Origin of the sequence: Moorena sp. SIO3B2 (assembly GCF_010692525.1) — a bacterium.
In the GTDB taxonomy this organism is placed as follows: Bacteria; Cyanobacteriota; Cyanobacteriia; order Cyanobacteriales; family Coleofasciculaceae; genus Moorena; species Moorena producens.
In genome coordinates, this window is record NZ_JAAHHE010000034.1 from 1 (window position 1) to 53,401 (window position 53,401).

Below are 53,401 nucleotides of genomic sequence, written 5' to 3' on the forward strand. Positions count from 1 at the left end.
GGTTCCCCCCATGAGCGACTGCCGTGGTCCCCCCCATGAGCGACTGCCGTGGTTTCCCCCATGAGCGACTGCATCAAGACAGGGCAGTTAGGACATGACAAAAGTCTCAAACCCTTTGTAAGCGCAAGAGTTTGACTTCTGACAAATGACTTGTGACTTCTGACTTCTGCTATATCTCACTTTTTACATGAGTTAAGGATTAATTTATTTATACTTTTTGAAAAAAATCTAAACTTTTATTAACATTTCGTAATTTTAATTTACTCCAACTTCTTATTGTATAAAATACGTGATAATCGATATTGCCAAGGTTGGGGTTTTTGATAATTCTGATTACTGCAGAGTAATTCCCGATTACCTATTACCCAAAACCCAAAAAACAACGACAAATAACACTACCGAAAAAATCGGACAGTATAAATGTATTATATCTTCATTCCAATACATTTATACTAATTGTGAATTTTCCTCTAGAAAATATAGTTAAAAATTCAAATTTCCCGATTTACCAAACACCAGGTATCCTAATCTCTCTATGACTTCCAGTCACAGTGATTTATAGGGGTTTGCCACCGTTATAGCAGAAGTCAAAAGTCAGAAGTCATTTGTCAGAAGTCAAACTCTTGCGCTTACAAAGGGTTTGAGACTTTTGTCATGTCCTAACTGCCCTGGCGACTGCTATACGGAGTTTCCCTACTCTCGGAGGTTTTAGCTGTCCGGCAAAAGAAGCCCCACACCTAATGCGTAGCATAGGTGTGGGATGAATTTTGCACAGGGTATTATAAAATTGCTATAATATATGTACTGATAAACAAAGCCGTTCGCGTAGCGTGGCCTACGGCCTTAAATGCTGGTTTGTCAGCCACTTACGTGCCTAAAAAATAGAACTCATTGTATTGTTCCGGTGCGGAGGGGCATCCCGTGTCGTTAATAAAGCTTACCGAGTATCCGAACGCGCCCCGCGTCGGCGAAAGCCGATAGTGATGGCTGGAGTTGGTAAGAAGCCCACACTGTAATCTTCGATTCAGTGTGGGAGTATGTCACATGAACAGATTTCACTAACCCCTAACCACTGACTGAGTTAAGGCTTGTTCGTAGCATTGACCAGCCCGATCCCAGGTGTATTCATTCTCGATCAATGAACGCGCGTTTTGAGACAACTTTGCTCGCAGCTGTGGGTCTTCAAACAAACGAGTGATGGCACTAAGATACTCATTAACATGATTTGCCCGCAATGCTCGCAGGGGTGTATTGGCACCATCAACCGCCAGTCCCTCCAAACCGCGATCGCTTCCCACTACAGGTACCCCAGCCGCCATTGCTTCCAGGGTCTTGTTTTTAATGCCAAAGCCAGTCCGCATCGGTACCACACAGATAGTTGCTTGATGGAGATACTCTACCATTGATGGCACACGACCGGTGACCGTAATTCCCGACAATTCTGCCAACGACCACACCGAAGGTACTGGTCTTGCTCCTACCAGGTCCAGCTTAGCATCTTGATAGCGTTCTTTAATGGCTGGAAAGACCTCCAAGCTGAAAAAGCTTACAGCATCAATGTTGGCTCGGTTATCCATAGCTCCAATAAAAACTATGCGATGTCCCCCTGGGTCAGCAGTGCGTTCGGTAAATTGAGTCAAATCTACCCCATTTGGAATCACCACCATTTTACCCGATGGCTTGTAGGCAGCTATCTGGCTTTGATCCTCCGGTGTTGTGACCACAAGACCAGTAAATTTGGCACAGTATCGTTCCTCATAGCGGCGCAACAGGGGTAAATTTAACTGGTCTCTCAGCTGATTTTCCGAGGTTCCTGTTTCCAACTGATTACGGAACGTACCATACACAGAACTGTGAATATTCACCACCGTTCCCAGCTGCTGTCGCCATTCTGGTCGTACATATATTTCATTTACACTATGTTCACAGGTAATAATGTCAAACCTTCCAGCCGCCACAGCTTCATCCACCCATTGCTGAATGTCCGGGGAGTAGAGATGTAGCACACTGGGGGGGATGCCTTGGCGAATAAAATTACTAAATCGCTTTACTTTGCCCCAGATTCCTCCTGAGGGATCACAAGGCTTTGGTTGGGGGAAAACCACCAATTCATCTACCCATTTCCCTAGTTTTTCCACTTCCTGATCCGTGACATCTTCTGAACGTTGAGTAATCATGGTGATATCATGACTTAACTTAAGATGTTTTAGTAAATTAAATGTCCGAACCTGAGTTCCTCCCCTAGTGGGGGGATAAGGAAAGGTGGCAGATAGCATGAGAATTTTCATCATATCTTCAGGTTAGGTAAGAAAGCGATGCAGCGCGGTCTTGGGGGTTCCCACGGGGCTTACAAGGTGCGGACGCAGGTTCCGCACACAGCCCCTCCCCATGAGCGACTGCATCAAGACATTGCTATAAGTCATATCTAGTTCGTTGTAACCGGACTTGATATCAGGTATCCAAGAGGATAATTTAATGTCAAAGAACCAATGAATTGAGTGGCTTGATAGTTTCATCTATAACAATACAATGATTCAACGAGTCCCCAAGGTGAGTGTGTGTATTCCTACATTCAATCGCGTGAATTTACTTCCTTATGCGATTGACAGTGTTATTAAACAAACGTATCAAGACTGGGAATTAATTGTCTGTGATGATGGTTCAACTGATGACACTCCTGAGTTAATGTCCCAGTATCAGGATAGCCGAATTAACTACATCCGTCACCCCAAAAATATTGGCAAAAGTAATAATATGCGCTCTGGATTTGATGCCGCATTGGGGGAATATTTTATTAAATTTGATGATGATGACCGGCTGACACCTGAATTTTTATCCAAAACAACGGCTATTTTAGAGCTAGACCATAGTCTTGATTTTGTTGGGACAGATCATTGGGTAATTAATATTAATAATACTAGGGATGAATCAGCTACAAAATTCAACTCTCAGAGGTGGGGAAGAACTAATTTAATCGAAGGTATTGTTGATAATTTAATTGAGGTTGTTTTTATTCAGCAGAGCTTTCAAATTGGCGCTACATTATTTCGAATGCAGGCGTTTAAAGACTTGGAATTTATGCGTCATAATATCCAAAATTGTGAAGATAATGATTTATTTGTTCGGCTGGCTATTGCGGGAAAGAAAGCCTATTATTTACCCGAATTATTAATGGAATATCGATTCCATGCCCAACAGCAAGGGATTAGTCGAGCAATTCCGTATTTAAAGGATAAACTGCATTATCTAGAAAGTTATAACTTTGAGTCAGAAATGTTGGAGACAGTTAGGCGATCGCGCCTGACGGAAACTAAGCTACTACTAGGATTGCGGCTGATTGAAATTGGACAAACATCAACCGGACGTGAATTAGTTTGGTCAGGAAAAGCTTGCTCCCCCTCAAAAGCTTGGGTTGCTTTGGTGTTGTCCCTATTGCCAGAAGGGTGGCGTTCTCAGGCGTTTAGTGTGTTGCGTCAATTCAAGGAATAGACTCTCTGGGAATTCGGGGCTAGAAAAAATCTGATTAAACTGCCAAGGCATTGGCAGCCTCACCATGGTGAAACAAATTTCCACTCTCTTGGTGCCCGTTCCCTTGGCGAGGTTCCCTTACGCCTTGTCGCACCCCCTTTCACAAGACTGCTTGTAAGCATATGCGCTACGCGCACGCTACGCGAACAGCAGTCAGCAGTCAGGCGTCAGCTTATTTTATTCAAAGCACCTCAAGTAGCGATGCAGTCAGCCAAAGGGGAGGCAGAGGTGCGACCCGTGGCGAATTTAATTCGCCTACGGAAAACGCACCATTACGGTCTTGGGGAGGCAGAGGTGCGACCCGTGGCGAATTTAATTACGGGTCAAGCGCACCATTACGGTCTTGGGGAGACAGTGCCGACCTGCGGGGGTTCCCCCCATGAGCAACTGCCGTGGTTTTGGGTCTGTAGACCCAAAACCACTCGCTTTTGGATCAAGACAGCGTGCCCGTAGCGCATAAACACCTCAAGTAGCGTGGCCACAGCCCAATCGCTGAGAGCTCAGAGCTCTCAGCTGATGGCTGATGGCTGATGGCTGAGAGCTGATGGCTGACGACTGCCTAAGTATTTTTACTTAAATAATCCTGGTGTCTTGCTAGTTTCTAGAGTTTTTTGGATGGTTGCGACAGTTGAGCCTTTGAATCTAGCATACAACTTCTCCCTTCCCCCCTCTGTGTACTGATCAAACCGTTGCTAAACTGATCAGTTTCAGGATCTATGAACTTGCTCTCTGACCGTGGGGGAGATAGAATCTCGGCTTGACGTAAGAATTCTTAACAAAATTTTTCATTAAATCAGTTTACTCTAATAATTTGGAAAGATATTCGCTTGTCTGTAAGTAGTAATACAAATACCGTCAACTTTAGGAACAAAAATAAAGAATGAGTACCAATTTAGCCACCAAGTTACGTGAGGGGACAAAAAAATCCCATACCATGGCAGAGAATGTGGGTTTTGTCAAGTGCTTTTTGAAAGGAACCGTTGAAAAAACCTCCTACCGGAAATTAGTATCCAACCTTTACTTCGTCTATTCCACGATGGAAGAAGAGATGGAGCGCCATCGGGAACACCCCATTGTTTCAAAAATCTACTTCCAAGAGCTTGATCGGAAAAAGAGCCTAGAGCAAGACCTATGCTATTACTTCGGTTCTAACTGGCAACAGCAAGTAGTACCCTCAGTGGCCACTAAAGAGTATGTCCAAAGAATTAAAGATATCTCTGAGAAGGAACCAGAACTATTGGTTGCTCACTCCTACACCCGCTATTTAGGGGACTTATCTGGTGGACAGATTCTCAAAAAGATTGCCCAGCGGGGGATGAATTTATCAGATGGGCAAGGTACTGCTTTTTATGAATTCAAGCAAATCTCTGATGAGAAGGGATTCAAAGCCACGTATCGGCAAGCCATGGATGAGCTACCCATTGATGATGCCACAGCGGATCGGATTGTGGAAGAAGCTAATGCTGCGTTTGGCATGAATATGAAGATGTTCCAGGAACTAGAGGGTAATCTGATTAAAGCCATTGGTATAATGCTATACAACACCCTGACCCGTCGTCGCGTTCGTGGCAGCACAGAACTGGCTACAGCTGAGTAAGCTTATTGCACAAACTGCGATTAGCACCAAAGATGGGTGGCGACTAATCACCTTAACTAGAAATCAAGGCGATTAGCTTTCGTCTCCTGTGATTAGTTATTAGTAGTTAGTAGTTTTGAGGTAAGCATTCAGCCTATCGCTATCAGCGATTAGCTTATGCGCTAGGTTGAATGCTTACGTTTTGAGTACTAACTACTAAGCACCGATAGCAGAATTAATTACCTAGTCCCAATCTCTGTAACCCTGACATTGTAAGCCTTTGAGTTTTGTGAAATGTGTAATCAACTTTGTGTATTTGCTTAGCCGAAACAGAGAAGGTATACCCCTCTCAAGCGTAAAATTCAATATCCTCTCCACACTGATCCACTAGGTAACACAGAGCCCGAAAACGTAGGCTAGCTAATTGCTCGTAGAGAGGGTTGAGCTTACATAGGGGAGGGATGTGTAGTACTAAGTGACCGAAAAGTTTTAAATCCCGCTCAAAGGGACATTGACCAGGAATAATTTTGGAGAGGAATCTAGCTAGGGTTTGATCTGTAATTTCTATTTGATCCAGCCATCGGCGCACAGGTTTTAGTAAATCAACACGTTTGTTGGGCAGTGGATCACGCGGAGTTAGACTGGTATTGAGATCAGCTACCTGTGAGAGGGATGGATTGGTACTTTGCTTGTTAGTTCTGAACATGGCTATACATCTCTAAATTTAATCAATAAAGTCCTCAGCTAAGGCATTCCTATAGGTGCCCTTGACCTTGGCGAATTAAATTCGCCACGGGTCGCACCTGTGGAATGGCTTTTGCAGAGTTCTAATTAAGTAGGTAGACATCAAGTAATCAAACACGATTACTATTGAGCTGTATTGCCATATTGGCGGTAATTTATAAAAATTTATATAGCTATAATTCATAGCATGTCCGGTCGCCTAGGTATTGTAAAGCTTGTGTAATTAGTAATAGGTAATTGGGATTACTCCCGAGTTATTACCTATTACCACAAATAACAACTATAAACACTACCAAAACAACCGGACATGAGCTCAATTGTTACCACTTAACTTATTAGGTAAGCTTTCATCATTCAGCATTCAGCTATCAGCCATTCTTAATCAGCTTTCAGCTCAAAGCCATAATAAATAAGCTTCTTGAACGCGCACGCGTGGCCTTTTGGCCAGGGTTTTCCATTCTTAAAAAGCTGATATATTACCTTATTTCAAGCATAAAAATACAATGGAAAAGTTTGGTAAAGGTTAAAAGAAGAAAGACCAATCAAACTATGAAATTTTGATAAAACTAATTGGTTGACTGTTGGCTGTTGCTGGTGAACACTCAACAGCCAACATCTTATGACACTACCAAAACAACTGCACAGGAGCTCAAGTGTTACCACTTAACTGATGAGCTAAGACTTCAGCATTCAGACTTGGCTAAAAGCCACGCTACTTGAGGTGTTATCAGCCATTCTTAATCAGCTTTCAGCTCAAAGCCATAATAAATAAGCTTCTTGAACGCGCACGCGTGGCCTTTTGGCCAGGGTTTTCCACTCTTAAAAAGCTGACATTACCCTGGGTAAGCTCATCTAAATTTGTATCAAAAACTACAGATAAAGGTTTAAAGATGGTATTATAATTATAATTTAATTTTAATTAATGTTAACAAACTGCCTATATTCTCAATAATCCTGTTATTTCTTCTGTGATTTGAGAAAGCTGGAAATTTTAATTGCGATTCGACATTACCGACGCGGGGCGCGTGCCCGACGACTTCTTTTTTTCTTGCTCAAAGTAAGCCAAGATATTGGACTCGATAGGACTAATATACTGGTTTTTACCGACGCTTTTACCAACTTCAATGAAAATAGGTTAACTGCTTATTTTCAGTTACAATTTATACTAAATTCTATGAGCTGACCATCACAGCTTACCTGATTTCAAGGACAAAAATACACAACAAAGGTTTGGTAAAGTTTTAAAGAAGAAAGACCAATCAAACTATGAATTTTTGATAAAACTAATTGGTTGATTGTTGACTTTTGCTGGTGAACACTCAACAGCCATCATCTTATATGATCTCATACCAAGTTGCGCTCAAACGTACAACTTTCTCTTCCCCCAATCTTCCCATCTCCCCATCTCCGGATCTACTATCTTTGAATGCAACTCGGTATCAGGATAATTACCCTTAATAAAAACCTCCCCCATCTCCCCATCTCCCCATCTCCCCACACTCCCCAGTTACCAATTACTGATTAGGGAGTGTGGGATTAGGAATTAGGGATTGGGGATTGGGGTAACCCAACCACAGTCGGTTCTGGCAGTGCGCCTTGCATCTTGCCTAACCAGTCAATCAGGCTCTCTAGCTGTTTATTCGTCTTGAGCAGACCTAAACCACGAACCGTAACTTTACCAGGAGAATAGACAAAACGCGATCGCAAATGTTGGGGCAGGTTCTCTTGCAGTAACTTCCAGGCTGGTTCCTCCATGGGTGTTTCTAGGAGAATGTGTTGTTTACCCTCAGGTCGAATTCGGGAAAATCCCAAAGACTTCCCTAACTGTTTTAGCTCCATCACCCGCAGTAATTGCTCTGCCACGGAGGGAATTGGACCATAGCGATCGCTCCAATCTGCTGCGATCTGTGCTAACTCCTTTTGGGAGGCTGCTGCAGCTACTCCTCGATAAGCACTGATTTTTTGGTCTATATCTGGAATATAGTCAGCGGGAATAAAGGCTGTAATCTGAAGGTCAATCTGAGTATCATCTACTTGGGGAATTTCTTGCCCTTGAATTTCCTTAATCGCTTCTTGCAGCATTTCCATGTAGAGGTCAAAGCCAATGGCTTCCATCTGACCGGATTGTTCTACACCTAGGAGATTCCCCACCCCTCGAATTTCCATATCCCGGGTTGCTAACAGATAACCTGACCCGAGTTGAGTGAACTCCTGAATTGCTCGTAAGCGTTTCTTGGCTGCTTCTGAGAGTACCTTCTGGTTAGGATAAAGTAACCAAGCGTGGGCTTGAATCCCCGCCCGACCTACTCGTCCTCGCAATTGGTAGAGTTGGGCAAGACCAAATTTGTGAGCATCTTCGATCACAATGGTGTTGACTCTAGGAATATCTAGCCCAGATTCAATAATCGTAGTACACACTAGGATATCTGCCTCACCGTTGCTAAAGGTGAGCATAATTGACTCTAATTCTGCTGGGTCGAGCTGACCGTGAGCAATGGCGATTCTGGCCTCAAGGATCATTTCCCTGAGTTCCGCAGCAACTTCTTCAATCCCTTCAACGCGAGGTACGACATAGAATACCTGACCGCCTCGGTCAAGTTCCATACGAATGGCGGTGCGGACAGCTTCTGGTTTATAGGGAGATAAGTGGGTTTTAATGGGACGCCGTAAGGGTGGTGGTGTAGTAATTAAACTCATTTCTCGTACCCCCGATAAGGACATATAGAGGGTACGGGGAATGGGAGTAGCGCTGAGGGTCAATACATCTACCTGAGTTTTGAAAGATTTAATTTTTTCCTTCTGGTTGACACCAAACCGCTGTTCTTCATCTATCACCAGCAGCCCTAACTCTCGAAACGTTACACTTTTCCCTAGCAACTGATGGGTACCTACCACCACATCTAACTCCCCAGTTTTAAGGCGTTGAAGAATATCACGCTTTTCCTGGGGGCTACGAAAGCGGTTGAGTAGACCGACATTGATGGGGTAGGGAGAAAACCGTTCTTTGATGGTATGATAATGCTGCTGAGTAAGGATAGTGGTTGGGGCAAGGAAAGCTACTTGCTTGTTAGAGGTCACAGCTTTAAAAATAGCCCGAATTGCCACTTCTGTTTTACCAAACCCCACATCCCCACAAACTAAGCGATCCATAGGGCGATCGCTCTCTAAATCCCGTTTCACATCCTGTATCGCCTTGAGTTGGTCAGGAGTAGGTTGGTAGGGGAAAGAATCTTCTAATTCCTGCTGCCAAGGGGAATCCGCTGGAAAGCAATAACCAGACTGCTGTGCTCGCTGGGCATAGAGCTTCAGCAAATCCACCGCTACTTTCTTAATACTTTTACGGACACGATTTTTGGTTTTCTCCCAGGTTTTACCAGACATCTTGTGGAGTTGAGGCAAACCCGTACCTGTATGTCGAAACCGAGATAGTACTCCCAACTGATCCGCTGCCACCCGGAGCAAACCATCAGCGTACTTGATCACCAAATACTCACGAGTTTCATTATTTATGCTTAATTTTTCCAGCTTGAGGAACTGACCGATCCCATGATTCTTGTGAACCACATAATCCCCTGGACGTAGCTTATTGGGGTCAACCTGTTGGGAGGCAGCACGGCGGCGCTTACGGATATAACTGGGAGTTGCCAAGGTATGCTGCCCAAAGAACTCCCGGTCAGTCACAACCACGATGCGGTAAGTAGGGAGGATAAATCCCTCTAGTTCGGCTAAGCCCGAATACTTGACCGCTACCGCTGTCCTCTGGATATTTAATTTTTCAATAGCTGGGTAATCCCGAGGGTTGGGGACAAACTGGGCAGGACAATCATGTTCTTGGAGCAGGGCAACGGAACGACTAGGTTGGGCAGAAACCAGCCAAATAGAGAAACGGCGATCGCTCTGCTCTCGGAGTACTTCTGCTAGTTTGGCAAACTGGTGGGGTGTTACTGGTACAGAGCGGCTAGCCAGATTAACGGCATTTTGGGTAGTTTCTTCCACCAATTCTGATAAATACAGGATTGGTGGAAGGTTAGTAGGTTGTTCGCGTAGCGTGGCCTTTTGGCCAAGGTTGGCTGGTGGAAGGTTAGTAGGTTGTTCGCGTAGCGTGGCCTTTTGGCCAAGGTTGGCTGGTTGAAGGTTATTAGATTGTTCGCGTAACGTGGCCTTTTGGCCAAGGTTCGAACCTTCAACCTGAAACTGGTTAACCTTCAACGGTGGTGAACCTTCAACCTGAAACTGGTTAACCTTCAACGGTGGTGAACCTTCAACCTGAAACTGGTTAACCTTCAACGGTGGTGAACCTTCAACCTGAAACTGGTTAACATTCAACGGTGGTGAACCTTCAACCTGAAACTGGTTAACCTTCAACTCTAGAGCATGATCAAAATAACGATGGAGACAGGGCAGGGAATGATTCAGTTCCTCTAATTGTTCTTCGGCATGTTCCACCCAGCGATCGCAATGGGCAGCACACTGTTCTGGTTCATCAATGACAATTAAAGTATTTTCTGGCAGGTAATCTAGTAGAGAGGCTGGCTGGTCAAAGGCAATACCCAAGAAACGGCGGCTACCCTCTAAAGACTGACCTTCCTCGAAAGATTCTTGCTCCTGAGGTGAGAGATAAGATTGGATTAGTTCAGCCTTTGAGGTTCTCAGCACTTGGCTAATAATGTGACCAAAATCCGTGGGGGTCAGCACGATGCCGTCAATTTTATCCAGGGAACGCTGGGTTGCGGGGTCAAACTCCCGCAACTGCTCTAACTCATCCCCGAACCATTCCAGTCGCACTGGCAATTCTAAGGCTACCGGGAAAACATCTACAATATCACCCCGCCGACTCCACTGACCTTCTGTTTCCACTAGGGGAACCCGTTCATAACCCAGCTGTGCCAACTTTTGATCAAGGTTTTTGCCATCCCAAGTCATGCCCTGGTTAAGGGTAAGGCAGTAGGGCTTAAAGGCATCGACAGGGGGCAAGTGGGGTTGGAGTGCTGCTTGAGTGGCAACAATAGCCATCCCATGAGTTGAACGTTGAACCAATGAAGGTTGTAAGTCCGAACTTTCAACTGGCAACCTGTCAACCTTCAACCTTTCGACCAAATCTGCCAATACTTGCATTTGTCCCCAGGTCATTTCCGACTCTGGGTCAAAGGGTTCATAGGGGGATGCTTCTGAGGTGGGGTATAAGTGGACTGTATCCCAACCCATGGCTTCCAGTTGGGTTGCCCAGCGACTTGCTTCTTCTAGGGTGCTACAGACTACGAATAGCAGACGTTGGTCTGCCTTGGCCAGGGCTGATGCTACTAATCCCTTTGGCAAACGGGGAATACCATTCAGAGATAGAGACTGTTGGCGATTGAGTTTCGTGAGTAGTTCACTGGTGAGAGGGGAGTGCTCTAGTGTCCGAATGATCGAGGAAAGTGCCATTAGTTCAGTGGGTACTTGACAATAGGGCTTCCAGGATAGCTGTTTCTCTCATTTTACTAGGAATAGCAATGCCTGGGGCAAATTGACTGTTGTTGAATAGGTTAACTTATCTCACCACTGGCATTACCACTGGATGCAGGAGTGTTTCCAAGTCCGTCGGTCTACATTAATTTATTAGGACTTACGCAAATACCTCAATTTTACTCTACCTGTAGGGTGGGCAATGTTTTGCCCACCCTACAGGTAGAGTCTGTGCGTAAATCCTGTTTATCTTGAATAAGGCGAAATCCTTTTTAGGTCAAGGATTCGGCTATAACAGTTTCAGGGGTTACGACTTGATTGTTGACTAATCTTTAGAAGATTTAATCCTCTTAGGTTAGATTAAACAGATATTACCGATCAAAATTTCAATTAATTTCTAGCCAAGATAACCAAGAGCTATCGATAAGAAATACATTACTGACTCAAGCAGCAATAATGGATAATACTGACTTGAATAACTTTAATAATAAAACTCCTCAGGTTCTCGTGGTTGATGATGAGAAGATCCTACGCTTGGTGCTACGTCGTAGCTTGACAAAGGAAGGATATAAAGTCATTGAAGCTAGCAACGGTGAGCAATGTCTGAATATCTGTGAGCAAAAATTGCCAGACATTGTGCTGTTAGATGCCAGAATGCCCATACTTGATGGGTTTACCTGCTGTGCTAAATTGAAGGATAACTTTGGTTCCGAATGTCCTCCTATACTAATGATTACAGCACTCTATGATGAGCAATCTGTAGAACGAGCGTTTGAAGCCGGTGCGACGGATTATATAACTAAGCCAATTCACTGGCCAGTTTTGCGACGAAGAGTACGTCGTTTGATTGAATCAAGTTGGACAATGATACAGTTAAAAATCGCCAATAAAGAGTTGGAACGCCTCGCTACTATCGATGGCTTAACCCAAGTTGCCAACCGCCGAGCCTTTGACAAATATTTTAACAACGAATGGTATCGACTGGCACGGGAAGAAAACCCCTTGTCTTTAGTATTGTGTGACATTGATTTTTTTAAGCGTTACAATGACACTTATGGACACCAATCAGGAGATGAGTGTCTTAAACAAGTTGCTCAAATCCTTGGTGAAGCAGCAAAGCGTCCAGGGGATCTGGTGGCTCGCTATGGGGGTGAGGAATTTGTGGTAATTTTGCCGAGTACTGATATACAAGGCGCTATTCAGGTAGCAGAGACAATTGAAACTAAACTCTACAAAAAGGCGATCCCTCATTCTGGTTCTCTGGTGAGTGACATTGTTACCGTCAGCCTGGGGGGTGCCAGTACGATTCCCTCAGTAAAATCATCCCCAGATAATTTATTTTACGAGGCTGATAAAGCACTATATAAGGCAAAAACTGCCGGTAGAAATCGCCTGGTTCATGTTAGTTACTAATGAAAAAATCAGTAGTCATTAGACTTAAAATATTTTGACGCCAACTAGCATCTTTTCTACGGTCAGTAGGCAATTCTAACACTCTAATGCCTTGGCTAGGAAGTGGGTTTAAACCTTGCTTGAGCTGCTGCAATGATTCAATCAGCTGGTGCTCTACTCCATAAGTCAGACACAACTGTGAAAAATTGACATCTTGGGGTGTGGCAAAGAATTCTTCAAAGGGTGGGTCAAATTTGGCAATGGGCAACATCTCGAAAATGCCACCACCATTGTTATTAATTAATATAATGGTTAAATGACCAACAAACTTGTTTTTAATTAGGAAACCATTGCTGTCATGCAAAAATGCTAAGTCACCCGTTAGCATCACACTACTTTGATTACGATGAGCAATACCTAAAGCTGTTGATAAGGTACCATCAATCCCATTAGCGCCCCGATTAAACCAAGGTCGAATCCTCCTGTTACCAGGTTTCCAAAAGAACTCCACATCTCTGACTGGCATGCTGTTAGCAATAAATAGAGGTGTTTCCGGTGGTAGACATTGGGACAGTAACCAAGCCGCTTTCCCTTCAAACAACTGACTCATTTTAGTCATTGTTTGGTCAACCTTTGCCCTGACCTTCGCTTCAGCCTCACACCACTTTTTTAGGTAAGGTTGCAGGTTATCAGGTTGCAGGTTATCAGGTTGCAGGTTATCAGGTTGCAGGTTATCAGGTTGCAGGTTATCAGGTTGCAGGTTATCAGGTTGCAGGTCATCAGGTTGCAGGTTATCAGGTTGCAGGTTATCAGGTTGCAGGTTATCAGGTTGCAGGTTATCAGGTTGCAGGTTATCAGGTTGGAGGTTATCAGGTTGCAGGTTAGAATCGTCAACCTTCAACCTTTCAACCTTCAACCTGTCAACCGTCAACGATGGTGAACCTTCAACCGTCAACCTGTCAACCGTCAACCTGTCAACCGTCAACTTGTCAACCTTCAACTGGTTAACTTTCAACTCCTTTACCCATATCCCCAGTTGTTCTACACTCATCCGCAGATGAGTTGTTTTGCCATGGAGGGGGTCGAGGTTGTGGTGGCTAGGGTCAATCACCCAACGTCGCGGTTGACATTTATCCAACCAAGCACGCAGTTCTTTGCTAATCGGTAGTTCACCAATGTGAATAACCATTGTGGGTTTTAGCTGTTGCGCTAATCGTGGATTACGCAGGATCAAGTCATAGGTGGAAATTAGATTGGGGTTGAGGTCGCAATAGTTTCTTACCGGTGAGAGCCCTTCTGCTAGTACAGGCCATCTTAAGGTTTTGGACAAGGATGCGATCGCATTACAATAGTCTTTGGGATTTTGGGGTTGAGCTGGACCAGCGATAATTATTCCTTGCTGGGATTCTTGCCACTGTTGTATGACTTTCGCGGTTGCAGGTTGCAGGTTGTCAGTTACAGCTTGCAGGTTGTCAGTTACAGCTTGCTGCTGACAGTGAGCGAAGAATTCTTCTGGTTGTAATTGGGATTTTAATGGGTTAGTGGTTGTGTCGGGAATGGGTGGGAGGGGGTCACGGAAGGGTAGATTTAGGTGTACTGGACCAGGGGTAGGAAAATGTGTTAGCGGAGTGCTGCCAAAGGAGGCTCGCTCCCAAGCATGAACTACGGTTTGCCGTAGATAACGGAGCATACTGATATCAGCTTTAGGGACCGCTAGGGTACTTTGCCAGTTGGGATAGTTGCCGTATAATTTGATTTGGTCAATGGTTTGTCCGGAATGACAATCTTGGAGTTCTGGGGGACGGTCAGCAGTCAAAACTAATAGTGGTACTCGGCTTTCTCTGGCTTCAATCACAGCGGGATAGAAATTAGCCCCAGCCGTGCCAGAGGTACAAACCAGGACAACTGGTTTTCCTGATTGTCGAGCAATGCCTAAGGCGAAAAAGCTGGCTGAACGTTCATCTAGAACTGGAATCGCCTCGATCTGTGGGTGTTGAGCAAACGCAACAGTTAGAGGGGTTGAGCGTGACCCTGGACAGATGATTGCTGTGGTCAATCCCAAGCGCTGTAGGGTTTCTACCAGGATGGAAGCCCAGAGGCTATTGGTGTTGCGAAAATCAATAGGCATTCAATTATGTTAATCAACATTTAATTCGAATATTGTGAACTACCCCAACCTACTTGGCCTATGGCCACGCTACGCGAATGTAGAGGTTGGGGCTTCCAGCTTCACGGAAGAATGCCTCAACTTGGACGGACGTCCACGTCTTGGTCTTACTTCTTCTCCACTGGCGTTAACCTCCCCCGTCCCAGAGGAGGATAGCATTCTGATACCTTCTGCTCTGATATTATTTGCCGCATTACCATCTCTGTCGTGATGAGTTCCACAACTTGGACAAGTCCAAGCCCTTACATCAAGCGGTAACTCCTTGATTTGATAATGACAATTAGAGCAGGTTTTAGAGCTGGGGAACCACCGGTTTATCTCAACCAATACCTTTCCTTCTTTTTCACACTTATAAGAAAGGAAATTGACAAAGATTCCCCAACCCAGGTCAGATATTGCTTTAGCTAGTTTATGGTTACGAACCATGCCCTTGACATTTAGGTTTTCGACTACCACTACTTGATTCTGATCAACTATTTTTCTGGATAGCTTATGCAGGTAGTCTTGGCGGACATTTCCAATCCGTTCGTATACTTTAGCTACAATTTTTCTGGCTTTTTTTCGCCCGTTACTGCTCTTCTTCTTTCGAGCAGCGATACGTTGCTTTTTGGCTAATTTTTTTTCGTATTTAGCTAGATGCTTGGGATTACCAAATTTAGAGGTCTTTTCGCCGTCGTAGGTGATCGCAAAATCTTTGATGCCCAAATCAATCCCGATAACCTTTCCTTCTGTGGAAGGCTGCCTGTCCTCTGATTCATACTCCATCAGCACAGAAGCATAGTATTTCCCAGACGGAGTCCTGCTGACGGTAACAGTCTTGATTTCTCCATCTAATGGTCGGTGTATTATTGCCTTGACAGTTCCCAGTTTTCCAGGAAACTTAAGGCAATCTCCTACGCGGCATACGCGCTGTGGATATTGGATTGATTGGCGATGATGATATGACTTGAATCTAGGATATTTTGCTCTACCCTCAAAAAAATTTTGATATGCACGGCTAAGATTTAGACTCACAGCTTGCAACACCTGAGAGTAGCAATCTTTTAGCCATTCAGTTTCTTTATCTTTTTTGAGTTTTGGCAACATAGCATTGAGGGCAGCGCGAGACAACCCTTTACCGGTTTCTTTGTAGGTTTCTATGCACTGATTCAATGCATAATTCCACCACCAGCGGGCACAGCCAAAGTGCTGAGCAAGTATATGAACTTGTTCTTGAGTTGGATAGATCCTGACCTTGACTGCTTGATGTCTTATTGCTTTGACCTCATTTATCGACATATGTACCATTATATATATTTTGTGGTACATCGTCAACCCATCGCTAAAAGTTTTTGTTCGCTTAGCGTGGCCTACGGCCAAGGGGCTATCCATCCCCACCCGTCGCAGGGATGGGGAATTTCGCCCCCTCAAACTCCCCTGTTACGGTCGATGCCTGGTATTACCCAGGGCACCTCCGCTTCAGAACTGGACGTGAAACTTTCGCCTCATCCAGCTCCTGAATATCCTCAACCTTTCGGTTTGCCTTTCGGCTTGCTCCAGTGGATTTCTTGGTGGCAGCTTTGATGGACTGCCATTAGATTCTTGCGTTTCCAGTTGGCGTGGTTTCCATCGACGTGATGAAGGTGTACAACCTGGTCGTTCAAGAATTTGTGTCCGCAATGTCCACAGGAATGGTTTTGCCTTTTTAAAGCCTTGGCGGTAGCATCATCGTATAGTACGGAGTTTCGCATGCTCCAGTAGACTAAGTCTCCGTCATAAGGGGACTTGGTTCCTTTTACGTTTACGTGTTGGTTTTGTTTATACCCGACTGCTGGGAAGCTTTTCTTGCATAGTTCGTTGGCTTTGTACCGGTTTACTTTCTTTTCCTTGCGGAACTTACGGTTTGCGGTCTTATTCAAGAACCATAAACTATCTCGGGAACTGCTCATGTCACAGCTTTTGTGGTAGTTTCTCCAACCACGTACGATGGGGGCTAATTTTTGGGCTTTTATTTTGGCACCATAATTCGAGTTGTTGACCACGGTTTTTATCTTCTTCCGGAAGTTTCTATGGTTTTCCTCTGAGGGAGTGCATCGGAACTTTCCGTTTTTCTGGACTCGGAATTTCCAACCCAGGAAGTCAAACCCGTCTGTCGTATTGGTTAGTTTGGTCTTTTCTTGATTTACTTCTAAGCCGCGTTGAGCTAGGAAGTTCCTCACTTTTTCTAGAATTTTCTCAGCATTATCTTTTGGCTTAAGAATAAATACCATGTCATCCGCATATCGGATGCTAGAGTGTATATTCTCTATTCCGTCAAGTGCAATGTTGGCTAGGAGTGGGCTGACTACACCGCCTTGGGGCGTTCCTTGCTCCGGGAATTCCGGATTGATGCCTGCTTTTAGACATCTGAATATCCCCATCTTCAGACTTGCAGGAGCTAGCAATCTATCCATTATGGAGCTGTGGGAGATGCGGTCGAAACACTTTTTGATGTCTAGTTCTATTACTCTTTTTGTGATGCCGTTAGAGTTTGATTTTAGATGTAGGAACAGGCGTTTTTGTGCGTCTTGGGCACATCTGCCTGTTCTGAATCCGTAACTATCGGCACTGAACGTAGCTTCATGGGCTGGTTCGAGAGCATATTTTGCTAAACATTGCCATGCTCTATCTTGGATTGTTGGTACTTTTAACATTCTTGTACTCCCGGAGACGAAACCTTAGAATAGGGCAGCCTTTATGGTTGGTCGGCTATGGGCAAAAGGGTCAAAACTTTATGATTAAGGCTGCCCTATTCTTGCGGTAACTTCTGACCGTTTTTATTAGGTATTGGTATTTCCCTCAACCCTTGATGCGTCCAATTTTCCGCACGGTCGTTTAGTTTTCCTAGTACCTCGAACCGTTCTTTGTAGCTTAGGGACTTTTTCCCATCTACTCCGGCGGTTTTCTTTCCTTGATTAAGCTGTGTCACTTGGCGGATTGCCATTAATTGAGCTGAGCGGGATTTCAGAATCAGTTTTTGTAAAGACCGCGCCTTTCTCAGGTCACCATCTCGAACCGCTTTGTACACTCGCTTCTGTAGGCGGAAAAGGTTCCGGCGGAGTTGTTTCCACTTTTGGCTTTTCCATAGGTCACTATATCTATTTGACATGTGTCTACCCATGCTCTCCATTAGTTTTGTGTATTCTGGATACCCGCCACCAGTTTTGGGTGGCATCCTACCCGACAGTGGGGATTAAGTCGGCATAACTTACCGAGGTTCGACTATTCCTCAGACCCATACTTGCTGTCGTTTTTACTCGTTCCGTCTGTCAGATTGTTTTGGTGATTTAGGGCAGTCCAATTTGCCTACCCTCTTCTCAGAGATTACAGCTATCACGAAAAGAATGCTGTGAGAATGAGAGGGTCAAGTCGCACACTATTTACATCTCAGATTGTGGCTTCATTCTTAGACACTTTTCTAGGACTAGTTTTACCCTTGTCACCTCCCCGTTAGCGCCAGTGATACCTATCTGCTTTGGTTCTGCTTGCGCCCTGTTGCCAGCTTCACTCTGTGGAGTTGCCGCCCACTCGGTGTGGCCAGGTAGGGAGTCACTTATCTCTTCAAGGGGTGGGTTTTCACCACCATCCGAAAGACAGTTAAGAATCTTTGAGGGTGTTTCCTCGCGATTCTCCTAACTCTTACCCCTCTAGAAACTAGAGGCTCTTAGTTAGAACGAGCCGCACCTTCGTTAAATGTTGATTTGATTTTGTTGACCGTTGAGGGTTGAGAGTTGACAACCGAGGTTTTACTGCCCTAATGTAACTTAAACATAAATATGAGTTAAAATCGGATATAATCTATGTATAGAAGCTATTTCAGGTTAAAATATTCGTCTCTAAGACAGACAACTCCTGACTCAGAAGGAAGAAGGTAAATTTTAGGTAAGCATTCAGCTGACCACTGACCGCTGACCGCTGAATGCTTACTGGTCTTGAAAGTTTCCTGCATCATTCTTGGTGATTAGCCCAATAAGTATATAGATACTTAAAAATCAGCTATTAGCACTCAGCATTCAGCAGGTAGTGCCTTAGCTGAATGCTTACAATTTTAGATGGGGCCCTTATCCCCATCTAAAATGCAGCCACCCAGAATTTGTGGGGGATTCTTTCACGATCACAAACATGGAACATTTAAGGATTGAATACATCGCCAGGGTCATGAATTGGGAAGCTAATTCTATGCTTGAAGCAACGCTATGGATACTTACCACGCTTTTTATAGGAACTCTTATATCTAGTCTTTTTCATCGCTTCAGGTTTGGTGCAACAGTTGAGCAACTAATCGAGACAAGATTTTACGAGGTTTTACCAGTACGTAGCCTTTTTTGGGCTTTATTTTGTGCTTTTGGTTACGGACTAGCTTTTACCTCGTTCGCTGCTTTGACAAATATTTTTCAATTAGTTTTTAATGAATCACGATCATCTGAAACCGCATGTAAATTACTTTTAAGCGGAGGATTGGCATTTTTATTTGCTATTACACTTAAATCTTTAAAGTATGCTCTTCTGAGAATTCCAAATCAGAAGCCTCTACCTGTCAAAACAGATGGAGTATCAGTTCGTTATGGAATTCATCCTCGCTTGTTAAAAACTTTGGGTTTTGAACGATTTCCTAATGAAAAATCTCCCAAAAATGTTGAAGAGCGGATAGTTAGATATTTAATTGCTGTGATAGGTGTAACATGTATAGGATTGATCTTTTTTATCCTATTCAAAAATAATGAATACAATTTTGAAATAGATTTTACCACTTCAATACAGGATGTTTTATCGCAAATACCTTCTATTCAGACATCTTTTATATTAACCACTATTGCCATTATTCCTACGCTAATTGTGTTGATAATATTCAACAATAGGGATTACACATTCCTGAATTTAAATCAATCTTTGCTTGTTAAAGTTGGGATTGTTTTTTTGAGTATCTTTTGCCTTAGGTATTTAAATTTAAAATTCTACACGACTGTAGTTATAGTTGCAATAATCTTGTCTTTATATGGGCTGCGAATGATAGCAGACTTAATCTTAGAATCGTCGTATACAAGAGTTAAGCGAGTATATAATCCCATTGCAGAAAAAATTAAGCATTACACCTCATATCTTGAGCAAATTTATATTGACCCACAACTAAAACTAGGTTCACTACAGAAAAATCAACTGGCAGATCGTATCAGCAGGGGTTGTAAGAATTTAGAAGAGCGAGGAATCTTTGTTGTTCGGAACTTGGCAAGATTCTTGAACTTGGTTGAGGTTCAATATGAGGAATTTGCCGTTGCTATGCTACGTTACCTCACTGTACGGCGGTATATCACTCTTGGTGGTGCTTCTGGCACCTATCGCCCACTTCAGCGTCCTGCTGTACCCATGTGGGATTATGACCTATTTCCTCTTCATCCTCCCAATGGCTATGTGAATTGGATTGATCCGCTCTGGCTTCCTAGCCAATGGGACGTTGTAGAAACATGCTGGAGGTGTGGAGGAACAGGGCAAGTTATGACAACTGTTACTGAAACTGATTCAGAAGGTAATACAAAAACCCGTAGAGAATATGAAACTTGTGGTACATGTAGTGGCAGTGGGCGGTTAAAGCACACTCAAATTCTTAATACCCAATGGCAAAGGATGATGCCCCTAGTTACATATCCTAGTATTCCTATACCTGAACTGGTTGAGGATGCAGAAGAGAAAGTTTTCTACCGTCAACCAATCACAGAAAACTTTGTTGCAGCAACTGAACAGGCAAGAGCAGCAAATGCCAACAATCTTATCCTACAGAAAATGTATCAAACTGGAAGTGAGCTTAAACAGCTTCACAAGCTTCATAAATCAGAGGTAGAAAACTTGCATAATGGCTATCTCTATCGTGCAGATTTTCAAATTGCTTCTTTTCGGATGATAATGATTGAGTTTGTGAATTTAGGTAGACGTTTTGGATGGTTCTTTGGACGACGACCTGAATTTTACTTCCCTCAACTACCGCTCTCTTATAGTGCGGTTTTTACCTTGATGTTGCTGCCTCCTCTTGGGTTGGCTCTCTCGATATTTCTTTTTAGATTTTCAACAAAAATTTTTCCTTTGCTAATTTCATGTATTAAGGTAGCTTTATCTTGAATCCCCAACGTGGTTTTACCTTGGCGATCGCTACTTACCGAAAGTCTCCAAATGCCGATATGCCCTTAAATAGCATGAGCAGACCACTTATTAAGATAGCAATCGCCAGCCCACCAGCCACTAAATCCAATAAGTTAGTATTTTCCAATTAAGGAGCCTCTCACCTTGATCAAATGCTAACCCAAAAGTCCCCAGTCCAAGTCATCTCTCATGCTGTCACTGAAGCAGGCATCTACCAAGTACAGCAGGGCTACCGAGTAGAAGTCAGCAGCACCGAGACTTAGTTTTACTGGCATCCAGGTATCTTTCGGGTTGTGCAAGAACTCAGGGAGTGGTTGCGACCTCAAGTCCACGTTTGTGGAAACGTTGGAGGCTTTTCGGACAGCAATGTCTTTTGGTTTTTGGCGATGGATCCAAACACAAACGAACGTATTGGCAGCTTAAATCAAGGATTTAGGCTTTGTTTGGGGCTAATTTCTTTTAAGTCCCGCTAATGCTTAATCCCTAATTCCTACTCCCAGATCCGCTGTTACCTTTGCTATAATTCCTAATCCCTAAAAAAATTGTCTAACATTTTTAACAAATTCATTGACGTTCTCAAAATGGATGTTATGTCCACAATCAGCAATGACGTTTAAATTAGCTTCTGTACAAAGTGTTACTATTTCTGAGTTAATCGATTTAAATTTATGATCATACTCTCCAACTAGCAAAAGCAAAGGAACTTGATTATGTTGGAGTGATTCCCACAGAGATGGTTGGCATCCTGTACTGATATGACGCAGAGATTTAGCTAATTCCAGAGGATTATTTTGTTGTCGAATCTTGATCATCTGTTCAAATTTAGGATGCTGCTTGAGGGAGCTGAACAGAGGCTGATTGTACCAATTTGATAAGAAGGTCAATAAATCCCCAGTTTCCAATTTTTCGGCAATTTGCAAATCTCGCTGACGGCGCTTTAATTGTTCTGCTTGAGTCTTTAGCCCTGGAGATGCTGATTCGAGTACTACTTTACTAAAACATTCGGGGAAATGAAGGGTCATGTAGAGAGCCAATCGACCTCCCATAGAATAGCCAACTAAAAAGCATGGTTCAAAGTTTAACTGCTCTAGTAATTCCTTTAAGGCGTGAGCAGTGTTTGGCATAGTGTAGCACTCATCCCCACCTAAAACTTTGGTCTTACCATGACCAGGTAAATCAACAGCTAGACAACAAAATTCCTCACAGAGTAATGATATTGCTTCATCAAATTCCTGGCTGCTACCCATGAATCCATGGCAAAAAAGAATCCGTGGTTGCTCTCGATTTCCTCTTAACTCATAGTGAAACTTATATAGCATTTATCAAATATAAGCGCGTTAATTGCAGTTATGAGGTACGCTTTTTAACCTCAAAGTCCCCCTTTTTAAGGGGGATTTAGGGGGATCGCTTTGTACCTCATAGCTATAAGAATTGCTATAATTGTTACAATTCATGATATCGAAATTATTTTAACTGATTATCCAACAGCAACGACCAATGAACACAGGGTTAAACTAAGGCTTTAAGAAGCACCATTAGCTTCAGGTTAATTTCCGCCAGTTCTTTATTGGGATCAGAACCAGCAACAATTCCAGCACCAGCGTAGAGTCGAGCATGATTACCTGCTATCAAAGCAGACCGAATCCCAACGATAAATTCACTATTGCCTTGATAATCTATCCATCCGAGGGGAGCAGCATACAGAGAACGGTCAAAGGTTTCGTAGTGTCGGATTTGCTCACAAGCAATTTTGGTAGGAACACCAGCCACTGCTGGAGTAGGATGCAGTTTCGCTATAATCTCTAGGGGATTGACATGAGCTGGTAATGCTGCTTTAATCGGAGTCCATAAATGCTGGATATTCGACAGTTTCAGCAGTTGGGGAGATGGCGAAAAATCCAGTTCCAAACCCAGTTGACAAAGACGTTGGATAATAAATTCACTCACTGCGTTATGTTCACGTCTCTCTTTTTCACTACTAAGTAATTGGTTCGCCAAATCCGCATCTTCAGCTGGGGTTTGACCTCGTGGAGCAGACCCTGCTAAAGCATCCGTCACTAACTGATGGTCGTAAATACTAATCAGACGTTCAGGACTAGCGCCAATAAAGTTTTTGCCTTTGCCGTTACTGATCGAAAAAATATAGCAATCTGGATAGTTATGGCGCAAATTGTCCAGAGAATCTACCAGATTAAACGGTATTGGTGAGACGACATCGACGGCTTGGGAAAGGACAATTTTGCTAAATTGATTGGCTTGGATAGATTTTAAGGCTGATGAAACCGATAATTTGAAGTCTTTGGCTTTTTTTGAATCTTGCTTGAGAAATTCATGATGGTTAGCCTTACCAGTAAAACAGTAGAGCAGACGACCAGAAGAGGTGATTAGATTGAACTGCCGACCTACGCTTTCGACCAGCCAATCCAGATTAACTTGAGAGTTGATTTCAAGATTAGCCACTACTACACATCGGCTTTGACAAAGTGAAATTTGCCAGCGAGGTAGAAAAATAGTGGCAGATGGGAAAGGGTTGTTACTATTAAACTTGTCAGCAAAAAACGTAAAACTACAGAAGAAATGAGGTCCAGCCAATCGCTGCTCTATTTCACCACTAATTATGGTGTTAGCTAAACATGAGTCGATAAATTGTTGTGCTTTATAGAACCGTTGTTCACCAGCTAACTTAAGGGATACAGCCGCATCAATAGCAACAATTGATTCTTGATTACTTATATTTTCAAAATAGAAGTGTAGGGGCTCGGGGGTGGCGGCAAAAGGGGCGGCTCTATCCCGAATTGCCTGAAAAACCGCCAGTGGGTCGAGGGGTGAAATTTCTTGAGAAATACTGGCAATTTTGGCAATACCTTGTTTTTGAGATTTTTTCTGGCAGGCTAAGAGAAACTGATGTAACTCTTTAGGCTCATGAAAGAGGTTAGCAGGGCAGGGAATGACTAACATATATAGGCTTTCTTGAATTACAGGAGTGTTTACCTCAATGAACAACAACACAAACGCGATTGGCCGTAGGCCACGCTGCGCTAACGCTCTTTACTACATAGTTCTTAACTTGTTTTTACATAACTTTTTAACTTACAGAATTTATAGTTACTAATGATCAATTATCAGCATGTTTGGCAATTAAGAAAAGCAGGGTAAGGGCAAAAATCAATAAATAGGGGGTATTCTCCAAACTATTGATAATTAATTTCAATAATTATGATAATCAAGGCTTACTATGGTCATAATCCTTGCTCTATTCTTGATGCAAAGCGCGAGTGGGGGGAACCCCCAAGACCGCGCTGCATCGCTATCACATTTTGGTTTGATTTTTCTTGCGCTTACCCTAGAATTATATAATTGCTCACCATCATTTCTTGATGCAGTCGCTCATGGGGGGAACCACGGCAGTCGCTCATGGGGGAAACCCCCAAGACCGCGCTGCCTCCCCAAGACCGCGCTGCATCGCTTTTTAATTTTAATGATGAGCAATAGTTTTGGTAGTAAAAATTTTGGTTTTGATGACCAATCATTTATTTGGTCACTAATCAAGACGGAAATCAAGGGGATATTAGTATAAACAATCCCTGATTAATTTTTCCAACCTACTACAAATAAAAAGCTGCCCTTTTGAGTAGACACCACTTCAGTTTTAATGAAGCCTACTTCTCTTAAGAGGTTAACAATTTTATCGGTGGAGTAAAGCGGGGGAGCTTTGACTCCGCCAATCAATAAATCCATTATTTCTAATTCTGGCAAAAATGATGGTGAAGGAACCAAACTGTCAGTGGTAGGTTCCAGGATAATCACCATACCCTTTGGTCTTAAAACCTGAAAAGATTTTTTGATAAACTGGCTACCATAATCGCTGTAGGACAATTTTCTAAATAAGAATACAATATCATACTCTTCATTAGCACCCCACTGGTCAGACAAAGCGTTTCCCTCGGGAGATATAATAATCTCTTCCGGAGATTTAGGTAAAGGATACTTGCTTAAAAGTCGCTCTAAAAAATTAATTTGATTTTCCAAGCCTGCCAGCACAAAGTCTACATCGGGTTTGCGTTCCAGTAGCTTGCCTATAAAGGTAATACCCACTTCGCCAGTAATAATTCTCTTAACCTGATCAATAGGAATTTTAGTGAACAATTCTCGGGACGGTTCTTTCAGATATTCGTTAGCAAATGCATAGTACTCATAAAGGGTTTCATCATTACCATTAAACAAATCCATCTGCTGATTTGAGCTGCCAGTTTGGATAGTTAAATTTAATGATAACCAGGATGACCATGTCTGAGAGACTAGATTGTAATAATCACCCAAATAACTTGGACTTTCTTTAACCAAATAATTCTTAGTTATTTTGGTGTTAACATAGCCAACACCTTGATCATGATTAGTTTGGCTACTTTGGCTACTGTTGAGATAACCGAGACTCTCCAAAACCCTAAGCAATCGCTCGGTTGATATCAAATTAAGATTCAAGTCCCTGGCTACTAAATTAGCAGAAACTCCGGGATGCTTGTGCAGATAATCAAAAACACCAAGTTTCACGGCTGACATAATAATTGCAGTACGTTGGAAACTGGTAGCATCTGCCAGCATCTCTGCTCTTTCTAAGAGTCTGATTCGATTACCAATAACTTTCGTTAAGCTATTGATAGCTTCTGGGAAATACTTTTTGATCGCCAAGACTAAACCTACCAATTTAGATGGCAGTCCAAATCTTTGCTGTTTCGACTTTATCTCTAGAGTATCCCGTGCTAGCACTTTGACATTACTGGTCATACTTTTGAGTCATACTTTTTAGGATTGCTTACAAGACTTACAGGGTGCGTTAATAACGCACCCTACTACTTATATAGTTTAGGGTTCAATTTTTCGTAAGTCTTATATTAATAGTTGTTATTTTACAACTTTAGTTAATATTTTTTAAATAAAATTTACAAAATATTAACCTATAATCAATTCACGACCTTGATTGGGATTAATGGTATTCTGCTAGTCAGCCCCTTAACACCGTTGAAGACCGTTGACCCAAAGCTTGAACAGTCCCAGCAGTATTGGTTTATGGTTTGACGGTCACTCTAGCACGACTGGCATTCATATTCCGTGACTATTTTGACAACAAACACAATTAATGCTCCTAGCTCCAAACAGAAACTGTGGCTAGCAGCCATCAAGCCCCCCATGTATAGCGTGGCAATTATCTATGTTTGGGTAGCAGCTGCTGTGGCATGGTTTGAGACCAATCACCTCAATTGGACGATATTTTTGACCTTTGTCAGTGCTTCGATTCTGATTCTGGCTTGGGAGAATCTGAGTAACGATGTGTTTGACTCTGAGACTGGGATTGATAAAAACAAAGCTCACTCGATAGTGAACCTGACGGGAAACAAATCGTTAATTTTTTGGCTAGGGAACCTGTGTTTAGGACTGGCTATCCTTGGCATGCTACTGATCTGCTGGTGGCAGCAAGACTTAACATTGATGGCGTTAGTACTCCTATGCTGCAGCCTTGGCTATATGTACCAAGGACCTCCCTTCCGCCTGGGCTACCAAGGTCTAGGAGAGATTCTGGCCTTTTTGAGCTTTGGTCCGTTAGGCATGTCAGCTGCCTACTACAGTCAAACCCAGAGTTGGTCTGTGACTAACCTGGCGGCATCGATAATTGTGGGTCTTGGGACTATGTTAATTCTATTTTGCTCCCATTTTCACCAAGTAAAGGATGATATAGCAGCTGGGAAGCGATCGCCTATTGTTTGCCTTGGCACCAAACGAGGTGCTCAACTGTTGCCCTGGATTTGTGGTAGCCTATTCGCTGCTACTGGTGGGTTTGTGCTCATGGGGCTATTCCCCATATGGACATTACTCACTTTGGTGGGATTGCCCTTTGCTATCAAGCTTTGCCGCCATGTTAACGCTCATTACAACCAACCGGAAAAGGTGAGTAATTGTAAGTTTATTGCCGTAGCGCTACATTTTTGGAGTGGACTCTTGTTGGGTGTCGGTTTCTTAATTAACCTTAATTGAACGAATCATGTCAGAGCAATCCCACGAGATTCAGGGAATTTTTGATAACATCTCTTCTAACTATGACCAGCTAAATGACAGGATCAGTTGGGGTCAGCATCGAATTTGGAAGCTGATGACGGTTAAATGGGCTGAACCTAAGCCAGGAGATACCTGTGTTGACCTTTGTTGTGGCAGTGGAGACCTGACTCGACTATTAGCGGAGAAAGTAGGCACTCAAGGAAAGGTGTATGGAGTAGATTTTGCTCCCCAGATGTTAGCGATCGCAAAACAAAAATCCTCTGAACCACACATTGAGTGGGTAGAGGCGGATGTTTTAGATTTACCATTTGCTGACAATACCTTTGACGGAGCAACTATGGGATATGGATTACGTAATGTCGTAGATATCCCCAAAAGCCTAAAGGAGATTTACCGTATTGTTAAACCAGGCGCTAAAGCAGCAATTCTTGACTTTCACTTACCGTCTCAGCCTCTGTTTCGGCAGTTTGAACAGTGGTATATGGAAACGATTGTTGTTCCCCTAGCCCGTCACCAAGGACTTGAGGAAGAGTATGCCTATATCTGGCCGAGTATACAGCGATTCCCCCGTGGTCCGAAGCAAGAATCTTTAGCACGGCAAGTAGGATTTCGTGCAACTCACTACCCGATTGTTGGTGGAACCTTAGGAGTATTGGTATTGACTAAACCTAGAAGTGTTGAATAGGAAATAGGGAATCGGGAATCGGGAATCGGGAATCGGGAATCGGGAATCGGGATGTAAGCATTCAGCCGTCAGCGGTCAGCCGTCAGCGGTCAGCCGTCAGTGGTTAGCTCTCAACCGTTAGCGGTCAGCTTATTTTATTCAAAAGCACCATCTGCGTGGTACAGGCTTTGGCCTTGGCCGTTGGCCACGCTACGCGAATGGCCACGCTGTGCGAACGACGCTGTGAATAACCCTGCAGGCTTCGATGCTGTGATATAGCGCTACGCGCAAGTCAGAAGTCAGAAGTAAGCTATGACTAAGTTTCGGAGTTTAGGAATTGTCTTACATCTGAATGCGTAGTGCTATAACCCATAAGCTGATCACTGAAAGCTGAAAGCTGAAAGCTGAAAGCTGATAGCTGATAGCTGATAGCTGATAGCTGATAGCTGATAGCTTACATAGGGATGCAGCGCAATAGCAATTAAAAATAGCAATTAGCAATTCATCAATGACGAACTATCAGTTCAAGTTTCACCCATACCAGCGTCCCTTTAAGCATCCGTTGTCTACTAGTCATGGCAAATGGACAGTCAGAGAAGGTATCATTCTTAGCCTTAGTGATGAAATAGGGAACATTGGCTGGGGTGAAATTGCTCCTATCCCTTGGTTTGGTTCGGAAACTCTGGAACAAGCCTTTAATTTTTGCGAGCAATTACCTCAGGAGATTACTACAGAGGAGATTTTCGCCATTCCTGCTCAACTCCCCTGCTGTCAATTTGGGTTTGAATCGGCTTGGGAGCTAGTGATTGGCAAAGGACTTTGGACAAAGGACTTTGAACAAAGCAAACAACACTACAGTTACCTGTTACCGAGTAATCAAGCAGCAAAACAGTCCTGGGAAGCTCCCTGGAATCAGGGATACCGAAGCTTTAAATGTAAAATTGGTATTGCTCCGATTGAGGATGAAGTCAAGAGAGTTCAGGAGTTGGTTGAAGCAATACCTGCTTCTGCCCAATTGCGTTTGGATGCCAATGGGGGATTGACTAAACAACAAGCTGAGCAGTGGCTGATGGTATGTGACACTATTGGAGCCGTTGAGTTTATCGAACAGCCGCTACCTCCAGAGCAGTTCGATGTGATGTTGGAGATGAGCCACAACTATTCGACTGCGATCGCATTGGATGAATCTGTGGCAACCCTTGACCAACTTGAACATTGTTACCAGCGGGGATGGCGAGGAATTTTTGTGATTAAAGCTGCGATCGCAGGTTCTCGGAAACGACTACGGCAGTTTTGCCAAACCTATCCGATTGATACCGTGTTTTCATCCGCCTTGGAAACTACCATTGGTCAACAAGCGGTTCTACAGTTAGCAGCAGAACTCTCTGACCTCAAGCGAGCTGTAGGTTTTGGTGTCAACCATTGGTTTAATGAAGGTTTAACCTTAGATGGTTGAAGGTTTGATGGTTGAAGGTTTGATGGTTGAAGGTTTGATGGTTGAAGGTTTGATGGTTGAAGGTTTGATGGTTGAAGGTTTGATGGTTGAAGGTTATTGGGTGTTAAGGTGATTTGGTTAGATGGTTGAAGCTTTAAAGAGTAAATGTGGGGAAGATTCATACGTCCAACAGCCCCTAAGCTATGTCCAACAACGTTCTGGTGAACAATGGCTGATTGGTTATGATAGCCAGCAACTTCACCAACTCATTGAGCAATACTATCAGCAATTCTCCCAACTTTCCCAGGAAAAAGCACCGAAAATTCTTTTAGTAGAGCAAAGTCCTATTAAATTTATCGCCGCTTTCCTAGCTGCTGTTTCCAGTAATTGTCATGTCTTCTTAGGGAATCCCCACTGGGTACAACCAGAATGGCAACAAGTCCTTAACCAAATCCATCCCGATCTAATTATCGGAGAATTAGCCAGTATCATTGAGCCATCAAAACTCAATAATAAACACTCAACACTCAATATTAAATATAAATTATTCAATAATCAGCCCTCAGCACTCATTATGATTCCCACAGGGGGCTCATCTGGCAAAATCCGCTTTGCCATTCACACTTGGGAAACCTTGATGGCATCAGTAGCAGGGTTTCATCACTATTTTGGGAACAAGCCAGTGAATTCCTTTTGTGTCTTGCCTCTGTATCATGTCAGTGGTTTGATGCAGTTTATGCGATCGCTAACCACCGGTGGACGTATGGTGATTTTGCCCTTTAAAGCCCTCAAAGCTGGCAAAGGACGAGATATTGATCCCAAAGAATTTTTTATCTCTCTGGTACCGACTCAACTAGCCAAGCTGATCAACCAAGATGCGGTTGACTGGTTATCCCGCTTTCGGACAGTGTTGTTAGGGGGTGCTCCGGCTTGGGAATCCCTATTAACACAAGCAAGACAAGATCGTATTCCTTTAGCTCTCACCTATGGCATGACCGAAACCGCTTCTGGTGTAGTGACCCTTAAACCTGAAGATTTCCTCAGTGGTAACAGTGCTAACAGTGCTAACAATAGTTGTGGTCAGGTGTTACCCCATGCCAAGGTGACAATTCGCAATGGTACTGGGGAAATCGTGGAGGCGCTCTCTACCGGTGTGATTACTATTGAGGCAAAGTCCTTATTCCATGGCTACTATAGCGCTAGTAAAAATATCGCCCTAGAGTCTGAGCTAAGTAAATTTCCCAACAGAGTCCAAACGCTACAATCCGACGATTTAGGATATTTCGATCAACAGGGTTACTTATATACTGTTGGGCGTCGCAGTAACAAAATTATTACCGGTGGTGAAAATGTGTTTCCCGCTGAGGTAGAACAGGTAATTCGTGGCACAGGGCTCGTCAGTGATGTTTGTGTGATTGGCTTACCCGATGACTATTGGGGTCAAGTAGTAACCGCTGTTTTTGTACCTAGTTCCGATCAGGTTTCTGTTGCGATGGTGCAACAGAACGTAGAGGGGAATTTGAGTAAATTCAAGTGTCCTAAGGATTGGGTGGCGGTAGAATCTTTACCGCGCAATGGTCAAGGGAAATTGAATTATGAACAGGTGAAAGTTATTGCGCGAGACTGTTTAAGTTAATCTAAATTGTTAAGCTGGGGATAAATGCGATTGGCCTACGGCCACGCTGCGCGAACGCTTCTTGATAGTATAGCACTACCCATTCAGATGTTTGACATTCATAAACTCCAAAACTTAGTCATAGCTTACTTCTGACTTCTGACTTCTAACTTCTGACTTGCGTGTAGCGCTATAACTGCCTCGACCCATGACTCCCCTGAGTAGAGCTATTTCACCCGAATCACTTCCAACGGAATCCAAAATTATTAGTAGCGGTTATCCCTTAAGTATTGCGCCAATGATGGATCGCACTGACCGCCACTATCGCTATTTCATGCGCCAGATTACAGGACGGACCTTACTCTACACCGAAATGGTCACCAGTGCAGCAATTCTTCATGGCGATCGCGAACGCTTGCTAGGGTTTTCCCCACAGGAGAAACCCCTAGTCTTACAAGTTGGTGGTGACACTCCCAGTGACTTAGCTGAATGTGCCCGAATTGCTGAAGCTATGGACTATGACCAGATTAATCTCAACGTTGGTTGTCCCAGTAGTCGGGTGCAAAATGGCAATTTTGGAGCTTGTTTGATGGCGCAGCCTGACCAGGTCGCACGCTGTGTAGAGGATATGGTTAAAGTAGTGAACATACCCGTTACTGTCAAGCACCGTATCGGTATTGATGACCTTGACCGCTATGAAGACATGGCTAACTTTGTGCGCATTGTCTCAGAGGCCGGTTGTCAGCATTTTACTGTACATGCTCGCAAGGCTTGGCTACAGGGTTTGAGTCCAAAAGAGAATCGCAACGTCCCACCCTTACGTTACAGTGACGTCCATCGTCTCAAGCAGGAGTTACCTGACTTATTCGTGGAAATTAATGGTGGATTCACTAGTCTTGAACAAGTGCGAGAACAACGGAAGTATGTCGATGGGGTAATGATTGGGCGTGCAGCTTACGACAATCCCTATCTGTTTGCCAAAGCTGATTGTGATATCTATAGCGATACAGTTATACCCCCAACTCGCCATCAGGTGGTCGAAGCCATGTTTTCCTATATTGATCACTGGGTAGGCAAAGGTATTAAGCTGAATAAAATTACCAGACATATGCTGCAATTATTTGCAGGGCAACCAGGTAGTAGAGCCTGGAAACGTCATCTAACTGAAAATTCATGCCTAGTTGGTGTTGGTTCTGATGTCGTTCGCGAAGCTTTAGCTAAAATTCCTTAGGGTAAGCATACAGCGGTCAGCGGTCAGCGATCAGCGGTCAGCTTTGTAGTAAGCATATGCTGACGGTTTTTTATTGCTATATACCCCGTTATATATTATTAAGTATATTTGTACTATTATAAGATATAATAATCATAAACATAATAGTGGTAGTGGCGAATTTAGCGAAAAAATACTGCTCTAATCCAGATTTTATGCTTCAAAAACCGCTCCCCATCATCCATCAATAATTAACCATGAGATTTATCAGCCCCAAAACCGATTTTGCTTTTAAGAAAATCTTTGGTTCTTCTGAGAGTAAAGAAGTTCTGATCAGCTTTCTAGATGCTTTAATCTATCAAGGAGAATCTAGGATAAATAACTTAGAGATTATTGACCCATACAATGCTGGCTATACTACGGAGTTAAAGGATACCTACCTGGATGTCAAGGCGATTCTAAATGACGGCTCGACAGTAATTATTGAAATGCAAGTGTTAAATGTTCCAGCTTTTGATAAACGAGTAATCTATAATCTCGCCAAAACCTATAGCACTCAATTAAAATATGGAGAAGGATATTCTAAACTGAAGCCGGTGATTGCTTTAACAATTACAGACTTCACCATGTTTGAGCAAACCGACCGATACCTAACTCGATTTGTATTTAAAGAAGACCAAGATAACTTTATCTACCGAAACCAACACCTAAGCATGGTGTTTGTGGAATTGCCGAAATTTTCCCGGTCTTTAGAAGAGTTAGAAACGGCATCGGAGAAATGGATATATTTTATGAAAGAAGCCCCAAATTTAGAAGCAATTCCCGATACCTTATCAGAAATCCCGGAAATTGCTCAGGCGCTAACCATAGCTAATCAGGCGAATATGAGTAGAAAAGACTTGGAGGAATTACACAAACGAGAAGTGTTTATGGAAGACCGTAAAGGTGAAATTCGTCAAGCTCTGGAAGAAGGGAAACAAGAAGGTCGGGAACAAGGCCGAGAAGAAGGTAAACAAGAAGGCCGGGAAGAAGCGAGATTATTAATGCAGGGATTGATATCCCGTCAACTAGAAGGCAAACTTGGTGCAATACCTTCAGAAATTCTAGATAAAATTCAACAATTATCTCTAGACCAATTAGAAGGTTTAGGAGTTGCTATGGCAGATTTTACCACCAGCGTAGATTTGTCGAATTGGTTGCGGGATAACCAATGATATAGCTATTAAGTAGGGTGGGCAAAATTATAGAATCTAGAATTATCAAAAGAACTAAACGGTTTTTGCCCACCCTACAAGCCTATTAAGTAGTAGTGTTGTACCAGTGAAATTCATTAATCAACAATCACCAATCAATAATTAACCATGAGATTTATCAGCCCCAAAACCGACTTTGCTTTTAAGAAAATCTTTGGTTCCTCTGAAAGTAAAGAAGTCCTGATTAGCTTTCTAAATGCTCTGATATATCAAGGAGAATCTCGGATAAATAACTTAGAGATTATTGACCCATATAATGCTGGCCATACTACGGAGTTAAAGGATACATACCTGGATGTCAAGGCGATTCTAAATGACGGCTCGACGGTAATTATTGAAATGCAAGTGTTAAATGTTCCAGCTTTTGATAAACGAGTAATCTATAATCTCGCCAAAACCTATAGCACTCAATTAAAATATGGAGAAGGATATTCTAAACTTAAGCCGGTGATTGCTTTAACAATTACAGACTTCACCATGTTTGAGCAAACCGACCGATACCTAACTCGATTTCTATTTCAAGAAGAGCAAGAGAAGTTTATCTACCGAAACCAACACCTAAGCATGGTGTTTGTGGAACTGCCGAAATTTTCCCGGTCTTTAGAAGAGTTAGAAACGGCATCGGAGAAATGGATATATTTTATGAAGGAAGCCCCAAATTTAGAAGCAATTCCCGATACCTTATCAGAAATCCCGGAAATTGCTCAGGCGCTAACCATAGCTAATCAAGCCAATATGAGTAGAAAAGACTTGGAAGAATTACACAAACGAGAAGTGTTTATGGAAGACCGCAAAGGTGAAATTCGTCAAGCTCTCGAACAAGGCCGGGAAGAAGGGAGATTATTAATGCAGGGACTGATATCCCGTCAACTGGAAGGCAAACTTGGTGCAATATCCTCAGAAGTTCTAGAGGGAATTCAACAATTATCTCTAGAACAATTAGAAGGTTTAGGAGTTGCTATGGCAGATTTTACCACCAGTGTAGATTTGTCGAATTGGTTGCGGGATAACCAATTCGACCAGTGAAATCCATCAATCACCAAACACTAATCACCAACCTAAGCGTCGAGACCGATCAGCTTTTGTCGATCGACTTTACCATTAGGCAAAGTTGGCAAAGATTTCATAATCGAAATTCGATCGGGAATAGCACGCCTTTGTAGTCTCTCAAAACAAGCTGTGTGGATATCTACTTCAGTAATTTTTGCATTTTTGGCAAGGACACAATAGGCGACAAGTCCTTTTCCTCGTTGGCTTTCTCCCTTGGAAACGACGACCACAGATTCTATCCCTTCAATGGACTCGATTGCCCTCTCTACATCAGAAAAGAGTACCAGCAGTCCGTCTCTGTTGACGCTGTGGTCACACCTTCCCAACACTTCTAGATGACCATCTGCCCAGATTCGACCTAAATCTTTAGTTTTGAACCAATTATTTTGGGTATCCTGAACAACCGGATTTCCTTTGTCATCAACATACCCTTCAAAACCCGATTCGTGCTGGCACCAGAGTTCGCCAACACCCTCCATTCCTTCAAAGGATTCACCGGATTCACCAGTTCCTTCTTCCACACGCATCTGCACTCCAGGCATGGGTTTTCCGACGGTTTGGGAGCGAACTTCACTCGGTTCTTGGAGACTGGCGGCTGCGATCGCTCCCATTTCCGTGCTGCCATACAATTTCACTAAGCAGCCCATGTGAGATTCATAGAGCGCAAAGGTATCTTCTCTCATGCGATCGCCCGCTGCCACAGTCAGTTTGTATTTCCTTGGAGACTTACGCCCTTTGAGTAACGTTTCACAGAAAGTTGGGGTCATGAAGGCTACATTAGGATTAAAGTCTCTCTCTCTCTGCAAGTACCTTAGTAGATTAGACTTTGGCTGCAAGTCAATAGATGCTCCAACTGCTACCCCAGGTAAGAAGGCTGCTCCCAAGCCGTACATATGGAAAATCGGCACAGGTATGGCGATGCGGTCGTTGCTTTCGAGTCCTAACCTATTAACACAGTTGAGGGCGTTGCCCATTAACTTGGTGTGGGAATGTACCGCTATTTTGGGTTTTCCTGTACTCCCTGATGTCCGCAAATAGAGTTTTGGACTGACATGATTAGCCTGATCGCCAGTGCCAATCCACCCTTCATTTTCCACCAGATGGCAAAACTGTTCCGGATGTCTCAAATCAACTGTGCTACCACTCTCAGTCACCACACGGTAACGGCAGAATTGCGGAAGGGGCGACTTACTAAGTTCAGTACCGCCAACTACCTTAGGCAGCAAAAGGACACTAGACTCCACTTCAAGCAAATATAGCAAGACTAGGGCATTGGGCAGGGAATTTTCACATTCGAGGGCAAGGCCATTTTCCTTGCTAATTCCCCACTTGCTAAAATGCTTCTGAATTCTGTCAAAAATCTCTGGAATTTCTTGGTAGGAGCAACTTAGAACTCCATCTGTCAGTAGGTGTGTTCGTGTATTAGCAGAACTCGTAACTTGATCAAAAATCTTCATGGTTCATCAATCTTAATATTATGCCAATATCCTCTGGTATTATACTTATCCTGTAACTGTAGGCACTTGCAAATATAAAACCTCATTCAAGTGGTTGAAGATGGGGCGTTGCTGATCCAATAACCAAATCACAAATCCCATAAGATTGTAACCGCAAAAGCCGTTGACTTAGTGTCTGCGCGGCTGAAAACCCCCTTGCCAATTCATAATCACTTATCTGTGGCTTTCAAGGAAGCTGAACACATAGGAGAGAAAGCCGTGAACCCAGCCATTATTCAAGGCATTTTCTCGGTTGAAAACCCAAGCACTATTGTATTGCGATATGGGTAAAAAAAGTGAAAAAAAAAATTAAATATTTAGGGTGTTGACCAAATCATCTCTGATTGATAGTATTATTGACGGGGATATGATAATATTGATCCTGACCGCCTGACACAAGTCCTTCAAAGCCTTGCTTTGTCTGTGTTCTGCTATTCACAGCTCAAAGCTCGTTTTTGGCCAATTCGATAGATGCGTCAGGCCATCAGGGATAGAAGTCTACTGGATTCACCATTTTTTTTCCTTAACCATGTCTGAAACAATAGTTAATCAACTCAAAGAAATTATTGCTGAAGAGCTGGATGTCAATATCAAGGTAGAAGACATTGACGAAAATTTATCTTTATTTGAGGATGGTCTGGAATTCGACTCCATTGCTACCGTTGAACTGATTTCTTTAATCGAGAAACATTTCGAAGTGGAGTTTTCTGACTCGGAACTGAACCCTGAATATTTTAGTAATCTCAAAGTTTTGGCAGATTTTATCTCAACTAAAATGGTATCTTCAAAAAGGGAAGCAGTATCGGTTATTAATAGTTAATTATTAATCGTAACTCGTCGAAAAATAAATCCTCAATTAAGGAAAAAATTAAACTTATGGTCGCTACTGCTCAACGTACAAAGCTAGAACCCAAGAGGCTTCCCTTAATTCCCAACTATCCATCTTTTCGCCATTGGAAAAAAGCAGCTCTGGAAGAAAAATTATCAGAAAAGCCTCTGTCCATATACTTGCATATTCCCTTCTGCACGCAAAGATGTTCTTTCTGTTACTACAAAACCTTAGACTTGAAAGAATACAAACCCGAAGTAGAAGGATATATAGATGCCCTTTGTCGAGAGATCGAAATGGTTAGCGATCGCTTTGACCTAGGAAACAGACCAATTCATGCAGTGTATTTTGGTGGCGGAACTCCGTCTTTGTTAGTGGAGCATCAATTTGAGAAAATAGTAGAGGCACTCCACAAAAACTTCAAGCATTTTGAGAGCAAAAAGCAATTCTCTCTAGAAGCTGAACCTCTAACTGTTTCTCGCTCAAAAATGGAGACCCTCGCTCAGTTAGGGGTAACTCGCCTTAGCATGGGCGTGCAATCGTTTGACAACGATATTATTAAGCTGAGCGGACGGGGACACGATGAAAAACAGGCTTATAGGGCGATAGACATTGCCCAGGAAGCAGGTCAGGGAAAATGGTCGATTAATATCGATCTGTTGAGCGGTTTGGCAGGAGAGACAGAAGAAACTTGGGCTAAAAGTCTCGAATGCGCTCTGGATACGGGGGTAGAAAGTATAACAGTTTATAAAATGGAAGCTTTTGCCAACACAGAAGTCTTTAAGCTTGGGGTTAGACAAGAGACGGTGAATTTACCCTCCGAGGAGCAAGAGCTGCAATTTATGCGATATGCCATGGAGAGGTTTGAAAAAGCTAACTACCTACCCTGGAGCTTTTTCACCTATACCAAAGATGGCTGCGACGAAAGTAAGTACACCACCAGTATTTGGCGGGGGATAGATTTTTATGGCTTTGGCGTATCGGCCTTTGGCTGTCTAGATGGTGCCCTGTTGCAAAATACCAGCGACTTAGAAAAGTATGCGGCTATTGTTGAGGGGGACGAACTGCCATTGGCTCGGGGCTACCGTTTCACCAGTTTGGATCGGATGGTTCGAGAGGTTTTGTTGGGCATGAAGCTATTGCGTCTAGATTTGAAGGGATTTAAAAACCGCTACGGCTTAAAATTGGAAAAACTCTGTGCTTCAACTTTGAGAGAACTGGAAGCAGAAGATTTTGTGACCGTATCTAACGACGCGATCGAGCTGACATCAAAAGGTATTCTTTATGGAGACTACGTGGGACATACTCTATCTGAGTCTCTCAAGGAAATATCTCGATAAGTACCTGATCGCATAAAGCCGATGGAATCCTGTTATTTTGAGGTCTTGACCCCCCAAGAGATTGGCAATTGGACTGCTGAAATCCTTGCTGATGCACAAAGCTCTCCTATATCTCCGGAGGAGCTGCTGCAACTAAGTCACAAACTTAAAGAATTTAGCTGCCGATGGGAACAGGCATTTTCTCGATTTGGAGACTACAGCTCTGGGGAGTTAACTTACCGAGATTTAATTCTGGATTTTAAGGAACAAATCGCCTCTAAAGCGAATAAGTGGCTCCCCCAATCGGGGAAGGGCAAAAAGGCCATCGAAGTGATCAGTTCGATGTTGTCAACCTCGAACCCTCCTGTCACTAAAAGGATTACCAAAGGCTCGTTGGCATTGGCGAGGAAAAAGCTTAAAGCTCAGTCCAAGCTTCATGGGGAGGCTCGCTATCAAGTTGTAGACAATCTAGAACTTCAGAAAGGTTTTCAGCAGCTGGTAAGTATGCCGAAACATGCCCAGATTCTGGAGTTCTTCCGTTCGTCCTCAACCCTAGCTGAAGTAGGCCATAGCCTGCCTCCAGAATTGGAAATAACAGAAGGGGAGCTAGTAACTATAACGCAGCAGTTGCTGGAGCTCAAAGTACTTGAGGAGAATTTCCCATCTCCGGAATTTGAGAAGCCCCTTTTTATTGTCTGTGCTCCAAGGGCAGGCAGTACTCTGTTGTTTGAAACCTTATGCCAGTTTCCCGAGTTGTGGACAATTGCCTCCGAAAGCCACGAGACTATTGAAGGGATACCAGAACTTCATCCTTCAACCCGAAATTTTAGTTCTAATCGACTAATTGAGGCGGATGCCCTTCCTGACATTTGTTCAACTCTACGAGAGCGCTTTGCTAGGCAGTTGCTCGATCGCGACAGACGAGCTTACCTTGAACTTCCAGTTAACCAGCGCCCTAGAATGGTGCGATTTCTGGAGAAAACTCCTAAGAATGCCCTACGCATTCCTTTCCTCAAAGCCGTATTTCCCGGAGCGCTCTTTATCTATCTCTATCGAGATCCCCAAGACAATATCAGTAGCATCATGGAAGGCTGGCGATCGCGACGCTTTGTTGCCTATAAAAATCTTCCTGGCTGGCCTTTTAGGGAGTGGTCTTTCCTTTTAACCCCAGGATGGCTATCCCTACAAAACTGTAGCCTAGCAGAAATTGCCGCTTATCAGTGGAATATAGCTAATACCTATATTTGGGAAGACCTCCAAGCTTTACCTGCCTCTTCTTGGTGTCTAGTGCGCTATTGGGATTTAGTTCGAGAGCCAGCCAAAACTATAAAAGCAATTAGCGAATTTGCTGGATTGACTTGGGATAGCAAGATCGAGCACGTGGTTTCTCAATCCCTGCCCATTTCTCGCTTAACCTTGTCTGCACCATCTCCCGATAAATGGCGTAAAAATGAAAGGGAAATTGCCAAAGTATTACCTGTATCATTTGATTTGGGATATGAAGATAAGGATAAACTCTCTAGGTAACAGTAGGAAATAAAAAACATAAGACAACAGCGATGATATTATCATACAGTAAATGTTGGTAGGGTGCGTTAGGGACGGGCGAGCCCTTATTTCCTCGGTAGCAAGTGTTAGGACAATCCGTCCCGTAACGCACCACCCAAACGGCAAAAATGAGATGCACCCGAAACAACAAACAGAATAAAACAGCGATGATATTATCATACAGTCACAAGTTTATTTTTTTTCATATCAGTAAAGTAGCTGGTTTAAGTATTAGAGAAGCCCTCAAAGACTATGTTCGTGAACCAGAAAAATTTAAGATAGCTCGTCCTCCTAAGAATTTAGGTGACAAACCCAACCCCTTTTACGAAATGTGGCAGTCTGCTCTTTTACACGCAAAAGCAAGGGATGCTAAAAAAGAACTAGATGAGGAAGTATTTAACAGCTTCTATAAGTTTGGTTTTGTTAGAAATCCCTGGGACTGGCAAGTATCCTATTATCACTTTATCCTCAAAGAAACAACCCATATCAGACATGAAATGGTTAAGTCAATGGGAAGTTTCGAGGAATATCTAGAGTGGGTAATCAAAACCAAAAATCCCTTCGCCAAGGGAACAACCAAGTTGCAAAAGGATGTTATAACTGACGCTGATGGCAAGCTAATAGTTGATTTTGTTGGTAGGTATGAAACCTTACCTCAAGACTTCGACTATATCTGTAAAGTTCTCAGCATTGATGCCTCTCTGCCTCACTTAAACAAAACCATTCATAGAGACTATCGGTCATATTACAATGAAAAAACCAAAAAACTAGTAGGAGAATACTGCCAGGAAGATATTGAGTTGTTTGGCTACACCTTTGATGGCTACTATTCTGAAAGTCAACAAGGAGATACTCTACAAAAAACAATCTCTAAAAAAATATATTTGTAAATAATTAAACGCGCACTTTTATTTTATTAGTGTTGTGTATATTTTCAATACTTTATAAGTAGCGATCGCTTAAAAATATATATAGTTAAACCTATAGTAAATATCTATATAGTCATGTCACAAAAAGTTAATGATTCAAGCCAGACAGCAAAAAAAACTTCAGGCTTCTGGAAATCTATTAGAACTAACATCAAGTCAAAAAATAAAGCTTTTTCAATTAAACCAAATGGGCGCAATGGCAACTTACCCCTTTCCTTTGGCCAAGAACGACTGTGGTTAATCGAGCAGTTGCAGCCAGGAAATCCCGTCCATAACCTACGGGCAGCTTTTCGTCTCCAGGGAGCGCTTGATCTAGCTATTCTAGAGAAAAGTATAGGGGAAATTGTCCGACGACACGAAATCCTACGCACTACATTTCCTACGGTTAATGGACAGCCAATCCAGGTTATTTCCCCAGAGATAGCTATAGAGTTGCCACTAATAGACCTGGAAGGACTGCCAACACAACAACAGGAACAAGAAGTCCACCGACTGTCTAAGGAAGTAGCCCAGCAACCCTTCGACTTAGCAGAAGGACCATTAATACGGCTTAAATTGCTGCGTCTTGCTGAGAAGGAACATGTACTCCTGCGTACAATCCACCATATTATCAACGATATCTGGTCTGATACTGTATTTATACGGGAGTTAGCCAAACTCTACGAAGCCTTCTGCGCAGGAAACCCCTCACCACTTCCGGAACTGCCCATCCAGTATGTAGACTTTGCCCAATGCCAACGGCAATGGCTACAAGGGGAGGTGATGCAGTCTCAGCTTGACTACTGGAAGCAACAGCTACAGGGCAAGATTACCCTCCTCAATTTACCTACTGACTACTCGCCTCCAACTGTACCCAACTATCGTGGGGCAGCTCAATTTCTGGTACTATCCAAAGACCTAACCGAAGCGCTCAAAGCCCTTCAATATAACGAAGGAGTTTCTCTGTTTGTCATTTTGCTAGCGGCGTTTAAGACTTTGCTCTACCAATATTCAGGGCAAGAAGATCTTATCCTGTGTTCGCCGGTGGCTGGTCGCCAACAAATGGAAACCAAAAAGCTAATCGGCTACTTCAGTAATCTAGTTCTTCTACGTACCGACCTAGGGAAAAACCCCAGTTTTCGAGAATTGGTGAGTCGAGTAAGTAAAGTGACCCTAGGGGCAACCGAACACCAGCATTTGCCTTTTCAGCAGCTAGTAGAGTCGGTGGGAGTACCTAGTACAATCCTTTCTAGAACCATGTTTGCCCTACAAAATGTTCCTAGTAAGCCCCAAGAAATGGCAGGGATTAGGGTAAGTCTTGTGGAGATGGAAGAGGGGATAGCTAACTTCGATCTGTCCCTATCCATGAAGGAGAAAGGCGAACAACTAATAGGAATACTGCGCTACAAAACGGATTTGTTTAAAGAGTCTACAATTAAGCAGATGCGGGACAACTTCCAGACCCTCCTAGAAGAGTTGGTTGCCAATCGGGACCTACATCTAGCTAGTTTACCTCTGTATAACAAACCCGATCGCCAAGCTGCACCCAAACTAAACCCCAGGGAATCAGCTTCTTTTGTGCCCCCCCAGACACCACTTCAAGAGTTGCTGGCCAACATCTACGCATCGGTCTTGGAAATCAAACAGGTAGGCATCCACGACGACTTCTTCGAGCTAGGGGGACATTCCCTGCGAGCTGCTCAATTAATTTCCAGGTTGCGAGAAACCTTCTTGGTAGAAATCCCCTTACGCACTATCCTTGAAGCTCCTACAGTAGCCAAACTAGAAAAACAACTCAACAGGATTCGTCAAATTTACAAGCAATTACCCACATCCCCAGCAATCGCGACCGTATCTCACCAGCAAGAGTTACCCTTAAGTTTTGCCCAAGAGAGATTGTTGTTCCTCCACCAACTACAACAAGGAGATCTGTCCACTACTGAAATTTTCTCGCCCTTAGTCCCAATTCAGGAAACGGGTTCTTTGCCACCATTTTTCTGTATTCATCCAGTGGGAGGCCATGTTTTAGCTTATGCAGCTTTAGCTCGCCACCTAGGTGTGGAACAACCTTTCTATGGTCTGCAAGCTGTAGGACTAAATGGAGAACAGGAGCTTTTAACTCGTATTGAGGACATGGCGACCACTTATATTAAAGCAATACAGACAGTTCAACCCCAAGGACCATATCAAATTTGCGGTTGGTCTTTCGGTGGTCTCGTCGCTTTTGAGGTTGCCCAACAGTTACGATCTTTGGGACATGAAATAGCACTGTTGGCATTGATAGACAGCTTTAATCCTAGCATTCTCAACGAGCCCAAACCAGATGAAGCGATGCTGGTAGAGTTAACTGCCAAAATTATAAGTCGTCCTTTTAACAAAGAACTGCCAGTGTCAGCGGACGAAATACGGCAACTGGGGTTGGACGAAGCATTAAACTATATCCTTAAGGAGGCAAAAAGACTTCAGATATTGCCACCAGAAATCGGGCTAGAGCAGATGCGCCAGCTATTTGCAGTTTTACAAGCCAATTTCCAAGCCAAACATATTTATGTACCACAACCTTACTCAGGTCAGATTACCCTCTTCTGTGCTGAGGAAAGATCGGAACAATTAGCCCAAAAACAAATCGAAGGTTGGAGTTATCTAGCTACAGGTGGCATCAAGATCTACAAAATTCCTGGCGACCATTTCTCGATGATCCACAGTGAAGCCTTAGCTAAGAAGCTAAGTTTCGCTGCAATAAATTCCGAGCCAAATATTCCTAAAACCGATTGATTGAAGACAATTTAAATAAGTAAGTATTCAGAAAGTAAGTAGTCATAGCAGGACGTAAAATCGACAGTGTAACTTTAGTTTTCAAGGGGAGGACAATGCCCAACAAGAGAGAGGGATAATCTCCAGCTAAGTATCAGTAAAAATCTCCTGATACTTTACACACAAGAATATCTGCAACAACAAATTAACCTAGACAGTGAGGCAACTATGGAAAAAATTGATATCGAAAAAATTGACCACCGCGACAAAATTGAACGTAAACTAGCTTCTATTGTCCAGGATGTACTGGAGATTTCTCAAGTGGGAATTGATGATAACTTTTTCGAGCTGGCGGGTGATTCTCTCGAGGTGATAATGTTGTTTAACAGGATCGAAGATGAACTGAACCAGTTTTTACCTTCAGTTGTCATTGTTGAAGAAGCGCAAACTATTGCAAACTTGACGGATTATCTTATCCAAAAATATCCAGATTTAGGAAATAAATTAGAAGAAAATGTTGACAAAAATTTTGAAGAGGAAGAAGGAGAAATTTGAACATGAAAAAAATCAAAACAATAGAAGAAAATTTAGTTTACTTTGACAGTATAAATATCAAACTATGGGTAGAAGGCGAGCAGCTAAAGTTTAGAGCTCCCAAAGGAATGCTTACTCCAGAGCTACGCAGCCAAATCAAAGAGCAAAAAGCAGAAATAATTGCTTTTTTGCAAAGAAATAGAGAGTGGCGGACTCCTCATCGGAATAATCGCACTATTAAGCCAATAGACCGCGACAGTGAGATTCCTCTCTCCTTTGCCCAACAGAGATTGTGGTTCCTCAACCAATTATTTAAAGGTGATTCGTCGGCCTACAATGTGCTGTCCGTCTTGCGGCTAACTGGCCAACTCGACATAGATGTCCTATCTGAAGCCCTCACAGAAATCATCAATCGTCACGAAGTGCTGCGGACTCGGTTTGAGTCCGTCGGTGCCATGCCAGTCCAAGTGATCGAGCCTGAGTGTCAACTGAGATTGCCGGTGATCGACTTACGGGAATTATCACAACCACAGCAATCCCAGCAAGTGGAACAGTTGACCGAAGCTCAAGCCAAGCAACCGTTTGATTTAGAACAAACGCCTTTAGTACGGGCAAGGCTTTTGCAACTGTCCGAGCAGAAGCATATTCTGCTGTTTCAAGTGCATCATATCGCCTTTGATGGCTGGTCGATAAGAATTGTACTCAACGAACTGTCGGTGATCTATACAGCTTTAAGTTCCGCTCAACCGTCACCTTTAGCCGAATTACCGATTCAATATGCCGATTATGCCGCCTGGCAGAGGCAGTGGTTGCAAGGGGAAGTGTTAGAAACCCACCTTAACTACTGGAAACAGCAGTTATCAGGAGAGCTACCGGTTTTAGAACTGCCCCTAGATTATCCCCGTCCCCGGGTCCAAAGTTACACCGGTGGGAAAAAATTCCTGAAACTCTCTGAAAAACTGACTTCATCCCTCAAACAATTGAGTAGTCAGGAAGGGGTGACCTTTTACATGACCTTGCTGGCCGCCTTCAAGGTCTTACTGTCGCGATATTCAGGACAGTCAGATATTATTGTGGGCACTCCCATTGCCAACCGCCGCCACTCCCAAGTAGAAGGTCTAATTGGCTTGTTTGTCAATACTTTAGTGTTACGGACAGAGTTGGGGGGTAATCCCAGTTTTCGGGAATTATTAGGACGAGTGCGGCAAGTCACTTTGGGAGCTTATGGTCACCAAGAGATGCCCTTTGAGAAGCTCGTCGAAGAGTTACAGCCTCAGCGAGATCTCAGCCGTAATCCCATATTTCAGGTTTGGTTCAATATGGTGAATGAGCCCAGGAATCCTTTGGAACTCCCAGGTCTAACCGTAGAAAACCGCTTGTTCGAAGACTCTGAGTCCAAGTTTGACTTAACAGTTTATGTTCGGGAAAGCCATCAGGGGATCCAACTGACAGAGGGGATCCAACTGACATTAGTGTACAACACTGAGCTATTTAGCTCCCTGAGAATGGAGCAACTCCTAGAGCACTATCAGTATTTATTAGAGCAGATTGTCACTAATCCCCAACAAAAGCTCTCTAGTTTATCCCTGTTAAGAGAACAACAGAAACATTACCCTGACCATTACGAGCAGATTGCTCCGAGCCCAGGCTTTAGGGAATTCACCCAACCAGAAATTGAACAATCAATCCCACACAGATTTTCCGAACAGGTCAGGCAATATCCCCAGAATATTGCCATCAAAACCAAGAAATACCAATGGACTTATTCACAACTAGAACGGGTGGCTAATCAAGTCGCCGAGATCGTACTCAACCAATGTGGTAATCACGAACAACGCATTGCACTGTTATTGGAACATGATGCCCCAGCCATTGCCGCCATTTTAGGAGTACTCAAAGCTGGCAAAACCTATGTGGCTGTTGACCCAAGCTATCCGAAAGAAAGACTCGGTTATATCTTGGCCGATTCTAGGGCGACAGCGGTGGTGACCAACAACCAGAACCTGTCTTTGGCAGTGGAATTAAGCCAACAGGAAATCACCGTGATCAATATAGATGAGATTGATCACAAAGATGTAGGTGGTTCTGAGGAACACAGTCCACCAGAAATTGCCCCAGACCAACTAGCATACATTCTCTACACATCGGGTTCTACCGGAGTTCCCAAAGGGGTGATCCAAAATCATCGCAATGTGCTGCATTACATCAGGAATTACACCAATAATCTCAAAATAGCTAATGGCGATAAGTTAACTCTGTTCTCATCCCTGTGCTTTGATGCGGCGATTGTGGACATGTTTGGGGCTTTGTTAAATGGTGCTACCCTCTACCCCTTTGACCTCAAGTCGGAAGGTCTTGCCCCTGTGCCGGAATATCTCACCCAGGAGGGGATTACCATTTATCACTCCACCCCCACTGTCTACCGACACTTGATGAGCCATCTCAGCCCAGAGGAAAAATTGCCTCAGATTCGTGTAATTGTCTTGGGAGGAGAGGAGGTCAAACCCCAAGATGTGGCGCAATACCAAAAGCACTTTGGTATTGATTGTACCTTGGTCAATGGTCTCGGCTCCACAGAAGCGACCTTTACCTTACAAAATTTTATCAATGGACAAACAGAGGTAGTGAATACGGTTCCGGTGGGTTATCCCCTCTGTGAAACCGAAATTCTCTTACTTGACCACAACGGCCAGCTCACGGATTTCTATGGAGAAATCGGGATTAGGAGTGCCCACATCGCCCTGGGTTATTGGGGCAAGCCTCAGCTGACCGAGAAGGCATTTTGTGCTGACCCAGTTGGGGGCAACCAACGCATTTACCGCACGGGAGATTTAGGTCGTTTGCGACCGGATGGCAGCCTAGAATTTGTCGGGCGCAAAGATTTCCAGGTCAAGCTCAGGGGTTACCGGATTGAACTGGGGGAAATAGAAGCAGCACTGGCACAACACTCTCAAGTCAAAGAAGCAGTAGTGATTGCCCGAGAAGATACTCCTGGGGATAAACGGCTGGTGGCCTATGTAGTCCCCACCGAATCTCAACCGGTGATTAGTCAATTGCGCTCCTTGATCCAAACCCAACTCCCCGACTACATGATTCCTGCAGCTTTTGTGGTCTTGGAGTCCCTACCGTTAACACCCAGCGGTAAGGTGAACCGACGGGCATTACCAGCACCAAATGTTTCTACTCAAGAAGCAGGAGGAATAGAACCTCGCACGATCGCAGAACTGCAACTGGTACAAATTTGGTCGGAAGTTCTCAATATCCCGACCGTGGGAGTCCAAGACAACTTCTTTGACTTAGGCGGTCATTCCCTGTTAGCCTTGCGCTTAATGGCTCGTATCGAACAGCAGTTGGGAACTCATCTACCCTTGGCAACCCTCTTCGCCAAACCCACTATCAAAGACCAAGCAAGTTTACTGAGTGGTGCTACTAATACTCAACTTTTATCACCTTTAGTCCTAATTCAGCCAGCAGGTTCTTTGCCACCATTTTTCTGCATCCATCCCAGGGGAGGTAATGTTCTGTGTTATGCAGCTTTAGCTCGCCGGTTAGGTGTGGAACAACCTTTCTATGGTCTGCAAGCTGTAGGGCTTAATGGAGAACAGGAGCCCTTGACTCGCATTGAGGACATGGCTACTACTTATATTAAAGCAATACAGACCGTTCAATCCCAAGGGCCATACCAACTCGGTGGTTGGTCTTTCGGTGGTATCGTTGCTTTTGAGATTGCCCAACAGCTACGCTCTTCAGGACATGAAATAACACTGTTAGCATTAATAGACAGCATTAATCCTACCATTCTCAACAAGCCCAAACCAGATCGAGCAATGCTGTTAACTGCCTTTGCCGGGAGTCTAAGTCGTCGTTTTGATGAAAAACAGTTTAACAAGAAACTGGCAGTTTCAGTGGATAAATTACGGCAACTGGAGTTGGACGAGCAATTAAACTATATCCTTAAAGAGGCAAACAAAGCTCAAATCTTGCCACCAGAAATTGGACTAGAGCAGATACGCGACCTATTTGCAGTTGCACAAGCAAATATCGAAGCCAAGTATAGCTATGTACCCCAACCTTACTCAGGTCAGAGTACCCTTTTTTACACCGATAGAAAATCGGCACAATTAACCCAAAAACAAATCCAAAATTGGAGTTCTCTGACTACAGGTGGCATCAAGATACACAAAATTACTGGCGACCATTTCTCCATTATCCGGAGTGAAGCCTTAGCCCAAGAGTTACGTCCCTATCTCGGATTTTGAGGAACCCCATTCAAAAAGTCCTCTGAAAACCAGGGGACTCACTCCTACATGTTTCACTACTAAAAAACTCAGCCAAATATTCCACAGGACTAAAGTTAAAGCTGTGGCTATAGCTGCACCCACTGCACCAAACCGAGGAATCGCGATCGCATTTAACACGATATTTAAAACAGCAGCACAACCAAAAACCTTTACAGATTTTTTTTGATGACCCGTCATCACCATCAAGTAGCCGACAGAACCGCACCCAGCGCTTACCAAATTGCCCAAAACCAAAATTTTAAGTTGCCAACTTGCTGCCATAAAATCCGAGCCAAATATTCCTAAAACGGGTTGACTGAAGACCATTAGAAATAAGGACATAGCCACAGAAGGCCAGAAAATCCACATAGCAACTGTGGAAACCACCTTTTGCAGACCCTCCAGATCGCCTTTAGCGTACAGGGTCGTGAAACTGGGAGCGGCTACCATATTAATAATTGTCAGCACAAAAGAGACCCATTTAGCCGTTTTCACTGCCGCAGCGTACATCCCTGCTTGCTCAGGACCCAATATCGAACCGACCATGATTTTGTCAGTTTGACTGATAATCATGAAAAAACTAAATTGTAATAACAAAATGAAACTTACACCCAACCACTCTCGAATGGCATATACTGGTTGGCTGGCTTCAAATTCTTTCTTTAATTTAGGTAATAAAAATCCCAACTGCAACAAAATTGTCACTAGGAAGGCAATCTCAGCGATTTCTAGAGCTGAAATTCCTGTTAGGGAGTGACTTTTCTCGAAGACCACAAATCCACCACACAGTAGCAACACAGGCCGAATAATTTTTGATGGTGCGTATGCTAAAGTAATATCCTTGGCAGCTCTAGCTGTTGCCAATTGTAAATTTATCAAGGATTGTAGTGGCACTAGACCAATACCAATTAATAAAGGAGTGGCATAAGTAAAGTGGTGGTAATAATTCAGTAGTAAAATTACACCTGCAGCTAGGAAGCTAACCAATATACTATTCAATATACTAATTAGCCAGCTACTGCGCAAAATCCCCCACAATAGTCCCCATTCTTGTTTAACTCGGTACTCCGAGACAAAGCGCAAAACTGTACGGGGTAAACCGAATCCTGCGGGAATTGCTAAGAGTATAGACCAGGAAATGACATATTGATAAATGCCATAGTCAGTTTTGCCCATCCATCGGGCTAGGCATACCTGCACCAAATAAGTGACAGCAACACCTGCAAATTGTATGACCAGAGCTATTCCAGCTTCTTTAGCCAGAACGCCTAAATTCAGATTTTCCTCGGTAGGAGAGGGGACAGTTTGAGTCATTTATTTTTAGTAAATAAAGGTATAAATTTTGGATATTCCGTACTTGTTATGCTAAATTAACACTTTGACGAAGGGAGCAGGGAGCAGGGAGCAGGGAGCAGTGAAAAAAGACCATATTCAGAAAATTATGTTAGTTAAATAGCCTTATAACCTTTGTAAAGTAAGCTTTCTGAGTTTTTCAACTTTAAATTTAGCATAGCAGGTACTGAAGAACCGAAATGTTGAATCTAGTAGACTAGGATTTTGTCCCTGACGGCCTGACAAAAGTGGTTAAAAAAATGTGCATTTCAACTCTATATTCTATATTATTTCAATCAAATATACAAGATATATTCCAGTAACATTTTGCCTTCCTAAAACCCATTGAAATCCGTTTTAGTTTATATGCTTAAAAATATCCTCATAAGCGCTCTAGCCATTGCACGATTTCCTCAGGTAAGGGAATTTTAGTTCTAGTCATCGCATCAATACAAACGTGCTTCGTAATTGCCTTGGCCAGTAACTGTTGCGATGACGAAGCAATAACCTGATAAGCAATCTCAAACTTACTTTCACTCAACTGCTCAGGCATCACATGAATTAGCAGTGGATCCCCACAAAACATAGGAGCTAAAAAATCTACACTGGCATGAACAATCGGAATTGCCACAGCTGCCTTAGTGAAAAAGGACTTGAGATTAATGCCCGATGCATCTAGAGAGGCTTCATAGGCTTCATGGCAGATAGATAAAACATTAGCAAAATAGACTACACCAGCCGCATCCATATCTGAAAAGCGAACAGTGCGATTATAAGTAAAAGAGATCATACCATTTCAGTTATCAGCTATCAGCTATCAGCTATCAGCTATCAGCTAATGCGCACGCTACGCGAACAGCTAATTCGCTACGCGCACGCTACGCGAACAGCTATCAGCTGAATGCTTACAAAGTTTCTGCCCATAGCGTAACCTCCTTGAGGTGCTATTGAATAAAATAAGCTGACGGCTGACGGCTGTTCGCGTAGCGTGAGCTAAAAGCTCACGGCTGAATGCTTACACAACTAACAATTAACAATTAACATGAATGGGATTAAAAAAAACTACCAAGCAGCAGTATATCTCAACACTGACCTCCAGGGGTCAGGATTCCCAATTCTCTGCCTTCACGGTCATCCCGGCTCAAGTCAGTGCGTTTCGGTTTTTACCCAACATCTATCCCAGAGGTTCTGGACTATCAGCCCTGATTTGCGAGGATATGGTAGAAGTCCAGCTGATCGGGATTTTCAGATGACCGACCACTTGATTGACTTGGAATCCCTGCTCGACTACTACCACATTGACCGCTGTTTGATACTAGGTTGGTCTTTAGGGGGAATTTTAGCCATGGAGCTTGCTCTGACGCTACCTCAGAGAGTCACAGGTTTAATTTTAATCGCCACAGCCGCTCGACCCTGGGGTAATCATCCCCCCATTAGTTGGCAGGATAATCTCTATACCGGGATCGCTTCTGCCTTAAATTGGTTACAACCAGGATGGCAGTGGAATATTGACACATTTGGTAAGCGATCGCTTTTTCGGTACCTGATCCAACAACACACTACCAGCGCCTACCAGTATATTGCCAACCACGCCATATCAGCCTATTTACAGACCTCCCAAGCCGCTACACAAGCACTCAACACTGCCATTAGGGCTGGGTATAACCGTTTGCCAGACTTAAACCAGATTGAATGTCCCTCCCTGGTCTTAGCAGGAGCTGCTGATCGCCATATTACCGCAGCATCAAGTCGAGAAACCGCTAAACATCTTAAAGATAGCCAATGGCAATGCTATGACAATACTGCTCACTTGTTTCCTTGGGAAATTCCCGATCAGGTGTTAAAAGATATCGACAGCTGGATTAGCAATAATCCGCAAGTTATGAGGTGATGTAGAATGTAGAATTTATAATTTAGAATGCAGAATTAATAATTTATAATTTAAAATGTAGAATTAATAATTTATAATTTAAAATGTAGAATTTAGAATTAATTCAAAGCTGATAGCTGTTGGCGTAGCCTGCCCGTAGCGCATATTATGACAATTATTAATTCTTAATTGAAAGCTGAAAGCTGATAGCTGATAGCTGATAGCTTACAATTCTCAATTCTCAATTCTCAATTCTCAATTCTACATTCTCAATTCTACATTCTCAATTCTACATTCTCAATTCTCAATTCTCAATTCTCAATTCTACATTCTCAATTCTCAATTCTCAATTCTCAATTCTACATTCTCAATTCTCAATTCTCAATTCTCAATTCTCAATTCTACATTCTCAATTCTACATTCTCAATTCTACATTCTACATTCTACATTCTACATTCTACATTCTAAATATGGTTAAGCATGATGACGACAATTGAAGTACGTCCTGTTAAAACTAAACAAGAGTTAGAGGATATGTACCACCAGCGGTGGCTTGTGCTCAGAGAGCCTATGGGCATGGAAAAAGGAACAGAACAAGACAAGTACGATAGTAGTGCTTTTCATCTCGTTGCTGTCTGTAATAATCAGGTAATTGGTTCAGCAAGATTAAGAGAATTGTCTCCCGGATTGGGCAGTATTGCCTACGTTGCACTATTACCTGAATTTCGTCACCAAGGAATCGGCACCAAACTGATGGAAACATTAATTGAAAAAGCCAAAGCAAACAATTTCAATGCTTTAAGACTACTGAGTAGAATTAATGCCCTAGGTTTCTATAGTCGCCTTGGTTTTATAGCCGACGGTGACCAATTTGATTATGTTGGCATCAGCCACCAATTCATGTATCTTAATATATCTAGTCAAGGGAATAGGGAACAGGGAGTAGGGAGTAGGGAGTAGGGAGTAGGGAGTAGGGAGCGGTGCGACCCCGCGCTTTTTCAAAGCTAAGCGTGAACGCGCACCGTAGGGAATATGCCATCAAAAATTATCACAATTCCTACACGGACTCTATACCAATGACTAAGTAAATTACTAACACCAGTAACTCTATATTTAAGGTGCGTTGATAACGCACCCTACTAGTTGAGCTGACGGCTGACCGCTGACGGCTGACTGCTGACTGCTGACGGCTGACTGCTAAATGCTTACCTCTTAGCTTGCCATCTGCGGTTGATAAACTGGAAGAATTTCCAGCAATTCCGAGTAAAGGCAGAGATTCTTAATAGTATATTTAACAAATAGTGACTCTTTCTGAGCACCACAAGATCCTTTCAGCTGCAATGTCTTACTTTCATCTTTAACTAATTCAGCACGACAATGGTAAATCAAGCCATTAGGTTTTTCAAAGCTGATCTCAGCTTGAATAGAATCCTGATTCACATCTTCCTTAATAATTGAACCACCAACTTTGTGCTTAAACCAATCCCATCCGTAGCGGAGGATAAGTTCCCTTTCCAATACCTGAATTTTAGTCGGTAGAATTCCCCAACCTCGATAAACCCGATTGAAGCATTCAATATCACCACTACGGATTAAAATTGATTTAAATGAATCTTGATCTAAGACACCATAGTATCTTCCATCTGGCAAGTCAATGGCAGTGGGAGCAAACCGATGACCACCAAAGTGGCTGGCTTTCCAGAGTCTGACATTGCTTAAAGATAACTCAGCAACAGTAGCTAAGGCTTTGCAGTAAAAAGGATTACCATACCTGGCGCAACACACATCATGGCTACCATGGGTACAAACTAAAATGTCTCTAGTATCACTGTCTTGTGTGACACAGTTTGGCGTTTCTCCAGCTAAGAATTGTCTGACAATCCCAGCTACCTCACCAAGATTAGTCACATCAAACTCTAGCTTGCTGTACCCTTTTAACCTGGCTTCACCGTTGTGACTATAAATCAAAAGCTTAGTCTGATCTGCTTTTAGAGTTTTATTATTAGCAATCAGTAGGAATCTTACTGGCAGCTTACGCTGCTTTACCTCATCCACCAATTTCCTAAGATTGTCTGGAATATACTTAGAATCCATGGCATTAGACAGCCACGGTTGGCGGCATTATACTAAAACATACACTTGGTAATTAGTACCACTACCGATAATGTCTTCGGCTAACTGCTGTGAATGGTCAGAACAAAAAAAAGTGTTCATCGTTTTATCTCCTTAATTGTCATTTTATAAAAAAATA

General features: G+C 43.2%; 33 protein-coding genes and 3 pseudogenes. 21 read left to right on the forward strand and 15 right to left on the reverse strand.

Annotated features, from left to right (window positions below):
• Positions 1 to 1,058 precede the first annotated feature (1,058 nt).
• Positions 1,059 to 2,288 (reverse strand): glycosyltransferase family 4 protein, encoded by a 1,230-nt coding sequence (locus F6K38_RS11080; RefSeq protein ID WP_008179804.1) that lies wholly within the window; start codon positions 2,286 to 2,288, stop codon positions 1,059 to 1,061.
• A 241-nt stretch (positions 2,289 to 2,529) separates the two neighbouring features.
• On the opposite strand from F6K38_RS11080, the gene F6K38_RS11085 reads away from it, so the two are divergent.
• From F6K38_RS11085 to F6K38_RS11095, 3 genes are all read left to right on the forward strand, one after another.
• On the forward strand, positions 2,530 to 3,489 hold the full coding sequence (locus tag F6K38_RS11085; protein ID WP_287249519.1) for a glycosyltransferase family 2 protein: 960 nt from the start codon (positions 2,530 to 2,532) through the stop codon (positions 3,487 to 3,489).
• A 276-nt stretch (positions 3,490 to 3,765) separates the two neighbouring features.
• Entirely contained in the window at positions 3,766 to 3,981 is a 216-nt protein-coding gene (locus F6K38_RS11090; protein WP_131827057.1) for a hypothetical protein, read from the forward strand.
• A 427-nt stretch (positions 3,982 to 4,408) separates the two neighbouring features.
• Positions 4,409 to 5,125, forward strand: a complete 717-nt coding sequence (locus tag F6K38_RS11095) for a biliverdin-producing heme oxygenase (RefSeq protein ID WP_008179810.1) — start codon at positions 4,409 to 4,411, stop codon at positions 5,123 to 5,125.
• Between the two features lie 328 nt (positions 5,126 to 5,453).
• Here F6K38_RS11095 and F6K38_RS11100 read toward each other — a convergent pair whose 3' ends face one another.
• Entirely contained in the window at positions 5,454 to 5,810 is a 357-nt protein-coding gene (locus F6K38_RS11100) for a Mo-dependent nitrogenase C-terminal domain-containing protein (RefSeq protein WP_008179812.1), read from the reverse strand.
• A 1,574-nt stretch (positions 5,811 to 7,384) separates the two neighbouring features.
• On the reverse strand, positions 7,385 to 11,272 hold the full coding sequence (mfd, locus tag F6K38_RS11105) for a transcription-repair coupling factor (RefSeq protein ID WP_008179815.1): 3,888 nt from the start codon (positions 11,270 to 11,272) through the stop codon (positions 7,385 to 7,387).
• A 477-nt stretch (positions 11,273 to 11,749) separates the two neighbouring features.
• Between mfd and F6K38_RS11110 the strand changes: the two genes are divergently transcribed.
• Positions 11,750 to 12,706 (forward strand): GGDEF domain-containing response regulator, encoded by a 957-nt coding sequence (locus F6K38_RS11110; RefSeq protein WP_008179817.1) that lies wholly within the window; start codon positions 11,750 to 11,752, stop codon positions 12,704 to 12,706.
• On the opposite strand, the gene menD is transcribed toward F6K38_RS11110, so the two are convergent.
• The 5 genes and pseudogenes from menD to F6K38_RS11135 form a co-directional block, all read right to left on the reverse strand.
• Entirely contained in the window at positions 12,696 to 14,813 is a 2,118-nt protein-coding gene (menD, locus tag F6K38_RS44145; protein WP_008179820.1) for a 2-succinyl-5-enolpyruvyl-6-hydroxy-3-cyclohexene-1-carboxylic-acid synthase, read from the reverse strand. The two genes, F6K38_RS11110 and menD, sit on opposite strands and share 11 nt — an antisense overlap.
• A gap of 69 nt (positions 14,814 to 14,882) precedes the next feature.
• The gene (locus F6K38_RS11120) at positions 14,883 to 16,106 is read right to left on the reverse strand and encodes an RNA-guided endonuclease InsQ/TnpB family protein (protein ID WP_044492296.1); all 1,224 of its coding nucleotides are present in this window, start codon (positions 16,104 to 16,106) and stop codon (positions 14,883 to 14,885) included.
• A gap of 251 nt (positions 16,107 to 16,357) precedes the next feature.
• Positions 16,358 to 17,530 (reverse strand): annotated as a pseudogene (locus F6K38_RS11125) (group II intron reverse transcriptase); the annotation flags it as partial.
• Between the two features lie 107 nt (positions 17,531 to 17,637).
• Positions 17,638 to 17,991: pseudogene (locus tag F6K38_RS11130) on the reverse strand (reverse transcriptase N-terminal domain-containing protein); the annotation flags it as partial.
• 690 nt (positions 17,992 to 18,681) lie between these two features.
• Positions 18,682 to 18,822, reverse strand: coding sequence for a hypothetical protein (locus F6K38_RS11135; protein ID WP_154659858.1), 141 nt, complete (start codon positions 18,820 to 18,822; stop codon positions 18,682 to 18,684).
• A 170-nt stretch (positions 18,823 to 18,992) separates the two neighbouring features.
• On the opposite strand from F6K38_RS11135, the gene F6K38_RS11140 reads away from it, so the two are divergent.
• The gene (locus F6K38_RS11140) at positions 18,993 to 20,981 is read left to right on the forward strand and encodes a zinc finger-like domain-containing protein (protein ID WP_131827063.1); all 1,989 of its coding nucleotides are present in this window, start codon (positions 18,993 to 18,995) and stop codon (positions 20,979 to 20,981) included.
• Positions 20,982 to 21,535: 554 nt separating this feature from the next.
• Here F6K38_RS11140 and menH read toward each other — a convergent pair.
• From menH to F6K38_RS11155, 3 genes are all read right to left on the reverse strand, one after another.
• Entirely contained in the window at positions 21,536 to 22,321 is a 786-nt protein-coding gene (gene menH, locus F6K38_RS11145) for a 2-succinyl-6-hydroxy-2,4-cyclohexadiene-1-carboxylate synthase (protein WP_008187019.1), read from the reverse strand.
• Between the two features lie 190 nt (positions 22,322 to 22,511).
• On the reverse strand, positions 22,512 to 23,960 hold the full coding sequence (locus F6K38_RS11150; protein ID WP_008187020.1) for an isochorismate synthase: 1,449 nt from the start codon (positions 23,958 to 23,960) through the stop codon (positions 22,512 to 22,514).
• 630 nt (positions 23,961 to 24,590) lie between these two features.
• Positions 24,591 to 25,787 carry a methyltransferase family protein gene (locus F6K38_RS11155; RefSeq protein ID WP_008187026.1) on the reverse strand — a complete coding sequence of 399 codons (1,197 nt, stop codon included), beginning with the start codon at positions 25,785 to 25,787 and terminating at the stop codon, positions 24,591 to 24,593.
• Between the two features lie 333 nt (positions 25,788 to 26,120).
• Between F6K38_RS11155 and menA the strand changes: the two genes are divergently transcribed.
• The 7 genes from menA to F6K38_RS11190 all read left to right on the forward strand — a co-directional run bounded on the left by menA (position 26,121) and on the right by F6K38_RS11190 (position 34,256).
• The gene (gene menA / locus F6K38_RS11160; protein WP_287296924.1) at positions 26,121 to 27,032 is read left to right on the forward strand and encodes a 2-carboxy-1,4-naphthoquinone phytyltransferase; all 912 of its coding nucleotides are present in this window, start codon (positions 26,121 to 26,123) and stop codon (positions 27,030 to 27,032) included.
• Between the two features lie 7 nt (positions 27,033 to 27,039).
• Positions 27,040 to 27,738 carry a bifunctional demethylmenaquinone methyltransferase/2-methoxy-6-polyprenyl-1,4-benzoquinol methylase UbiE gene (gene ubiE / locus F6K38_RS11165; protein WP_287296926.1) on the forward strand — a complete coding sequence of 233 codons (699 nt, stop codon included), beginning with the start codon at positions 27,040 to 27,042 and terminating at the stop codon, positions 27,736 to 27,738.
• Positions 27,739 to 28,225: 487 nt separating this feature from the next.
• On the forward strand, positions 28,226 to 29,173 hold the full coding sequence (locus F6K38_RS11170) for an o-succinylbenzoate synthase (RefSeq protein WP_287297287.1): 948 nt from the start codon (positions 28,226 to 28,228) through the stop codon (positions 29,171 to 29,173).
• Positions 29,174 to 29,294: 121 nt separating this feature from the next.
• Positions 29,295 to 30,788: a 2-succinylbenzoate--CoA ligase gene (locus F6K38_RS11175; protein WP_287297288.1), complete on the forward strand. Its 1,494-nt coding sequence runs from the start codon at positions 29,295 to 29,297 to the stop codon at positions 30,786 to 30,788.
• Positions 30,789 to 30,975: 187 nt separating this feature from the next.
• Entirely contained in the window at positions 30,976 to 31,998 is a 1,023-nt protein-coding gene (gene dusA / locus F6K38_RS11180) for a tRNA dihydrouridine(20/20a) synthase DusA (protein ID WP_008187036.1), read from the forward strand.
• A gap of 236 nt (positions 31,999 to 32,234) precedes the next feature.
• A complete protein-coding gene (locus F6K38_RS11185; RefSeq protein ID WP_008187038.1) occupies positions 32,235 to 33,191 on the forward strand; it encodes an Rpn family recombination-promoting nuclease/putative transposase in 957 nt (318 codons plus the stop codon).
• A gap of 147 nt (positions 33,192 to 33,338) precedes the next feature.
• Positions 33,339 to 34,256, forward strand: coding sequence for an Rpn family recombination-promoting nuclease/putative transposase (locus F6K38_RS11190; RefSeq protein WP_287356604.1), 918 nt, complete (start codon positions 33,339 to 33,341; stop codon positions 34,254 to 34,256).
• 32 nt (positions 34,257 to 34,288) lie between these two features.
• Here the strand turns inward: F6K38_RS11190 and F6K38_RS11195 are convergent, their stop codons facing one another.
• Positions 34,289 to 35,737: a class I adenylate-forming enzyme family protein gene (locus F6K38_RS11195; protein ID WP_287356606.1), complete on the reverse strand. Its 1,449-nt coding sequence runs from the start codon at positions 35,735 to 35,737 to the stop codon at positions 34,289 to 34,291.
• A 568-nt stretch (positions 35,738 to 36,305) separates the two neighbouring features.
• On the opposite strand from F6K38_RS11195, the gene F6K38_RS11200 reads away from it, so the two are divergent.
• From F6K38_RS11200 to F6K38_RS11230, 7 genes are all read left to right on the forward strand, one after another.
• Entirely contained in the window at positions 36,306 to 36,596 is a 291-nt protein-coding gene (locus F6K38_RS11200; RefSeq protein ID WP_287356608.1) for an acyl carrier protein, read from the forward strand.
• Positions 36,597 to 36,652: 56 nt separating this feature from the next.
• The gene (gene hemW / locus F6K38_RS11205) at positions 36,653 to 37,945 is read left to right on the forward strand and encodes a radical SAM family heme chaperone HemW (RefSeq protein ID WP_287356610.1); all 1,293 of its coding nucleotides are present in this window, start codon (positions 36,653 to 36,655) and stop codon (positions 37,943 to 37,945) included.
• A 21-nt stretch (positions 37,946 to 37,966) separates the two neighbouring features.
• A complete protein-coding gene (locus tag F6K38_RS11210; RefSeq protein WP_287356612.1) occupies positions 37,967 to 39,451 on the forward strand; it encodes a sulfotransferase family protein in 1,485 nt (494 codons plus the stop codon).
• A 188-nt stretch (positions 39,452 to 39,639) separates the two neighbouring features.
• Positions 39,640 to 40,362, forward strand: coding sequence for a sulfotransferase family 2 domain-containing protein (locus tag F6K38_RS11215; RefSeq protein WP_287356614.1), 723 nt, complete (start codon positions 39,640 to 39,642; stop codon positions 40,360 to 40,362).
• A gap of 114 nt (positions 40,363 to 40,476) precedes the next feature.
• Complete coding sequence (locus F6K38_RS11220) at positions 40,477 to 43,155, forward strand: condensation domain-containing protein (protein WP_287356615.1); 2,679 nt, start codon at positions 40,477 to 40,479, stop codon at positions 43,153 to 43,155.
• Positions 43,156 to 43,362: 207 nt separating this feature from the next.
• Positions 43,363 to 43,689, forward strand: a complete 327-nt coding sequence (locus F6K38_RS11225) for a phosphopantetheine-binding protein (protein WP_287356617.1) — start codon at positions 43,363 to 43,365, stop codon at positions 43,687 to 43,689.
• A 2-nt stretch (positions 43,690 to 43,691) separates the two neighbouring features.
• Positions 43,692 to 47,927: a non-ribosomal peptide synthetase gene (locus tag F6K38_RS11230; RefSeq protein ID WP_287356618.1), complete on the forward strand. Its 4,236-nt coding sequence runs from the start codon at positions 43,692 to 43,694 to the stop codon at positions 47,925 to 47,927.
• On the opposite strand, the gene F6K38_RS11235 is transcribed toward F6K38_RS11230, so the two are convergent.
• Both F6K38_RS11235 and F6K38_RS11240 read right to left on the reverse strand, forming a co-directional pair.
• A complete protein-coding gene (locus F6K38_RS11235; RefSeq protein WP_287356620.1) occupies positions 47,904 to 49,262 on the reverse strand; it encodes a flippase in 1,359 nt (452 codons plus the stop codon). The genes F6K38_RS11230 and F6K38_RS11235 overlap by 24 nt on opposite strands.
• A gap of 400 nt (positions 49,263 to 49,662) precedes the next feature.
• Positions 49,663 to 50,067 (reverse strand): thioesterase family protein, encoded by a 405-nt coding sequence (locus F6K38_RS11240; protein WP_287356623.1) that lies wholly within the window; start codon positions 50,065 to 50,067, stop codon positions 49,663 to 49,665.
• Between the two features lie 255 nt (positions 50,068 to 50,322).
• Here F6K38_RS11240 and F6K38_RS11245 point away from each other — a divergent pair, with 255 nt between their 5' ends.
• Together F6K38_RS11245 and F6K38_RS11250 are read left to right on the forward strand one after the other, a co-directional pair.
• A complete protein-coding gene (locus F6K38_RS11245; protein ID WP_287356621.1) occupies positions 50,323 to 51,171 on the forward strand; it encodes an alpha/beta fold hydrolase in 849 nt (282 codons plus the stop codon).
• Between the two features lie 459 nt (positions 51,172 to 51,630).
• Entirely contained in the window at positions 51,631 to 52,110 is a 480-nt protein-coding gene (locus F6K38_RS11250; RefSeq protein WP_229414619.1) for a GNAT family N-acetyltransferase, read from the forward strand.
• 252 nt (positions 52,111 to 52,362) lie between these two features.
• Here the strand turns inward: F6K38_RS11250 and F6K38_RS11255 are convergent.
• Positions 52,363 to 53,364 (reverse strand): annotated as a pseudogene (locus F6K38_RS11255) (ferredoxin family protein).
• Positions 53,365 to 53,401 lie beyond the last annotated feature (37 nt).

Excerpts from the sequence above, each read along its gene's own strand:
- menD (WP_008179820.1), bottom strand. The coding sequence starts at position 14,813 with ATGCCTATTGATTTTCGCAACACCAATAGCCTCTGGGCTTCCATCCTG.
- F6K38_RS11195 (WP_287356606.1), bottom strand. The coding sequence starts at position 35,737 with ATGAAGATTTTTGATCAAGTTACGAGTTCTGCTAATACACGAACACAC.
- F6K38_RS11095 (WP_008179810.1), top strand. The coding sequence starts at position 4,409 with ATGAGTACCAATTTAGCCACCAAGTTACGTGAGGGGACAAAAAAATCC.
- F6K38_RS11085 (WP_287249519.1), top strand. The coding sequence starts at position 2,530 with ATGATTCAACGAGTCCCCAAGGTGAGTGTGTGTATTCCTACATTCAAT.
- F6K38_RS11135 (WP_154659858.1), bottom strand. The coding sequence starts at position 18,822 with ATGATGCAGGAAACTTTCAAGACCAGTAAGCATTCAGCGGTCAGCGGT.
- F6K38_RS11150 (WP_008187020.1), bottom strand. The coding sequence starts at position 23,960 with ATGTTAGTCATTCCCTGCCCTGCTAACCTCTTTCATGAGCCTAAAGAG.
- F6K38_RS11190 (WP_287356604.1), top strand. The coding sequence starts at position 33,339 with ATGAGATTTATCAGCCCCAAAACCGACTTTGCTTTTAAGAAAATCTTT.
- F6K38_RS11110 (WP_008179817.1), top strand. The coding sequence starts at position 11,750 with ATGGATAATACTGACTTGAATAACTTTAATAATAAAACTCCTCAGGTT.
- F6K38_RS11140 (WP_131827063.1), top strand. The coding sequence starts at position 18,993 with ATGGAACATTTAAGGATTGAATACATCGCCAGGGTCATGAATTGGGAA.
- F6K38_RS11170 (WP_287297287.1), top strand. The coding sequence starts at position 28,226 with ATGACGAACTATCAGTTCAAGTTTCACCCATACCAGCGTCCCTTTAAG.
- menH (WP_008187019.1), bottom strand. The coding sequence starts at position 22,321 with ATGCTATATAAGTTTCACTATGAGTTAAGAGGAAATCGAGAGCAACCA.
- F6K38_RS11235 (WP_287356620.1), bottom strand. The coding sequence starts at position 49,262 with ATGACTCAAACTGTCCCCTCTCCTACCGAGGAAAATCTGAATTTAGGC.
- F6K38_RS11220 (WP_287356615.1), top strand. The coding sequence starts at position 40,477 with ATGTCACAAAAAGTTAATGATTCAAGCCAGACAGCAAAAAAAACTTCA.
- F6K38_RS11185 (WP_008187038.1), top strand. The coding sequence starts at position 32,235 with ATGAGATTTATCAGCCCCAAAACCGATTTTGCTTTTAAGAAAATCTTT.
- mfd (WP_008179815.1), bottom strand. The coding sequence starts at position 11,272 with ATGGCACTTTCCTCGATCATTCGGACACTAGAGCACTCCCCTCTCACC.
- F6K38_RS11100 (WP_008179812.1), bottom strand. The coding sequence starts at position 5,810 with ATGTTCAGAACTAACAAGCAAAGTACCAATCCATCCCTCTCACAGGTA.
- ubiE (WP_287296926.1), top strand. The coding sequence starts at position 27,040 with ATGTCAGAGCAATCCCACGAGATTCAGGGAATTTTTGATAACATCTCT.
- F6K38_RS11175 (WP_287297288.1), top strand. The coding sequence starts at position 29,295 with ATGGTTGAAGCTTTAAAGAGTAAATGTGGGGAAGATTCATACGTCCAA.
- F6K38_RS11210 (WP_287356612.1), top strand. The coding sequence starts at position 37,967 with ATGGAATCCTGTTATTTTGAGGTCTTGACCCCCCAAGAGATTGGCAAT.
- F6K38_RS11155 (WP_008187026.1), bottom strand. The coding sequence starts at position 25,787 with ATGACCAGTAATGTCAAAGTGCTAGCACGGGATACTCTAGAGATAAAG.
- F6K38_RS11245 (WP_287356621.1), top strand. The coding sequence starts at position 50,323 with ATGAATGGGATTAAAAAAAACTACCAAGCAGCAGTATATCTCAACACT.
- F6K38_RS11250 (WP_229414619.1), top strand. The coding sequence starts at position 51,631 with ATGATGACGACAATTGAAGTACGTCCTGTTAAAACTAAACAAGAGTTA.
- F6K38_RS11080 (WP_008179804.1), bottom strand. The coding sequence starts at position 2,288 with ATGAAAATTCTCATGCTATCTGCCACCTTTCCTTATCCCCCCACTAGG.
- F6K38_RS11200 (WP_287356608.1), top strand. The coding sequence starts at position 36,306 with ATGTCTGAAACAATAGTTAATCAACTCAAAGAAATTATTGCTGAAGAG.
- dusA (WP_008187036.1), top strand. The coding sequence starts at position 30,976 with ATGACTCCCCTGAGTAGAGCTATTTCACCCGAATCACTTCCAACGGAA.
- F6K38_RS11230 (WP_287356618.1), top strand. The coding sequence starts at position 43,692 with ATGAAAAAAATCAAAACAATAGAAGAAAATTTAGTTTACTTTGACAGT.
- F6K38_RS11215 (WP_287356614.1), top strand. The coding sequence starts at position 39,640 with ATGATATTATCATACAGTCACAAGTTTATTTTTTTTCATATCAGTAAA.
- hemW (WP_287356610.1), top strand. The coding sequence starts at position 36,653 with ATGGTCGCTACTGCTCAACGTACAAAGCTAGAACCCAAGAGGCTTCCC.
- F6K38_RS11225 (WP_287356617.1), top strand. The coding sequence starts at position 43,363 with ATGGAAAAAATTGATATCGAAAAAATTGACCACCGCGACAAAATTGAA.